Below are 55829 nucleotides of genomic sequence, written 5' to 3'. Positions count from 1 at the left end.
TCGTCCTCGGAAATCGCGCCGACGCACGGCGCCGTGCAGCGGCCGATCTGATGCAGCAGGCACGGCCGCGTGCGGTTGTTGAAAACCGAGTCCTCGCAGGTGCGCAACTGGAACACGCGCTGCAGGATCTGAATGCTTTCGCGCACGGCCCACGCGCTCGGGAACGGCCCGAAATACTGGTTCTGCTTGTCGACCGAGCCGCGGTAGTACGCCATGCGCGGAAAGCGGTGCGCGGTGAGTTTCAGGTACGGATACGACTTGTCGTCGCGAAACAGGATGTTATAGCGCGGCGCGAGTGCCTTGATCAGGTTGTTCTCGAGCAGCAGCGCCTCGGCCTCCGAGCGCGTGACGGTCGTCTCGATGCGTGCGATGCGCGTGACCATCATCGCGATGCGCGGCGACAGCTGCGTTTTCGTGAAATAACTCGACACGCGCTTTTTCAGGTCGCGGGCCTTGCCGACGTAAAGCACGGCGCCCGCCGCATCGTAGTAGCGGTAGACGCCCGGCATGTGCGGCAACTGCGCGAGGATCTTCTTCGGTTCGAACGGGAGGTCGGCGGCTTCTGGGGATGTCATGCGTGATCCGGGCGCCTTGTGGCGCGGAACGGGTCCATTAGAATCGCCAGTTTAGAGCATTCACCGGCCCGCTTCGATGCCCAGCACCACCCCTGCCTCCGTCGCCTCCCCCGCCCGGCTCGCGCCCGGCGAACCGATCGCGTGCGATCTCTTCTGCACCGTAATCGACAACTTCGGCGACATCGGCGTGTGCTGGCGCCTCGCGCGGCAGCTCGCGCGCGAGCACGGCTGGCAGGTGCGCCTCTTCATCGACGATTTGCGCACGTTCGCGCGGCTGCAACCGGCGCTCGATCCCGATGCGGCGCGGCAGACGGTCGACGGGCTCGTGATCGAGCACTGGCATGCGGAAGTGGGCGACGCGCTCGAGATCGCCGACGTCGTGATCGAAGCGTTCGCGTGCGAGCTGCCCGGCGCGTATCTGGCGGCGATGGCCCGCCGCGCACGCCGCCCCGTGTGGATCAACCTCGAATACCTGAGCGCGGAGGACTGGGTCGCCGATTTCCATCTGCGCCCGTCGCCGCATCCGCGCTATCCGCTGCTGAAGACGTTCTTCTTCCCCGGCCTGTCGGCCGGCACCGGCGGCGTGCTGAAGGAGCACGACCTCGACGCGCGCCGCACCGCGTTCGAAGCCGACGCGGCGGCACGCGCAGCATGGTGGCAGCGGGCAACGGGCGGCGCGCCGCCCGCGCCCGGCACGACGATCGTCAGCCTGTTCGCGTACGAGAATCCAGCCGTCGGCGCGCTGCTCGCGCAGTGGCGCGACAGCCCGTCCCCCGTGGTCGCGCTCGTGCCGGCCGGACGCGTGTCGCCGGCGATCGCGCGCTTTTTCGGGGTCGAGTCGTTCGGCGCCGGCGCCCATGCGACGGCCGGCAACCTGACCGCACACGGCCTCGCGTTCGTCCCGCAGGCCGACTACGATGCGCTGCTGTGGGTCGCGGACGTCAATTTCGTGCGCGGCGAAGATTCGTTCGTCCGCGCGCAGTGGGCGCGCAAGCCGTTCGTATGGCACATCTACCCGCAAGCCGACGATGCGCACCTGCCGAAGCTCGACGCCGCGCTCGCGCATCTGACGGCCGGGCTCGACGCCGCCCCGCGCGCGGCGCTCGAGCGCTTCTGGCACGCATGGAACGGTGCCGGCACGCCGGACTGGGCGGATTTGCTGCAGCACCGCGCCGCGCTCGACGCCAACGCGGCGCGCTGGGCGGATGCGCTCGCGCGCGTGGGCGATCTCGCCGGAAAGCTGGCGGAATACGCAAAAACTCAGTTAAAATAAGCGGTTATCCGACGGCTGACCACGCAAGCGCTCGCGTTTGAGCTTGGGGCGCCCACCGGAACGCACCCCCGCTTGCGCCGTCAGCCGTTGCGCCCCGCTCAGGCACCTTATTTATTTGATTGGATCAGGACAGTTTTTTATGAAGACCGCACAGGAACTCCGCGTAGGCAACGTCGTGCAGATCGGCAGCGACGCATGGGTCATCGCGAAGACGGAATACAACAAGTCGGGCCGTAACGCCGCCGTCGTGAAGATGAAGATGAAGAACCTGCTGACGAACGCAGGCCAGGAATCGGTCTACAAGGCCGACGACAAGTTCGACGTCGTCGTGCTCGACCGCAAGGAAGTGACGTACTCGTACTTCGCCGACCCGATGTACGTGTTCATGGACGCCGACTACAACCAGTACGAAGTCGAAGCGGAAATGATGGGCGAAGCGCTGAACTACCTCGAAGACGGCATGGCGTGCGAAGTCGTGTTCTACAACGAGAAGGCGATCTCGGTCGAACTGCCGACGATCCTCGTTCGCGAGATCACCTACACGGAACCGGCCGTCAAGGGCGACACGTCGTCGGGCAAGGTGCTGAAGAGCGCGAAGCTCGCAACGGGCTTCGAACTGCAAGTGCCGCTGTTCTGCAATACCGGCGACAAGATCGAAATCGATACGCGTACCAACGAATACCGCAGCCGCGCGTAACCGCCAGCTGTTTCCGTATCGAACAAAGCGCCCTTCGGGGCGCTTTTTGTTTGTCCGGCGCCAACAGCAGCACGCTTCGGTGTCATGCCGAACACAAAATCCAGCACTAAAGGTATTCAATTTGTATCATCGGTAACTGTTTTATAGCGACAGAGAAATAATGCGCGTCAGGCGTTCAGCGGGGCATAAAATCGGTTTTTAATCTGACATGCGGCTGCGGCCGGCCTCCGTGGCCGACAGCTCGCCTCTTTTGACTCGACTCGCGTCCACCATGCCACACGCCCTGATTGTCGAAGACGATCCCAATAGTCTGTCCGGCCTGACCGCGCTGCTCGCCGCAGACGGCTTCTCCGTCGACACGGCCACGTCGCTCGCCGAGGCGCGCACGGCGCTCGGCCGCTCGATTCCCGACGTCGTCCTCGTCGATCTGAACCTGCCGGACGGCAGCGGGTTCGATCTGCTCCAGCATCTGCCGCAGCAGCAGCCGAACGGCTCGCTGCCGGTGATCGTGCTGACGGGCAACGCGACCGTCGAAAGCGCGATCGAAGGCCTGCGTCACGGCATCTGGGACTACCTGTTGAAGCCGATCAACATTCCGCGCCTGCGCAGCCTGCTGGCCCGGATTCCGCGTCCCTACGAACTGATCGACGAAGTGCAGACGCTGCGCGCGTCGCTGCGCCATCTCGGCCGCTTCGGCGCGCTGGTCGGCCGCAGCGAGGCGATGCAGCACGTGTACGACATGATCGAACACAACGCACGCACCGAAACGGCCGTGCTGTTCTCGGGCGAAGCCGGCACCGGCAAGAAGCTGGCCGCGCGCACGCTGCACGACCTGAGCCGGCGCCGCAAGGGGCCGTTCGTGTCGTTCGACTGCCGGACGATCGCGCAAGCCGGCCGTCACGGCGCGTCGCTCGACAGCGTGCTGTTCGGCCATGAGCGCGGTGCGTTCGAAGGCGCGGAGCGGCGCGAATCGGGCCTGTTCGAACAGGCCGGCGGCGGCACGCTGTTCCTCGACGAAATCACCGCGCTGCCGCTCGTGCTGCAGGAAGCGCTGCTGCATGCGCTCGACTCGCAGAACTTCATGCGGATCGGCGGCACCAGTTCGATCGCGAGCGATTTCCGGCTGATCGCGGCCACGCGCCGGCCGGCCCGCGAAGCGGTCGCGAACGGCACGCTGCGCGAGGATTTGTGGCTGCGCCTCGATGCGGCGTCGATTACGATGCCGCCGCTGCGCGAACGCGACGGCGATGCGCTCGCCATCGCGGACGCGCTGATCGACGAACTGAACCGCGAAGCGCGTGCGACCGGCCGCAGCACGACCGACAAGCGCGCGGCACCCGGCTTCGTGCGCGAATGTTTGTCGTACGAATGGCCCGGCAACGTGCGCGAACTTCAGGAGCGCGTGCGCTTCGCGTACGACGCATCCGGCGATTTCATCGAGACGCTGCGCGCCGGCGAAGCGAGCTTCGCAGCCGGTGCCGCGCTGAACGGCAGCAGCGTGCAGATCAAGGTCGGCACGCCGTTGTCCGACGTCGAGGATCTGCTGATCCGCGCGACGCTCGACGCGGTCGGCGGCACGCGCCATCGCGCGGCGACGCTGCTCGGCATCAGCCCGAAGACGCTGTACAACAAGCTGCAGCGGATGAAGGTCAACTGAACGGCCGGTGCTCGTTCGGGCGCTGCCGGGATTTGACGGTCAGCTGCATGACCGCACGTCGCGACCCGCATCCGCCGCCAATGAAAAAGCCGCGCACCAGCGCGGCTTTTCGTTTTAGGCAGACGGAACGGCGCGGCTTCGCGCCGCCCTGCCTTTGTCACGCGAGTGCGCTCTTCAACAGCGCCTGCGCGCGCGCATATTCGGGCTGCGCGATCAGCTTGTCCCACTTGAGCGCCTTGCCGCGCGCGCGCATCCGTTTGATGCGCCGCACCGACTCGGCCGACGCCCGCGCGTTCAGTTCGTTGAGCACGACCTCGGCCGCGTCCGGCTGGTTGCACACGAGCACCATGTCGCAACCGGCGGCGAGCGCCGCGTCGGCCGCCTGCGTGAGCGTGCCGCCTTCGCGTGCCGCTTCCATCGACAGGTCGTCGCTGAAGATCGCGCCGGTGAAGCCCAATCGCCCGCGCAGGATGTCCTGCAGCCACACGCGCGAGAAACCGGCCGGCCGCTTGTCGACCTGCGTATAGATCACGTGCGCGGGAATAACCGCCGACAGCGACAGGCCGAGCCAGTCGTACGGCGCGACGTCCTGCTCGAGGATCGCGTCGAGCGGCCGGTCGTCGGTCGGCAGCGCGACGTGCGAATCGGCTTCCGCGAAGCCGTGCCCCGGAAAATGCTTGCCGCAGTTTGCCATGCCCGCAAGCGACAGCCCATGGTTCAGGCTCTTCGCGAGCAGCGTGACGACGCGCGGATCGCGATGGAACGCACGATCGCCGATCACCTTCGAATGCCCGTAGTCGAGATCGAGCACCGGCGTGAAGCTCATGTCGAACCCGCACGCACGCAGCTCGGCAGCCAGGATGTAGCCGACCGCGGTCGCGACCTTGGTCGCGAGCAGCACGTCGCGATCCCACAGCTCACCGAGGCGGCGCATCGCCGGCAGCACGGTGAAACCGTCGGTGCGGAACCGCTGCACGCGGCCGCCTTCGTGATCGACGGCGATCAGGATGTCGTCGCGCACCGCGCGGATCGAATCGGTCAGCGCGGTCAGTTGCGCGCGGTCCTGGAAATGCCGCGCGAACAGGATCACGCCGCCGGTGTTCGGATGCGCAAGGCGCCGCGCATCGTCGCGCGACAGGGTCGTGCCGACGACGTCGAGCATGACCGGGCCGGGAGTCGTTTTCATCGAATCGGGAAGTCCGTCAGGAAAGGGTTCGGGGAACGAGTGCGGGCACGGGCGGCGGCGCGGCATCGGTCTCGGCGACCACGAACGACACCGCGTAGTCGCGTTCGTCGCTGACCGTCACGCGTGCGGTGATGCCGCGCGCGGCGAGCCAGTCGGCCAGCTCGCCCGACGCGACGACGTACGGTTCGCCGCTGCGCTGGTTGAGGGTCTGCAGCGCGCGCCACGTCATCGGCCAGTGCATGCCGAGCCCGATCGCCTTCGAGAACGCCTCCTTTGCGGAGAAGCGCGTCGCGAGAAACGCGATGCCGCGCGCCTCGGAGCGCGCGCGGCGCGCATGGAACACGCGCAGCTCGTCGGGGCCGAGCACTTTCTCGGCGAACCGGCCGCCCGTGCGCTCGAGCACGGCCGCGATGCGGCTCACCTGGACGACGTCCGTGCCGATACCGTAGATCGCCATGTCAGCACCTGCCGCGATCGACGGACGATGCCGGATCGCGATCGAACTGCGTGCGCCCGCGCTGCATCGTCAACGTGCCCCGCCATGCAACGCGGCCACGCGTGCGGCCACCATGATCGCCTTCATCTCGCGCACCGCGTTGTCCCAGCCCGCGAAGATCGCGTGCGCGACGATCGCGTGGCCGATGTTCAGCTCGACGATGCCGTCGATCGCGGCAATCTGCTGCACGTTCGTGTAATGCAGCCCGTGACCTGCGTTGACCTTCAGGCCGAGTTGCGCGCCCGCCTGCACGCCCGCGACGATGCGTTCGTATTCGCGCTGCTGCTCGGCCTCGTCGTGCGCATCGGCGTAGCGGCCGGTATGCAGTTCGATCACCGGCGCACCCGCTTCGTGCGCGGCGCGGATCTGCGTTTCGTCCGGATCGATGAACAGCGACACGCGCACGCCGGCGTCGGCGAGCTGCTTGCATGCCGCGCGCACGGCCTCGAAGCGGCCGGCGACGTCGAGGCCGCCTTCGGTCGTCAGTTCCTCGCGCTTCTCGGGCACGAGGCACGCGTCGTGCGGACGCACGTCGCACGCGATGTCGAGCATCTCGGCCGTCACCGCGCATTCGAGGTTCATCCGCGTCTTCAACAGCGGACGCAGCTGGCGCACGTCGCCGTCGACGATGTGGCGACGGTCCTCGCGCAGGTGCAGCGTGATCACGTCGGCGCCGGCCTCTTCGGCGGCGAGCGCCGCGCGGATCGGATCGGGATAGGCCGTGCCGCGCGCGTTGCGCAGCGTCGCGACGTGGTCGATGTTCACGCCGAGGTCGATGGCGGTGGGCGTTGTCAGGAAGAAGCTCATAGGTTTTGCAGGTCGATCAGGATCTGACGCGTGGCAAGCGGCGTACCGCCGAGATAGGTGTTCAGCAGGAAGCGCATCAGCGTCTTGCTTTGCGCGACCGTCTGGGCTCGATGGTAATCGTCCTGCTCCATGTCGAGCAACGTCTGACCGGTGATCACCGGCCAGTGCGACGGCACGTCGTCGTCGGCATTGCGCACGCCGCGCTCGGGATCGAACACGTAGCTGCGATCGGGTTCGACCGCGCGGCGCGCGACCGTGCGGGTCAGCGCCATCGCATAGCCGGTCTCGCGCAGCAGCACGCGCTCGAACGAGCGCAGCACCTGCACGGCCGGTTCGCCGTGCGCGAGGCGCGTGAGCGTCAGCACGTAATGGTTGAAGAGCGGCGGCTGCGGATCCTCGCGCGCGCAGAATTTCACCAGCAGCTCGTTCGCGTAGAAGCCGCACAGCAAGCCATCGCCGCCGAGCGGCAGCATCCCGCCGACCCACTCGGCACCCGTCAGCGTGCGCACTTCGGATTTGCCCGACCACGACAGCAGCAACGGCTGGAACGTCTGCAGCACGCCCCGCAGCGCGGAGTGCGGGCGCTTCGCGCCCTTCGCAACGAGCGCGAGGCGGCCGTGATCGCGCGTGAGCACGTCGATGATCAGGCTCGTCTCACGGTACGGATAGCTGTGCAGCACGAACGCCGGCTGCTCGGTCACGCGGAAATCGGACGTGCGAGACGTCGCGCGCCGCGCATTGCGACGCGGCGGTTCGGGCGGTGCAGGCAACGGCGCGTCGTTCGCGCCGGCCGTCACCGCGTCTTCGGTCGACGTCAGCGCGTCATTCGTACCCATAGGCGCGCAGCCCCGCCTCGTTGTCGGCCCAGCCGCTCTTCACCTTCACGAAGGTTTCGAGATACACGGGGCCGTCGAACAGCTTTTCCATGTCCATTCGCGCTTCGGTACTGATCTGCTTGAGCTTCTCGCCCTTCTTGCCGATCACCATCGCCTTGTGCGAATCGCGCTCGACGAGAATCGTCGCGAAGATGCGCTTCAGGCGGCCTTCCTCTTCGAACTTGTCGATCAGGACCGTGCTCGTGTACGGCAGTTCGTCGCCGGTCCAGCGGAACACCTTCTCGCGCAGGATTTCGGCCGCGAGGAAACGCGAGCTGCGATCGGTCAGCTCGTCCTCGCCGTAGATCGGCTCGCCTTCCGGCAGGTATGGCTTGATCGTATCGAGCAGACGCTTGATGTCTTCCGGACGCTGCGCCGACAGCGGCACGAGCTCGGTGAACTCGCGCAGCCCGCTCATCTGCTGCATGAACGGGAACAGCGATGCCTTGTCGGCCACGCGGTCGATCTTGTTCGCGATCAGCAGCGTCGGCATGCCGGGCGGGATCAGGTCGAGCACCTTCTGGTCGTCGGGCCCGAAGCGGCCGGCCTCGATCACGAACAGGATCACGTCGACCGACGTGAGCGTCGACGTGACCGCGCGGTTCAGCGAGCGGTTCAGCGCGGTGCTGTGACGCGTCTGGAAGCCGGGTGTGTCGACGAACACGAATTGCGCGTCGTCGAACGTGTTGATGCCGGTGATGCGATGGCGGGTCGTCTGCGCCTTGCGCGACGTGATGCTGATCTTCTGGCCGACGAGTGCGTTCATCAACGTCGACTTGCCGACGTTCGGACGGCCCACGATCGCGATCATGCCGCAGCGGAAACCGGTAGGAGCGGGAGTGTTCATATCGTTTGGGAGACAGGTTCGGAAACGGCCGCGCGGCGCGCGGCACGATCGATGGGCAATTCAGTGGCCGGCATCGGCCGCGCGCGCGTGGGCGGCGGCGAGGCTTGCACCGCCGGCCGGCGTCTCGGTGTCGGGCGCCGCGGCGTCGCGGGCACGCTGTGCCGCACGCGACGCGGCCTCGGGGCCGGGAGCCGGCTTGTCGGCAGGCTGCGCGGCCGGATCGGTCGGCTGGGCCGCCGGCTTGTCGGCGGCACGCGGCGCGCCTTCCGCGGGCTTGTCGGCACGCTCGGCCGGCTTGTCGGCCGCGCGAGAGCCCGTTTCGTTACGATCGGACAGCTTTTCCAGCGGCTTTTCGGACGGCTTGTCGACAGGTTTGTCGGCCCCTGGCTTCGCGGGCCGCTCGACCTTGTCCGCGCCCGTTTCCACGTGCGCCGCGCGAATCGCGGCCATCGGCGCCTGGGCCGGCCGCTCGGCCGGCTCCGCGCCGGACGCCGCCTTCGCGTCGCGCGCCGCTGCCCGCTCCTTCCGTTCCGGAGAGCGCAGGTCGAGCGCTTCCTGCACGCCCTTCACGCCCGGCACGATTTCGGGCTCCGCATGCTTCGACCCGCGAGCGCTCTTCGAACGCTTCGGCTTCGCGGCCAGCATTGGCGCGGCCGCCAGCACCTCGTCGAGTGCCTTCTTCGCGGCGGCCTGCTCGGCCGCGCGGCGGCTCGCGCCGGAACCCGCCACCTTCACGTCGAGCTTCGGCACCGTGCATTCGACTTCGAACTGCTGATTGTGCGCCGCACCATGTGTCGCGACGACCGTATACGTCGGCAGCGCGATCTTGTGCCCCTGCAGGTATTCCTGCAGCAGCGTTTTCGCGTCCTTGCCGAGCGTGCGCGGATCGATGTGGTCGAGAATCGGGATATAGAGCCGCTTGATGACCCCTTGGGCGGCTTCGAAGCCGCCATCGAGGAACACGGCCCCGATGATGGCTTCGAATGCGTCCGCGAGGATCGACGGGCGGCGGAAGCCGCCGCTGCGCAACTCGCCTTCGCCCAGCCGCAACCCTTCGGAAATATTCAGGGCCTGAGCGATTTCATACAGCGACTGCTGCTTGACGAGGTTGGCGCGCACGCGCGACAGGTCGCCTTCGTCCAGCTTGCCGAAGCGCTGAAACAAAAGGGCTGCCACCGCGCAATTCAGAACGGAGTCGCCGAGAAACTCGAGTCGTTCGTTGTGCGTGGCGCTGTGACTGCGATGGGTCAAAGCCTGGCGCAACAATTCCGCATTGCGAAATTCGTAGCGCAGCCGGCTTTCCAACTGGGATAGGGGCATGTGCAGGAGTATAACGCGGGCGCCGGTCGGGCCGAAACGGCACAGCCGGACGCGAAAAGGCGTGACGAGACGGTGTTACCGCCGGTTCTTAAAGTAGTTCGGCAATACGCGACGCGGCCCGTGCGTCGCGTATTGCATGCGGTCGAAGGCGATCAGTTGAAGGAACCGATGCGCTTCAGGTCGCCGAAGTTCATCCAGATGAAGAACGCGCGGCCGACGATGTTCTTGTCCGGCACGAAACCCCAGTAGCGGCTGTCCGCGCTGTTGTCGCGGTTGTCGCCCATCATGAAGTAGTGACCGGGCGGCACCTTGCAGATCACGCCGCGGCTGTTGTACGTGCAATTGTCGCGATACGGGTAGTCGTACGCGCCCATCACGAACGGCGGCACGGCCGGATTGTTCAGGATCGCGTTCTTCTTCGTGCCGATCGTTTCCTCGAACTGCTTCGCGTAATTCTGGCGCTCGTCGTCGAAGTAATCGGGCAGCGGCGTTTCGGGCACCGGCTGGCCGTTGATCGTCAGTTGCTTGTCCTGGTAAGCAACCGTATCGCCCGGCAGGCCGATCACGCGCTTGATGTAGTCGACCGACTCGTCCTTCGGGTAGCGGAACACGACGACGTCGCCGCGCGACAGCGGGCTGCCCTGCGTGATCTTCGTGTTCGTGACCGGCAGGCGCAGGCCGTATTCGAACTTGTTGACGAGGATGAAATCGCCGACGAGCAGCGTCGGCACCATCGAGCCCGACGGAATCTTGAACGGCTCGACGATGAACGAACGCACGACGAACACCGCGAGGATCACCGGGAAGAAGCTTGCCGTGTACTCGAGCCACCACGGCTGGCGCAGTTTTTCGTCGCGCAGCTTCGAACGCGTCTGCACCGCGTTTTCGTCCGCGAAACGCTTGTCGATGCGCGACTGCTGGCGATCGAACTCCTCGATCGCCGCATCGGCCGCGTAGCGTCGCCGCGGCAGGAACACCAGTTTGTCCAACACCCACGCTACGCCCGTCACGACGACGAGCACAAAAAGAATCAGCGCAAAATTCATAAAAGGATCAGTCCTGTTATTTGTCTTCGACGCGCAAGATCGCGAGGAACGCCTCCTGCGGGATCTCGACCGAACCCACCTGCTTCATGCGTTTCTTACCTTCTTTCTGCTTTTCGAGCAGCTTCTTCTTTCGCGTGATGTCGCCGCCGTAGCACTTCGCGAGCACGTTCTTGCGCAGTGCCTTGATGTTCTCGCGCGCGACGATGTGCGCGCCGATCGCGGCCTGGATCGCCACGTCGTACATCTGGCGCGGGATGATTTCGCGCATCTTCGCAGCCACTTCACGGCCGCGATACTGCGACTGCGACCGGTGCACGATGATCGACAGCGCGTCGACCTTGTCGCCGTTGATCAGCATGTCGACCTTCACGACGTCCGACGTGCGGTACTCCTTGAACTCGTAGTCCATCGACGCGTAGCCGCGCGACACCGACTTCAGGCGATCGAAGAAGTCGAGCACGATTTCGGCCATCGGGATTTCGTACGTGAGCTGCACCTGACGGCCGTGATACTGCATGTTGATCTGCGAGCCGCGCTTCTGCTCGCACAGCGTGATCACCGAGCCGACGTAATCCTGCGGCATGTACAGGTTCACGGTGACGATCGGTTCGCGGATCTCGGCGATGCGCGCCGGCTCCGGCATCTTCGCCGGGTTCTCGACCATGATCGTCGAGCCGTCGCTCTGCACCACCTCATAGACGACCGTCGGTGCGGTCGTGATGAGATCCATGTCGAACTCGCGCTCGAGCCGCTCCTGCACGATTTCCATGTGCAGCAACCCGAGGAAGCCGCAGCGGAAACCGAAGCCGAGCGCCTGCGACACCTCCGGCTCGTACTGCAGCGACGCGTCGTTCAGCTTCAGCTTCTCGAGCGATTCGCGCAGCGCGTCGTACTGGTTCGCCTCGACCGGATAGAGGCCGGCAAACACCTGCGGCTTCACTTCCTTGAAGCCCGGCAGCGGCTCGGTCGCGGCCTTCGTCGCGTGCGTGACGGTGTCGCCGACCTTCGCGGCCGTCAGTTCCTTGATGCCGGCGATGATGAAGCCCACCTGCCCGGCCGACAGCGATTCGAGATTGCGCGACTTCGGCGTGAACACGCCGATGTGCTCGACCGGATACTGCGCGCCGGTCGCCATCATCTTGATCTTGTCCTTCGGACGCAGCGTGCCGTTGACGATGCGCACGAGCATCACGACGCCGACGTAGTTGTCGAACCACGAGTCGATGATCAGCGCTTGCAGCGGCGCGGCCGGATCGCCCTTCGGCGGCGGCACCTTCGCGATCAGCGCCTCGAGCACGTCCTCGACGCCGAGCCCCGTCTTCGCGCTGCAGCGCGTCGCGTCGGTCGCGTCGATGCCGATCACGTCCTCGATTTCCTCGATCGCGTTGTCGGGGTTCGCGGCCGGCAGGTCGATCTTGTTCAGCACCGGCACGACCTCGACGCCGAGCTCGATCGCCGTGTAGCAGTTCGCGACCGTCTGCGCCTCGACGCCCTGGCTCGCGTCGACCACGAGCAGCGCACCTTCGCACGCGGACAGCGAACGGCTGACTTCGTACGAGAAGTCGACGTGCCCCGGCGTATCGATCAGGTTCAGGTTGTAGACCTTGCCGTCGCGGGCGCGATAGGACAGTGCGGCCGTCTGCGCCTTGATCGTGATGCCGCGCTCGCGTTCGATGTCCATCGAGTCGAGCACCTGCGCTTCCATTTCACGGTCGGCGAGCCCGCCGCATACCTGGATGATGCGATCCGCGAGCGTCGACTTGCCATGGTCGATGTGCGCGATGATCGAGAAATTGCGAATATGATCCATTCAGTGCCGATCAAGCGAAAAAGGCGCGCTCGACGACTGCGGAGCACGCCTTGTAAGTCGGTGAAAAAACGGCTTATTTTAGCCGAAAAGGCCTTTGCCGGGCGGTAATTTGGGAGACCGGCAAGGGACGCCCGGCAACGGGGCCCGGTCGCGGGCCCTGTAACGTAGGCCGTTCAGGGCGCCCCGCTACGGGCGCCGTGCAGAAACACGCCGTCCGGCGCAGCCAACCGCCGCACGCCGCCGACGGGGCACGATCGATCGGCGCGCCGGCGCCGTTCAGCGCCCGGCTGCAAGGGCGCCGCGCACCCTCGCGTCGTCGAAGCGGTGGCGGCACACTTCCGCGCCGTCCAGCAGCAGCACCGGCACGTCCTCGTCATAGCGGGCGACGAGCGCCGGATCGGTGTCGATGTCGACGTAGTCGACCGCGACGCCGAATTCGGCCGCCACCGGCGCCAGCGCAGCGCGCATGTCGTCGCACAGATGGCACCAGCCGCGGCCGTAGAGCGTAAACATCGGCATGTTACTTCTGCGTCGGCCGCGGACGCACCGGCACGAACTGCGTGTTGTCGCCGCGCCGCACGAGCACCGCGACGGCCTTCTGCGGATCGAGCTGCGACGTCACTTCGGCGAACTGCTTCGCGCTCGTGATGTCGGTGTCGCCGACGCGCAGCACGATGTCGCCGCGCTGCAGCCCCGCACGCGCGGCCGGACCGTCGACGCCGTCGATCTGCACGCCGTTCTTCAGCTTCAGCGACTTCATCTGCTCCGCCGAAATGTCGCTGACCGTCAGGCCGAGCGAATTGGCCTGGCGCGGCTTCTGCGGCGCGTTCTTGCGCTGCTCGGCCTTCGCGGTCGTCTCCGTCGGCGTCTCGGCGATCGTGATCGGCAGATCGCGCGCCTGACCCTTGCGCCACACGCTGACGGTCGCCTTCGTGCCCGGCTTCGTGTCGCCGACCATGCGCGGCAGATCCGACGCGGCATCGACCGGGCGGCCGTTGAACTTCAGGATGATGTCGCCCGGCTGGATGCCCGCCTTGTCGGCCGGGCCGCCCGGTTCGACGCTGCTGACGAGCGCGCCTTCCGCCTTCGGCAGCCCGATCGAGTCGGCGACGTCCTTCGTCACCTCGCCGATCGCGACCGCGATGCGGCCGCGCGTGACCTTGCCGGTCGCCTTCAGCTGGTCGGCCACGCGCATCGCCTCGTCGATCGGGATCGCGAACGAAATGCCCATGAAACCGCCAGTGCGGCTGTAGATCTGCGAGTTGATGCCGATGACTTCGCCCTGCATGTTGATCAGCGGGCCGCCCGAGTTGCCGGGGTTCACCGCGACGTCGGTCTGAATGAACGGCAGGTAGTCGCCCGTGTTGCGGCTCTTCGAGCTGACGATGCCGGCCGTCACGGTGTTGTCGAGGCCGAACGGCGAGCCGATCGCGACGACCCATTCGCCGACCCGCACCTTGTTCGAATCGCCGATCGCGACGACCGGCAGATTGGACGCCTGGATCTTCACGACGGCCACGTCCGTGCGGTCGTCGACGCCGATCAGCTTCGCCTTGAATTCGCGCTTGTCGGTCAGCGTCACGTAGATGGTGTCGGCATCGTCGACGACGTGCGCGTTCGTCATCACGTAACCGTCCGCCGACACGATGAAGCCCGAGCCGACGCCGCGGTTCTGCTCGGTGTCGGGCGGATTGTCGGGCGCCGGCGCGTTCTTCGGGCCGCCGTTGCCGGGCGCCTGCGGCAGCGGGATGCCGAAGAAGCGCCGGAAGAATTCCGACATGTCGCCGTTGTCGAAGCCCGGCGGAAGCGCGCCGCGCGGGCCGGGCACCGGCACGTTCGCGGTGGTCCGGATGTTCACGACCGCGGGCCCGACCTTTTCGACCAGGTCGGCGAAATCGGGAAGGCTGGCAGCGGGAGGCGTGACAGCGGCCGCGGTTTGCGGGACGAGCGGCAGGCAGGCACACAGCGCCGCCGCCGCGAGCACTTTGCGCAGCGTGAGTTTCGTCATGTCGGAAGCCGTAGCGTTACTTGGAAGCCTTGTATTCTATGGCAGACGCGAACTGCTGCAACGTGGCCGGCGGCACTTCGCCGAGCACGGTGATCCAGTAGTCGCCGCGACGCTTCACGAGAACGTGGGTCGCACCGGTGCTGCCCGCGCCTTCCTTGCGCGTATTCTTTTCGGCCGGCTCGATGAACACGGAGATCGTCGCGAGGCCATCCGTGAAGACGGCCTGATCGACCGGAATCGGCGGATCGCCGGCGTCGCGCGCGGCCATCGGCCGGCGCACTTCGCGAATCTTCCGGAAGCCGGCGATGGTCGGTGCGATCTGCCAACCCTGCGCCTCCATGTCGACCGTCGCGACCGGCGGGCGGACGACCGTCCAGCCGCTCAGGTTGCGGATCCCGGCCGCGATCGCGGACTTGTCGCCGGCGGCGCCGCCCGTCTGCAGTTGCGAGAACGCGACCTGCTCGAGCACGTGATCGTTCGCGTCGAGCGTTTGCGACCGCAGCAGCAGCCCGGTGCGGGCATCGGCCCACAGCTTGTACGTGAAGCGGTACGCATCCTTCGGCACGAGTTCGACGACCTGCGCGTCGACGCCCGCGACGCGATCCTTGCCCAGCAGCTTCGCGTCATAGACGGACATCACGTGGTCGCCGCCCGCGCCGAGCAGCGCGGGAAACGAGTCGCGCGTCTGGCGACGTTCGACGACGCACAGCTTGCGCTCCGGCACGAACGTGTACAGCTCGTCGTTGTGCCGCAGTACCTTGCGCGGCTTGCCGTCGAGCGATTCGATCCGCTCGAACTCGCCGTCGCGGGACACCACGTGCGCGATGCGCGACGACTGCACGTATCCGCCACGCTGGTAGACGAACGTGCCCTCGTAGCTCTGCTGCTGCGCTGCCTGCTGGATACGGTCTAGCCATTCCGCTGCGCCCTTGCGGGTCGCGACGGGATCGTCCGGTTGCTGGGCGCTGGCTGGGAGGGATTGAACGGACAACAGGGCGGCTGCGCAAAGCAGGAGGGCCGGCAGCCGCTTCCATCCGGAGATGGCGTGATTCAACTGCAAAGTCCGCATCGGGTTTATTGGCCTGGCGTGGTGGTCACGGCAGCGCGGATCAGCGGCATCGAGCCCGTGACGACGGGCTGCTGCGCGAATTGCTGGTGCGCTTCAAGGTATTGGTCGAGACTCGCGTCGCGGATGATGTTGACGTCCTGCAGGCCCGGCTGGGCCGATGCCTGCGCAACCGTCACGCGCTGCAGGTTGCCGTTCTGCGGCGCGCCTGCCGACGCGACCTGGACGGCGCCCGGCGCACCGGCCGTCTGCATCTGCGGGACGACGATCCACGTCAGCGTGGCGGCTGCGGCAGCGACTGCGAACGCGGGCACGACGCGGCGGCGCAGCGACAGCAGCTTGCGCGCGACCGGCGCGGCGGCTGGTGCAAGCAGGTGCGGCTCACTTTCGAGCGCGGCCGACAAACGTGCGGTGAACGCGGCGCTGGTTGCCGGCGACAGCGCGAGCTCGTCCGAGCGCAGCGCATCGCCGATCAGGTGGTAATGGGCCCACGCAGCGCGATCCGCGCGGTCGAGCTCAGCCAGAAACTGCCCGTGATCCGGGCCGTCGAACAGTTCACCGTCGACCAGAGCGGAAAGGCGCTCGCCGCGCGAGCACGCCTGCGACTGCGTATTGACCGACCCCATGATGCTCCCCATCTTGCACACACCCCGTCGTGATTTCACGACTCTATCCGTAACTAGACCCCGACCCGCGTCGTTGCACCCGTCGCGCTTACCAGCGCTTGCCTTCGGGCGTATCGAGCAGCGGACGCAATTTCGCAGCGATCGCCTCGCGCGCCCGGAAGATCCGCGACCGGACCGTCCCGATCGGACAATCCATCATTTCCGCGATCTCTTCGTAGCTCAGGCCCTCGATCTCGCGCAGCGTGATCGCCTGACGCAGCTCTTCGGGCAGGACGGCCATTGCAGCGTTGACCGTCTCGGCAATCTGCTTGCTCATCAACATCGACTCAGGCGTGTTGATATCCCTTAGTTGGTCTGCGTCGGAGAAAGTTTCCGCTTCCTCGGCATCGGCCTCGGTGGAGGTCGGCGCCCGGCGGCCTTGCGTCGCAAGGTAGTTCTTCGCCGTATTGACGGCAATCCGGTACAACCACGTGTAGAACGCCGACTCGCCGCGAAATTGCGGCAGCGCACGATACGCCTTGATGAACGCGTCCTGGGCCACATCCTCGACCTCGGCGGGATCCCGCACGAGGCGCGAGATCAGCCGGATGATCTTGCGGTGGTATTTGGAGACCAGGAGTTCGAACGCTGCCTTGTCGCCTTTCTGTACGCGCTCGACCAGAGCCTGATCGATTTCTTTTTCACTCACCTGACAAATCCGTTAACTAGGGATGCAACGCGGAGCGTTATTGTAGCGTTCCGGCGGCGGCCGCTGGTTACGGTGCGTAACCACGCCGCCATCACGCCCGCCCCGCTGCGCCGGCGGTACGCGCCAGCACCGACAGCGCGCTGAACGACGCGGCGTCGAGCGCATCGGCCGGAATCAGCAGCGGCCGGGCGCGCCGGGCGCCCTGCCCGACCGACAGCACGAGCAGCAGGCTGCTCCAGTGTGCATGGCCGGTCACGCGGCCCCGGGCCAGCAGGCGCCCGGTGCGGCCAAACGCCGCAATCTCCCCGAACGCATCGATCTGCAGTTCGGCCGGCAGGCGGCGGGCGCAGGCCCGCACGGCGCACACGGCCAGCAGCGCGGCCGTGACCGCGGACACGCACGCGCCGGCTGCCGCACCGGCTCGCGGCGCCCAGAACAGGTACGCGGATGCGGCGGCTGCCGCGACGAATGCGGCCAGCACGACATACGACACGGCCGAGGTCCGCAACGCAAAGCGCTGCGGACGCCCGGCCGGAGCATCGAATGGACTCGTCAAGCGATTTCTGCGTCAGACGCGCTTGAACACCAGCGTGCCGTTGGTACCGCCGAAGCCGAAGTTGTTCTTCACGGCTACGTCGATCTTCATGTCACGCGCGGTGTTCGCGCAGTAATCGAGATCGCACTCGGGGTCCTGGTTGAAGATGTTGATGGTCGGCGGCGACACGTTGTTGTGCAGCGCCAGCACCGTGAACACCGACTCGAGGCCGCCCGCGCCACCGAGCAGGTGACCCGTCATCGACTTCGTCGAGTTGACGACCATCTTGTACGCATGCTCGCCGAACGCCGCCTTCACCGCGTCCGACTCGTTCTTGTCGCCGAGCGGCGTCGACGTGCCGTGCGCGTTCAGGTACTGGACTTCATCCGGGTTCACGCCGGCGTCGCGCAGTGCCGCCACCATGCAGCGGCGCGGGCCATCCATGTTCGGCGCGGTCATGTGGTACGCATCGCCGGTCATGCCGAAGCCCGAGACTTCCGCATAGATCTTCGCACCGCGCGCCTTCGCCGATTCGTACTCCTCGAGCACCATCACGCCCGCACCCTCGCCCAGCACGAAACCGTCGCGGTCCTTGTCCCACGGACGGGACGCGGTGGCCGGATCGTCGTTGCGGGTCGACAGCGCACGCGCGGCCGCGAAGCCGCCGATACCGAGCGGCGACACCGTCGATTCGGCGCCGCCCGCGACCATCACGTCGGCGTCGCCGGCCTGGATCAGGCGCGCGGCGAGGCCGATGCTGTGCAGACCGGTCGTGCAGGCCGTGACCGCCGCGAGGTTCGGGCCCTTCAGGCCGAACATGATGCTCAGATGGCCCGAGATCATGTTGATGATCGAACCCGGCACGAAGAACGGCGAAATCCGGCGTGCGCCGCGATCGACGTAGGTCTGGTGCGTGTCTTCGATCATCGGCAGGCCGCCGATGCCGGAGCCGACCAGCACGCCGATGCGTTCCGCATTGGCTTCGTTCACTTCGAGGCCGCTGTCCCGCATGGCCTGGACGCCGGCTGCGATGCCGTAATGGATGAACGTATCCATGTTGCGGGCTTCCTTCGCCGGGATGTACTCCTCGGCGCTGAAACCCTTCACTTCGCCCGCGAAATGGCACGCGAGGTTCGACGCATCGAACTTCGTGACGGTGGCGATACCGGACTTGCCGGCGACGAGATTGGCCCAGCCGTCGGCAACATTATTGCCAACAGGCGAAATCAGCCCCAGGCCTGTAACGACAACACGACGGCGGCTCACGGTAACCTCTTTTCCATTGGATGACAAAAGCAAAAGCCACAGTGGCCACAGGAACCAGCCCTGCGAGCCCTGTGGCTGTTAGTCCGTCCGGCGCGGTTGCCGGCAGGATGGCGCGTCAAACGCGAAGATCGCGGCGACGTGGCAGACAAGCGCGAATGCGCTTACGCCTTGACGTTCGCGCGAGCGTAGTCGATCGCTTGCTGAACCGTCGTGATCTTCTCTGCTTCTTCGTCCGGGATTTCCATGCCGAACTCGTCTTCCAGAGCCATCACCAGTTCGACGGTGTCGAGCGAGTCGGCGCCCAGGTCGTTCACGAACGAAGCTTCGTTCTTGATCTCGGCTTCGGCGACGCCCAGTTGTTCAGCGACGATCTTCTTGACACGTTGTTCGATGTTGTCCATTACCCCTCCGAGGGAAAGTTCAGATTTACAAGTGCGCGCATTTTATCAGGTTTGCTGACGGCAAAACGCGCGTTGGCTTGATGGTCGATCAAGCACCGATCCGCCTGAAAAACGGGATACGGCGCGGATGGTAAACGAAAATCGTTACGACATGTACATGCCGCCGTTCACGTGCAGCGTCGTGCCGGTGATGTAACCGGCCTGCGGCGATGCGAGGAACGCGACGGCATGGGCGATGTCTTCCGGGCTGCCGAGGCGGCCGAGCGGAATCTGGGTCTTGAGCGCGGCCTGCTGTTCTTCCGGCAGCGTCTTCGTCATGTCGGTGTCGATGAAGCCCGGCGCGACGCAGTTCACCGTGATGCCGCGGCTGCCGATCTCGCGCGCGAGCGCACGCGTCATGCCCGCCACGCCTGCCTTCGCGGCCGCGTAGTTGGCCTGACCCGGATTACCGGCCGAGCCGACCACCGACGTGATGTTGATGATGCGGCCGCCGCGGGCCTTCATCATCGGGCGCAGCACCGCGCGCGACAGACGGAACACCGACTTCAGGTTGGTGTCGATCACCGCGTCCCAGTCCTCGTCCTTCATCCGCATCGCGAGCTGGTCCTGCGTGATGCCCGCGTTGTTGACGAGCACGTTGAGCGCGCCGAATTCCTTTACGGTCGCGTCGATCAGCGCCTCGGCAGCCGCCGCGTCGTTGACGTTCAACACCGCGCCGCGGCCGGTCACGCCCGCTTCCGCGAACCCGGCGGTAATCGCCGCAGCGCCCGATTCGCTCGTCGCCGTGCCGATCACCATCGCGCCGAGGCGCGCCAGTTCGAGCGCGATCGCCCGGCCGATGCCGCGCGACGCGCCGGTCACGATCGCAACCTGTTTATCGAGAGTCTTGTCCATGAATCGAATATCCGTCTCTTGAGGAAAGGCGCCGCGTCAGGCGGTCACGAGCTTCAGTGCTTCGTCGAGCGAAGCCGGATCGAACACCGACGCGCCGACCAGGTTGCCGTCGATGCGTTTCGTCAGGCCTGCCAGCACCTTGCCCGGCCCGCATTCGATCACGTGCGTGACGCCCGTGCCCGCGATGTGCTGCACGCATTCGACCCAGCGCACCGGGCCCGCGGCCTGGCGCACCAGCGCGTCCTTGATCGCGGCCGGATCGCTGACCACCGCGACGTCGATGTTGTTGACGACCGGAATCTGCGGCGCCTTCACGTCGACGTTCGCGAGATAGTCGCGCAGCTGGTCCGACGCCGGCTTGAGCAGCGACGAGTGGAACGGCGCCGACACCGGCAGCGGCAGCGCGCGCTTCGCGCCTTTCGCCTTCGCGATCTCGCACGCCTTCTCGACTGCCGCCTTCGCGCCCGCGATCACCACCTGCGCCGGCGCGTTGAAGTTCACGGCTTCGACGACACCCGCTTCCGCAGCCTCGGCGCACACCGCGCGCACCGTGTCGTCATCGAGCCCGAGGATCGCGGCCATGCCGCCCTGACCGACCGGCACGGCCGTCTGCATCGCCTGCGCGCGGAAGCGCACGAGCGGCACCGCGTCCTTGAACGCGATCGCGCCCGCGGCGACGAGCGCCGCGTACTCGCCGAGGCTGTGGCCCGCGACGATAGACGGCGCCGGGCCGCCGGCCTGCTGCCATGCGCGATAGCACGCGTAGGCGGCGGTCAGCATCACGGGCTGCGTGTTGGTGGTCAGATTCAGCTCGTCGGCCGGACCTTCGGCGATCAGCTTGCCGAGATCCTGATTGAGTGCATCGGATGCTTCCTGGAGCGTCTCGCGCACGACGGCCAGATCGGCGAACGCGTTGAGCATGCCGACCGACTGCGAGCCCTGCCCCGGAAATACGAATGCAAATTTCATATCGTCCCCAATTGAATCGATTCGGACGGCGCGCGCGAACGGCGCGCCGGTTCGGGATCCGCGCGCAGCAACTGCGCGCCGCGGATCAGAAGCGGAAGACCGACGCGCCCCAGGTGAAGCCGCCGCCGACGCCTTCGATCAACACGTGCTGGCCGCGCTGGATGCGACCGTCGCGCACCGCGGCGTCGAGCGCCAGCGGGATCGACGCCGCCGACGTGTTGCCGTGCTGATCGACCGTCACGACCATGCGCTCCTGCGGCAACCCGAGCTTGCGGCAAGTGCTGGTCATGATGCGGATGTTGGCCTGGTGCGGAATCAGCCAATCGACTTGCTCCGGTGCGAGATTCGCCTTCGCGAGCGCCTCGATCGCGACCTTTTCGAGCACGTTCACCGCGAGCTTGAACACGGCCTGCCCGTCCATGTGCAGGAACGCGCTGCCGTCGATCACGCCGCGATTGACGTTGCCCGGCGTGCAGAGAATGTTCGAGTAGCTGCCGTCCGCATGCAGCGCGCTGCCGAGCACGCCCGGCTCTTCCGACGCGGACAGGATCACCGCGCCCGCGCCGTCGCCGAACAGCACGCAGGTCGTGCGGTCCTTGAAATCGAGAATGCGCGAGAACGTCTCCGCGCCGACGACCAGCGCCGTGCGGTGCTGGCCGCTGCGGATGAAGCTGTCGGCCGTCGCCATCGCATACGCGAAGCCCGAGCACACGGCCTGCACGTCGAACGCGGCGCCGCCGTTCTTGATGCCGAGCTTGTTCTGCAGCAGGCAGGCCGTGCTGGGGAACACGAAATCGGGGGTCGAAGTCGCGACGATGATCAGGTCGATCGACTGCGGATCGATGTCGGCCGCCTCGATCGCCCGGCGCGACGCTTCGAGCGCGAGATCGCTGGTCGTGACGTCGGGCGCGGCGAAATGGCGCGCGTGGATGCCCGTGCGCGCCACGATCCATTCATCGCTCGTCTCGATGCCTTCCTTCGCGAGACGATCGGCAAGCTGCTGGTTCGTGACGCGGTCGGGCGGCAGATAGCTGCCCGTGCCGAGCACGCGGGAATAGAGAGTCGATTGGGCCATTTATGCTTTAGAGGATTGCGCAGCGGAAGGTTCGGCGTGATGGCCTGCGGCCGGGCTCGTCTGGCCCGCGCCGCCTGCGTCGTGTTCGCCGTCGCCGAGCGACACCGAATTGTCCGCCATCGCGCGCGCGAGGCGCTCCAGCACGCCGTTTTTGACGGCATCATACCCGCGTTTGATCGCCCACTCAAACGCGTAGGCGTCGGCCGAACCGTGGCTCTTGATCACGAGGCTTTTGAGCCCGAGCAGCGCCGCGCCGTTGTACTGGCGGTGGTCGACGCGCTTCTTGAAACGCATCAGCACCGGCAGCGCGAGCAGCGCCATCAGCTTCGACATCAGCGAACGGCCGAACTCCTCGCGGATGATGTCGGACAGCATCTGCGCGAGCCCTTCGGACGTCTTCAGCGCGACGTTGCCGACGAAGCCGTCGCAGACGATCACGTCGACCGTGCCCTTGTAGATGTCGTTGCCTTCGACGTTGCCGCGGAAATTCAGCGTGCTGGCGCGCAGCAGTTCGCCTGCGCGCTTGATCGTCTCGTTGCCCTTGATGACTTCTTCGCCGATGTTCAGGAGACCGATCGTCGGACGCTCCTTGCCTTCGAGCGCGGCGACGAGCGCGTGCCCCATCTCCGCGAACTGCAGCAGGTGCTGCGGCTCGCAGTCGACGTTCGCGCCCAGGTCCAGCATCATCGTGTAGCCGGTGGGGTTCGGCAGCGCGAACGCGATCGCGGGCCGCTCGATGCCGGGCAGCGTCTTGAGCACGTAACGGGAGACGGCCATCAGCGCGCCGGTGTTGCCGGCGGAGATGCAGGCCTGCGCCGCGCCTTCCTTCACGTGGTTGAGCGCGACACGCATCGAAGAATCCTTCTTCTTGCGCAGCGCGACTTCGACAGGGTCGTCCATCGCCACGACTTCGGTGGCGGGCACGATGGTCAGCGCGGGATCGTCGAGGGCTTTCAGCTTCTTCAGCTGCGCGCGGATCGCGCTTTCGATGCCGACGAGCATCAGGTGCGCATCGGGATGCGCGCGGACGAACTTGACTGCCGCGGGAACGGTCACGGACGGGCCGTGGTCGCCTCCCATGCAATCGATTGTGAGCTTTACGGTCATGGAATGCGACGAATTTCAGGCACAAAAAAGCGGCAGTTGAATGCCGCCTTTTTGTTGAGCCAGGAAAGTGTCAAGCGAACCAGTTGTCACGCGAACGGCGATCGTAGCGCGCAACGCGTGACTTGACGCTTAGTCGTTCTTCGTCTTGACGACTTTCTTGCCGCGATAGTAGCCGTTCGGGCTGACGTGGTGACGCAGGTGCACTTCACCCGTGCTCGGCTCGACTGCCAGCGGCGCTGCCGTCAGGAAATCGTGCGAACGATGCATGCCGCGCTTCGACGGCGACTTCTTGTTTTGCTGGACTGCCATGACTAACTCCTAAATAATTTTCCGGATTCTAACACAGCCCGATCCGGCGCTTAACTACCCTGGCCCAAAGCCCTTACGCCTTCCCGCGCCACAACTGCTTAGTGTTTCTTGCTGCCGTCTCCGTCCTTCTTCAACGCTTCCAGCGCTGCGAACGGATTCGGCCGTTTGCCTTCGTCCTCGTCTTCGGCGGACTCGTCGTCCGCGTCTTCCGAAGGACCGCTCGCACCCGACACGAGGCTTTCGTGAACTGCCGGGCAAACCTCGTGCTTGGGCACGAGCGGCAACGAAAGCAGCAACTCCTCTTCGATCAAGTCGACGAGATCGAACTGGCGCGAGCCCACGATCACATCGGCTTCATCGTCGTCGAGCGGAAATTCTTCAGCTTCTTCTTCGGTCGCGACGATCCGGTACGTCATGTCGACGTCGAACGTCTGGTCGTACGGCGTCATGCAGCGCTGGCACGTGAGCCACGCATAACCGTGCACCGCGAGGCGCAGATACGGCTGCTGCCCATCGGCGCCGTCGTCCTGCAGCTCCTTCTGGGTGAACCCTTCGGCCTGCCACGTGAAGACCGTGTCGCGATCGGGCGCGTCCGCCGGCACTTCGTTCAGCATGCGCGGCATTTGCGACAGGCGCACCGCACCGGCCGCCTGCCGCCCGCTGCGGGCGAATTCGAAGAGGTCGACTGCATGCGGATCAAGCGCTGCCGCAGGCTTGCCAGAAGAAGTGTTCATGTTGCGCTCCTGCCACGGGCTGACTTGCGGGATCCGGCTTGGCTGACGTCGCCCATTCGGCGCCGCCGTCGTCCGTGATCTGGGCCACGCACGATTGACGTACTGTACTTCCGAAGACCCGGCAGGCGCCACCGCAATGAAAGCCTGCCGACGAAAAGCGGGAAAGCATACCCGTTTTACCTTTTACGGTCAATCACTTATGCTTGCGTCCGCGCAACGCCGCATCACACCTGACGATTCACCAGCCCAACCGACCATGCCGGATACCGTTTGCCGCCCGCCGCGGCTGATTCTCGCCTCCAGTTCCCGCTACCGCCGCGCGCTCCTCGAGCGCCTCGGCGTGCCGTTCGACGTCGTGTCGCCCGACGTCGACGAAACGCCGCTCGCCGGCGAAACGCCCGCCGCGACCGCGCTGCGCCTCGCAGGCGCGAAGGCCCGGGCCGTCGCCGCGACCATCGACGCGCCGGACGGCGTGCTCGTGATCGGGTCGGACCAGGTCGCGACGTTCGACGGGCTGCAGATCGGCAAGCCGGGCACGCACGAGCGCGCGCTCGCGCAGCTCGTATCGATGCAGGGCCGCGACGTCGAATTCCATAGCGCGCTCTGCCTGTACGACAGCCGCACCGGCGAAACGCAGAGCGAGGACGTCGTCACGCACGTACGCTTCCGCACGCTGCCCGAAACCGAACTCGATGCATACCTGCGCGCGGAAACACCGTACGACGTCGCCGGCAGCGCGAAGTCGGAAGGGCTCGGGATCGCGCTGCTCGACGCGATCGACTCCAACGACCCGACGGCGCTCGTCGGCCTGCCGCTGATCGCGCTCACGCGGATGCTGCGCGCCGCCGGCTATCCGCTGTTCGCGAACCACGGAGACCGCGCATGACGGCCGGCACGCTCTATCTCGTCCCGAACACCCTCGGCGAAGGGGACGCATCGATGCTCGCCGCCGTGCTGCCCGCGGCCGTGCAGGCGCGCGCCGGCACGCTTGGCTATTACATCGGCGAAAACGCGAAAACGACGCGGGCGTTCCTGAAGAAGATCGGCACGACGCGACCGATCCAGGAAATCGAGATCCGCGAGCTGAACGTCAACACGCCGGCCGGCGAGATCGACCGTCTGCTCGCGCCGGTGCTGGCGGGCGCGGATGCCGGGCTCGTGTCGGAGGCCGGCTGCCCCGCCGTTGCCGATCCCGGCGCGCTGCTCGTGCGCCGTGCGCACGAGCGCGGCGTGAAGGTCGTGCCGCTCGTCGGACCGAGCTCGATCCTGCTCGCGCTGATGGCGTCTGGCCTGAACGGCCAGAGTTTCGCGTTCAACGGCTATCTGCCGGTCGATGCGGCCGCGCGCGCGAAGCGCCTGCGAGAACTCGAACAACTGTCGCGCAAGGCGCGCCAGACGCAGATCTTCATCGAGACGCCATACCGGAATCACGCGATGCTGGACACGCTGGTCGCGACCTGCGCGCCGTCGACGCAGATCTGCGTCGCGGCCGATCTGACCCTCGAGACGGAGACGATCGCCAGCCGTTCGGTGGCCGACTGGAAAAAGGCGCCCGCGCCGAATCTGCACAAGCGCCCCGCGATCTTCCTGCTGCTCGCGAACTGACCCTCGCGCCCGCTGCGGCCACGGCCCCGCTGCCATGGCCCATGCGCCGCCGCGCGGGCCGGCCGCCGCTCAGCGCAGGCTGAACGACGCGCCGCCCGCGGCGAGCGCCTTCATCGCCGCACCGCCGACCGCCGCGCCGAACTTGCGCGCGACGCGGTTCGTCAGGCTTTCCTTCACCGTGTAGTCGACGAGATCCGGCGCCTTCAGCACGTCGCGCGCGACCGTATCGGTCGTGCCGTAGCCGTCGGCGAGCCCGAGCTCGACGCTCTTCTCGCCCGTCCAGAACAGGCCCGAGAACATGTCCGGCGTCGCGTGCAGCCGCTTGCCGCGGCCATCCTTCACGGCCTTGATGAACTGCGCGTGCACCTGGTCGAGGAGTTCCTGCGCATGGGCGTCCATCTTCGGCGTCTCGGGCGAGAACGGATCGTAGAAGCCCTTGTTTTCGCCCGACGTGTGCAGGCGGCGCTCGACGCCGAGCTTGCCCATCAGCCCCGTGAAGCCGAAGCCGTCCATCAGCACGCCGATCGACCCGACGATGCTCGCCTTGTCGACGAAGATCTTGTCGGCGGCCGACGCGATGTAATACCCGCCCGATGCGCACATGTCGGTCACGACCACGTACAGCGGCTTGTCCGGATACTTCTTGCGCAGCCGGCGGATCTCGTCGTAGACCATCCCGGCCTGCACCGGGCTGCCGCCCGGGCTGTTGATCCGCAGCACGACACCGGCCGTGCCGTCGTCGTCGAACGCGGCATCGAGCGCCGTGTTGATGTCGTCCGCGTTCGCGTTGGTGCCGGCCGCGATCTCGCCGTCGATCGTGACGAGGGCCGTATGGCGTCCGCTCGTCGAGAACTTCGAGTCGCTCGAGAAATCGATCAGCGCGAACGCGAACAGCACGAACACGGCGAGGAACGCGAAGCGGAAGAAGATCTTCCAGCGCCGCGCGGCGCGCTGCTCCTTGACGGCCGCGAGCGCGATCCGTTCGAGCGCCGCACGCTCCCAGGTCGGTTCACGGCCGTCGGAGCGGGACGAGGAATCAGGGGTATTCGGTTGGTCGGCCATGCAGTGGTGTCGTCAGTCGATCGTGGCGGGAGGGGGCGGAGTCGGAGCCGCGGGACGCAGGTCGGCATCGGGCAGCCAGAATACCGCACGCCCGTCGGGCGTGTCGCGCTCGTCCACCTCGACGGGCCGCAGGCGGCCGCCGCGGCATGGGCCGCCCACGCACTTGCCGGTATCCGGCGCGTAGATGGCGCCGTGCGTCGCGCACATCAGGTAGAGGCCCGACGATTCGAAAAATTGCCCTTCGGCCCAGTCGAGCTCCATCGGCACGTGCGCGCAGCGATTCAGATAACCGTATGCACGACCGTCGTAGCGCACGAAGAACACGACCGCCTGTTCGCCGCGCAGCGTTGCGTCGACGCGCACGCCGGCGCCGCCGTCGGTCAGCGCGTCCGCTGCGCACACGCGCACGGCTTCCGGCGCCGCGCTCATGCGTGCTCCCGCAGCCATGCCGCGAGTGCGACGACGTCCGGCGCGACGAAGCGCGGCGTCAGCGCCGCCAGCGCATCGGCCGTGTGCGCGCCATACGAGACGCCGATGCCGGCCGCGCCCGCGCTCGCGGCCATTTGAAGATCGTGCGTGGTGTCGCCGATCATCACGGTGCGCGCCAGATCCTGCCCCAGTTCGCGGGTCAGCTCGTGCAGCATGGCCGGATGCGGCTTCGAGAACGTCTCGTCCGCGCAGCGCGTCGCATCGAACACGCTCGTCAGCTTCGATTGGTCGAGCACGCGGTTCAGGCCGACGCGACCCTTGCCGGTCGCGACGGCGAGCAGGTAGCCCAGGTCGCGCAGTTCCGCGAGCAATTCGCGCACGCCGGCGAACAGCTCGATGCGCTGGTCGTCCAGCAGATAGTGATAGCGGTAGCGCTCGGCCAACCGAGGATACTCGGACGGATCGAGGGTCGGCGCGGCAATCCGCAGCGCATCGCGCAGGCCGAGGCCGATCACGTAGCGCGACGCCTCGTCGGACGGCGTGGGCAAGCCGAGATCGCGGCACGCGGCCTGGATGCTGTGCGCGATGTGCGCAGTCGAATCCATCAGCGTGCCGTCCCAGTCGAAGACGATCAGATCAAATTGCTGTCGGGCCATGCGAGTCAGGCGGTATCGCGCAGAGCGCTGAGTTGATCGAGGAAGCGCCGGCATTCGTCCGGCAGCGGCGCGTCGAACTGCAGCGCGTCGCCGGTCAGCGGGTGCGCGAGCGTGAGGCGGTGCGCATGCAGGAACATCCGTTTCAGCGACGGCTGCGCGTTCGCGCGCGCCAGCGCCTTGTTCAGTGCGAAATCGCCATACTTGGCGTCGCCGGCGATCGGCAGGCCGAGATGCGCGAGATGCACGCGAATCTGATGGGTCCGGCCCGTTTTGAGTTCCGCTTCGACGAGTGCATAGCCGGGCCAGGTGTCGAGCAGGTTGAAAATCGTATGCGACGGCAACCCGTCGTCCTGCACGCGCACGCGGCGCTCCCCTTCCGGGGTCGAATACTTGAACAACGGCGCCTTCACCGCGCGGCGCCGGCCCCAGTCGGGTTGCCATTCGCCGTGTCCGCACGCGAAGTAGCGCTTGTCCATCCGGTTTTCGCGGATCTGCTCGTGCAGGCCGACGAGCGCCGAGCGCTTCTTCGCGAGCATCAGGATTCCGGACGTCTCGCGGTCGAGCCGGTGCACGAGTTCGAGAAACTTCGCGCGCGGGCGCGCCTGCCGCATCTGCTCGATCACGCCGAACGCGACGCCGCTGCCGCCGTGCACCGCGACGCCGGCCGGCTTGTTGATGACGAGCATCGCGTCGTCTTCGTACAGCACGTCGAACTGCGCGGGCGGCACGATCGGCGTGTCGGCGCGCGCGAGGTCCGCGGCCGCGACGCGCACGGGCGGCACGCGCACGAGGTCGCCGAATGCGAGGCGGTACTGTGCGTCGACCCGGCCCTTGTTTACACGCACTTCGCCGCTGCGCAGGATCCGGTAAATATGGCTCTTGGGTACGCCTTTACAGACGCGCAACAGGAAGTTGTCGATCCGCTGACCGGCCGAGTTTTCGTCGATCTGGATCATCGATACCTGGCCGCTTGCGACCGAATTCTGGGATATTTTGCCTAACTCATTCATACTGAATATAATTTTGCCCAGCCTGACGTTGAGGGTGGCCTGACAGGCCGGCCCCGGCTGATTCGGGCAAGGCGCAAGCGCAAACCGCTATTTTACTTGCGCCGGGGGTCCGCTGCTCGCCCCTAATCAAAGAGATGCAGCAAGTTGCACGCACGGCGCCGCCCGTCGGCAAGGATCGCGCCCACAGGCGGATTCGGTCGGCAAGGCGCCGCGGTAACGGAAAGTTGGTTGAAAAGAATTTGATCGGCAGCCCGACGGCGCGAAGTGCGTCCGCAGGCTGCAGGTTGCGAAAATTACGGCGTTGCGCCCGATTTGGCCCCGCGAAGCGTGCGGGGCTTGGCGACGTCAAACCAGGGAAGTACACCCCAGGCGGGAAAGTCGGGCTGGATTCGATACTCCCCGCTGCGGCCCAAGCCGCAGCATCTGCCGCCCGTCGGCGCGCGCGACGCATTGCGCGCGCCCCGTGGCAGTGCCCCGGTCTCAGGCTTAGCGCGCTTTTGCAGCGTGCGGTGTGTGGACGCCGTGCTTTGAAGCCGTGTTCGCAGGTGCCCTATGGCCGCCGGCCCCGTCTTTCGGGCCCAAGCGCCTCTTCAGGCAATTCTCCCCGCCATCCTTCCCGCTCCAGCGTGCTTGTGACAACACAACAAGGCGCGGCCTGCCGTCGTTCCCGCCCTCGCGACTGACAACCGTGAGGCGCCGGCAGCAGAGCCGCCTGGAGTCGTTCATGAAACGCATGCTGTTCAATGCGACGCAGCAGGAGGAGCTGCGCGTCGCCATCGTCGATGGGCAAAAGCTCATCGACATCGACATCGAGACAGCCGGGCGCGAACAGCGCAAGGGCAATATCTACAAAGGTGTCGTGACCCGCATCGAGCCGTCGCTCGAAGCCTGCTTCGTCAACTACGGCGAAGACCGCCACGGCTTCCTGCCGTTCAAGGAAGTCGCCCGCCAGTACTTCAAGGAAGGCATCGACATGCGCTCCGCGCGCATCCAGGATGCGCTGCGCGAAGGCCAGGAGCTGATCGTCCAGGTCGAGAAGGAAGAGCGCGGCAACAAAGGCGCCGCCCTCACCACCTTCATCTCGCTCGCCGGCCGCTACCTCGTGCTGATGCCGAACAACCCGCGCGGCGGCGGCGTGTCGCGCCGGATCGAAGGCGACGAGCGCCAGGAACTGCGCGAAACCATGGCGCAGCTGCAGATTCCGGACGGGATGAGCATGATCGCCCGCACCGCGGGCATCGGCCGCAGCGCCGAGGAACTGCAGTGGGACCTGAACTACCTGCTGCAGCTCTGGCGCGCGATCGAAGCCGCATCGCAAAGCGGCAACCCCGGCCAGCCGATGCTGATCTATCTGGAATCGAGCCTCGTGATCCGCGCGATCCGCGACTACTTCCAGCCGGACATCGGCGAAATCCTGATCGACACGACCGAGATCCATGATCAGGCCCGCGCGTTCATGGACATCGTGATGCCGGACAACGTGTCGAAGGTGAAGCGCTACCACGACGACGTGCCGCTGTTCTCGCGCTTCCAGATCGAGCACCAGATCGAGACCGCGTACTCGCGCACGGTGCCGCTGCCGTCGGGCGGCGCGATCGTGATCGACCACACCGAAGCGCTCGTCGCGATCGACGTGAACTCGGCGCGCGCGACCAAGGGCGCGGACATCGAGGAAACGGCGACCCGCACGAACCTCGAAGCGGCCGACGAAGTGGCCCGCCAGCTGCGCCTGCGCGACCTCGGCGGCCTGATCGTGATCGACTTCATCGACATGGAGTCGGCCAAGAGCCAGCGCGAAGTCGAGCAGCGCCTGAAGGACGCGCTCAAGCACGACCGTGCGCGGGTGCAGATGGGCAAGATCTCCCGCTTCGGGCTGATGGAACTGTCGCGCCAGCGGCTGCGCCCCGCCCTGTCGGAAGGCAGCCACGTCACGTGCCCGCGCTGTAACGGCACGGGCCACATCCGCGACACCGAATCGTCCGCGCTGCAGGTCCTGCGGATCATTCAGGAAGAAGCGATGAAGGAAAACACCGCGGCGATCCACTGCCAGGTGCCGGTCGAGGTGACCGCCTTCCTGCTCAACGAAAAGCGTCAGGAAATCAACAAGATCGAGTCGCGCTTCAAGGTCGGCATCGTGCTGATCCCGAACAAGCACCTCGATACGCCGCACTACAAGCTCGAGCGCCTGCGCCACGACGACGCGCGCCTCGACGATCCGCGCGCGTCCTGGAAAATGGCCGAGGAGGCCGCCCGCGAACTGGAGTCGGAAACCGGCTACAGCAAGCGCGCGGCAGACGTGAAGCCGAAGCAGGAAGCGGCGGTCAAGGGCATCACGCCCGAGAGCCCGGCGCCGCAGCGGCCGGTCGAGGCGGCGCCCGCACCGACTCCGGCTCCCGCGCCGGTCGCCGCGGCAAGCGGCGGCTTCATCGGCTGGCTGAAGGGCCTGTTCGGGATGTCGCCGGCTCCGGCGCCCGCGCCGGTCGTACAGGCACCGGCGAAGCAACAGGCTGCCCGTCCGGCCCGCGAACGGACCGAGAAGACCGAGCAGCGCGGCGGCGATCGCAACCGCAACCGTCGCGGCGGCGCCCAGCAGGCCCAGGGCGGGCGCGACCAGGCAGCGGCAGGCCGCGGCCAGTCGCAGCGCCAGGAACGCGAAGGCAAGGAAGCACGCGAGCCGCGTGAACCGCGCGAGGGCCGTGAGCCGCGTGAAGCCCGCGAGCCGCGCGAAAGCCGTGAAGGTCGCGAGGGCCGTGGTCCGCGTGAAGGCCGCGAACCGCGTGAACCGCGTGAAAGCCGTGAGCCGCGCGAACCGCGCGAGAACCGCGAACCCCGCGAGCGCGCCGAACAGCCGGAAACCGTCGACGCAGCCGGCCGAGGCGAGCGCCAGGAACGCGGCGAACGTCGCGAGCGCGGCGAGCGCCGCAAACCGACGCAACATGCGGCTACGCTCGAGACCGTGACCCGTGGCGAGAACCATCCGGAAGCGGAGGCAGAACAGGCCCTCGCGACCGCCGTGCCGGGCGCCGAAGTGGCTGCCGACGCGGAAGCCGGCGCACGCGACGGCGAGGAACGCCGCCGCCGCCGCCGCGGTCGCCGCGGTGGCCGTCGCGAGCGCGAGGAAGAAGGCGCGGCCGTCGAGCACGGCGCGGACGGTGAAGCCGCCGCGCAGCCCGTGACGGCGGAAGCCCCGAGCGCGATCGAGCCGGCTCATACGGCCGCACCGGCCGCGGTGGCAGCGGTTGCCGCAGCAGGCGCCGCCATTGCGGAAGCCGCGGTCGAGCAGCGCACCGAAGCGGCCGCACCGGCCGTGGTTGAGCCGCGACCGGCACCGGTTCGCGTCGAAGCGACGCCGGTCGCACCGCTTGTGCCGGTCGAGCAGCCGGCTCCGGCCGCCCCTGCCGCCGAACCGGCACCGGTCGCACCGGTCGCCGTGGCGGAAGCCGGCCCGGCTCCGGTCGAGGTGTCGCCGACCGACGCGTTCGAAGTGCCAGCCGCGGAAGCACCGGCCGCGCCGGCCGCGCCGGTTGCCGTCGCAACGCGGCAACCCGCGCCCGCCGAGCAAGCCGCACCGGCACAGGTCGCCGCAGCGGAAGCGGCTCCGGCAGTCGTCGAACCGGCTCACGTCGAAGCCGCACCGGTGGCCGCCGTCGCCGCACCGGCGCCCGCGCAACCGGCCGCCGCCGCTGCGCCGTCGAACCTCGACGCCGTGCTGCAACAAGCCGGGCTCGTGTGGGTGAATACGGACGCCGACAAGCTCCGCGCTGCGCAGGAAGCCGCGTCGCGCCTGCCGCGTCCGGTTCGCGTGCCGCGCGAACGCAAGGCGCTGCCGCCGGTAGACCCGACCCCGATGCAGCAGGTCGAAACGTCGCAGCGTTAAGCGGCGCGTCCCCGACCACGAAAAGCCCGCCGTCCGGCGGGCTTTTTGTTTTTCCCGCTGCGGGTTTCCGCCCACCGGCCCGGCCAGCCGCTTACGGCTAGAATAGAGATCTGGCTCGCACTTCCTCCAACATGTCCCGACGCATCATTCCTCTCACCGACGTCAGCGGGATGCCGGATGTCTCCGGCGTCGCGCACGCACCCGACGGCGCCCTGGCCGACACGCTCGCCCGGCCGCTGCGCGACCTGCGCATCTCGGTGACGGACCGCTGCAACTTCCGCTGCGTGTACTGCATGCCGCGCGACGTGTTCGACAAGAACTACCCGTTCCTCCCGCACAGCGCACTGCTCACGCACGAAGAGATCGAGCGCGTCGCGCGGCTGTTCGTCGCACACGGCGTCGAAAAGATCCGGATCACGGGCGGCGAACCGCTGCTGCGCAAGAACCTCGAATTCCTGATCGAGCGCCTCGCGCGCCTGACGACGCACGACGGCCGTCCGCTCGATCTGACGCTGACCACCAACGGCTCGCTGCTCGCGCGCAAGGCGCGCGCGTTGAAGGACGCCGGCCTCACGCGCGTGACGGTCAGCCTCGACGCGCTCGACGACGCGCTGTTCAAGCGCATGAACGACGCCGACTTCGCGAGCGCCGACGTGCTCGACGGCATCTTCGCCGCGCAGGCCGCCGGCCTCGCGCCGATCAAGGTCAACATGGTCGTGAAGCGCGGCACCAACGACGGCGAGATCCTGCCGATGGCCGAACGCTTCCGCGGCACCGGCGTGATCCTGCGCTTCATCGAATACATGGACGTCGGCACGTCGAACGGCTGGAACATGGCCGAAGTACTGCCGTCGGCGGACGTCATCGCACGGATCGCCGAACACTTCCCGCTCGTGCCGCTCGAGCCGCACACGGCGGCCGAAACCGCGCAGCGCTGGGGCTATGCGGACGGCAGCGGCGAGATCGGCGTAATCTCGAGCGTCACGCAGGCCTTCTGCGGCGACTGCACGCGCGCGCGGCTGTCGACCGAGGGGAAGCTGTACCTGTGCCTGTTCGCGTCGACGGGCCATGACTTGCGCGCGCTGGTTCGTGGCGGCGCGAGCGACGCCGAAATCGCGACCGCGATCGCCCGAATCTGGCAGGCGCGCACCGACCGCTATTCGCAGCTGCGCGGCAGCGCGGCCGGCGATGCCGCAGCCGAGCGCGCCGCCAAACGCGTCGAAATGTCGTACATCGGCGGCTGACGCGCGCCCGCCGTCCCGAATTCCCGCAATGTCCGCTTCCACCTCGCCTTCCGTCGCCGGCCTGCTGCTCGCGGGCGGTCGCGCGACGCGCATGGACGGCGCCGACAAGGGCCTGCAGTCGCTCGACGGCACACCGCTCGCACTGCACGTGCTTCGGCGGCTCGCGCCGCAGGTCGACGAAACGCTGATCAGCGCGAATCGCAACGCCGATCGGTACGCCGAACTCGGCGCGCCGTTCGCCGCGCGCATCGTCGCGGATGACACCCCCGATTTCCCCGGCCCGCTCGCGGGCCTGCTCGCCGGCATGCGCGCGGCACGCGCGCCGCTCGTCGCGTGCTCGCCATGCGACACGCCGTATTTGCCGGCCGATCTCGTCGCGCGGCTGCGCACGGCGCTCGACGCGCAGCACGCCGACATCGCGATGGCGGTGACCGTCGACGTGCAGCACGCGCGCTCGCCGCAGCCGACCTTCGCGCTCGTGCGCACGTCGCTCGCCGACGACCTCGCGGGTAGGCTCGCGGCCGGCGAACGCAAGGTGCGTGCGTGGTACGCACGCCACAAGACGGTCGAAGTCGAGTTTCGCGACGAGCGTGCGTTTTACAATGCCAACTCTTGGCAGGAACTCGCCGCGCTTGCCCGCCGTTGACGGCATGCAGCGCCGTTCCCGCCCGCCGCATGCGCCTGCGCGCTCGGGCGCCCTCGCCGCGCCACCGGCCACGAACCCGATACGCCTTGCGGCGCAGTCCGACTGATGATCACGCACTCCTCGCCCGCCTCCCGAACCGCACCCGATTCCGCGGCCCCGCTGTCGCTTGCCGACGCGCAGGCGCTCGCGTGCCGATTCGCGGTGCCGGTCGACGCGTGCGACACGGTGTCGCTGCATGATGCGCTGGACCGCGTGCTCGCGGCCGACGTGAATGCGCCGTTCGACATTCCTGCGTACGACAACTCGGCAATGGACGGCTATGCGTTCGACGCCGGCGCAGCGGCGCTCGCGTCCGCAGCCGACATCGCGCTGACGATTGCCGGCAGCGCGTACGCCGGCCATCCGTTCGACACCGCGGTCGCGCCCGGCGCATGCATCCGCATCATGACCGGCGCTCCGATGCCGGCCGGTTGCGACACCGTCATTCCGCAGGAACGCGTGCAGGTAGACGGCGACGTCGTGCGCTTCTCGGCACACGATGTCGCACGCGGCGCGAACTGCCGCCGGGCCGGCGAGGATCTCGCGCGCGGCGCGTGCGCACTTGCTGCCGGCCGCATCCTGCGCCCGTCCGATCTCGGCCTGCTCGCGTCGTTCGGCCTGCGCGAAGTGACGGTGCGCCGTCGCATCCGCGTCGCCGTGTTCTCGACCGGCGACGAGCTGCGCGAGCCCGGCGAGCCGCTCGACCGCGGCACGCTGTACGACAGCAATCGCGGAATGCTGATCGCGATGCTCGAGCGGCTGCACATCGACGCAGTCGATTTCGGGATCGTCCGCGACGATCCGGCCGCGCTCGAACGCGCATTGCGCGACGCCGTCGCGGCCGGCGCCGACGCTGTGATCACGTCGGGCGGCGTGTCGGTCGGCGAAGCCGACTTCACGCGCGACGTGATGGCGCGACTCGGCGACGTGACCTTCGCGAGCCTCGCGCTGCGGCCCGGCCGGCCGCTCGCATGCGGCACGCTCGCGCGCGCCGGCGAAGCCGGCGGCCACGTACTGTTCTTCGGGCTGCCCGGCAATCCGGTCGCGTCCGCCGTCACGTTCTACGCGATCGTGCGCCCCGCGCTGCTGACGCTGGCCGGCGCGCACGCGGCGCCGCCGGCGACGTACACGGCCCGCTGCACGTGCGCGCTGAAGAAGCGCGCGGGCCGCACCGAATACCTGCGCGCGATCGCGACGCGCGCCGCCGACGGCGAGTGGCACGTCGCACCGGCCGGCTCGCAGAGCTCCGCATCGCTGAGCGGGCTCGCGGCCGCGAACTGCTTCATCGTCCTGGGCCACGATACCGCGGCAGTCGACGCGGGCGCCCCGGTCGACATCCTGCCGCTCGACGGCCTGATCTGAAATCCAATCGGTATATCTCTACGGGGCAATCCGCACATGAAGAAGCAAATCTCGTCGATCGCCGCGGGGCAGACCGCGAAGGCACTGATCCTCGTCTACCTGACGTTCAGCGTGCCGATCGTGCTGCTCGGCATCCTGGTCGCGTACATCCGCTACGGGATGGTCGAGCTCAGCACGATCCTGAGCGCGCTGCTGCTGAACGCGATCCTCGGTTTCGTGTTGCTGTGGATCGCCTGCCACGCATACAACTGGGTTGCGTCGCGCTTCGGCGGCATCGAGATCGTGCTGTCCGATCCGCCGGAGGAAGCGTGAGCCGCGCGCCGCTGATCCGCGCGGCCGAAGCGCGCGACGTCGGCGCGATCCTCGCGCTGATGCGCGAGCTGGCCGAGTTCGAGAAGCTCACGCATCTGTTCGTCGCAACCGAAGCCGATCTCGCCGATGCGCTGTTCGGCGCACATCCGGCGGCCGAAGCGCTGGTGGCCGAGCGCGACGGCGCGATCGTCGCGTATGCGCTGTTCTTCCACAACTATTCGACGTTCCTCGGCCGTCGCGGCCTGTATCTGGAGGATCTGTACGTGCAGCCGTCGCAGCGCAGCTCGGGCCTCGGCACCGCGATGCTGCAGCATCTCGCGGCGCTCGCGATCGAGCGCCGCTGCGGCCGCTTCGAATGGTCCGTGCTCGACTGGAACCAGCCTGCGATCGACTTCTACGAGAAGATGGGCGCGACCGTGCTGCCGGAGTGGCGCATCGTGCGCGTCACTGGCGACGCGTTGAACGCGCTCGCCGCACGCTGACCGCACGCTGACCACGGGCCGGCCGCGACGCCGGGCACCGCGGCAAAACAAAAACGGTCGCCCGTTTTTCGTTCCCGCCGATTTCGGCCGCCGCCCACGCGATGCGTCATGCATCGTCGGCATCGGCGCCGTCCGCGGCGTCGGCGCCGAGCAGCCCGGCCGCCGTCTCACCGGGCAACGCCTCGACCTGCTTCAGCTTGCGGTTCATCACGCGCGTGCGCTGCTCGGCCGCCTCGATCGAGCGCGTAACCGTTTCGAGCTGCGCCTTCGTGCGCGCGAGCACGTCGCCGAACTTGCCGAACTCGGTCTTCACCGCGCCGAGCACCTGCCACACTTCGCTCGAGCGCTGCTCGATCGCGAGCGTACGGAAACCCATCTGCAAGCTGTTCAAGAGCGCGGTCAGCGTGGTCGGCCCGGCCACCGTCACGCGATAGTCGCGCTGCAGCAGGTCGGTCAGCCCCGGACGGCGCAGGATCTCCGCATAGAGCCCCTCGGTCGGCAGGAACAGCAGCGCGAAATCGGTCGTGTGCGGCGGCGCGACGTACTTCTCGGCGATCGTGCGCGCCTCCATCCGCACGCGCGCTTCGAGCGCCCGTGCCGCCTCCTCGACCGCGACCGAATCCGCGCGCTCCTGCGCATCGATCAGCCGCTCGTAGTCTTCGCGCGGGAATTTCGCGTCGATCGGCAGCCATACCGGCGGCGCGTCGTGCGTGCCCGCGTCGCGCCCCGGCAGCCGGATCGCGAACTCGACGCGTTCGGTGCTCTTCGGCACCGTCGCGACGTTCTTCGCATACTGGTCGGGCGTCAGCATCTGTTCGAGCAGCGCCTCGAGCTGCACCTCGCCCCACGTGCCGCGCGTCTTCACGTTCGTCAGCACTTTCTTCAGGTCGCCGACGCCGGCCGCGAGCGTCTGCATCTCGCCAAGCCCGCGGTGCACCTGCTCGAGCCGGTCCGACACGAGCTTGAACGATTCGCCGAGCCGCTGTTCGAGCGTCGCATGCAGCTTCTCGTCGACGGTGCGGCGCATCTCCTCGAGCTTCGCCGCGTTGTTCGTCTCGATTTCCTTCAGCCGTTGCTCGAGCGTCGCGCGCACTTCGCCGATCCGCCGATCGTTCGCTTCGGTCAGTTGCGTGAGCTGCCGATTCAGCGTGTCGCCGAACAGCCGCAGTGCGACAGTCTGCTCGTCGCGCGCCTGCTGCGCCTGACGCTGCACGCTTTCGCGCATCGCGTCGAACTGCTGCGCGTTGCCGGCGACGAGCTTGCCGAGCTGCTGCGCGAAACCGTCGATCTGGTTGTTCTGCACGGTCGCGATGCTCGTCAGCTGCGTTGCGAGCGTCTGCTGAAGCTGCGAGAAATTGCCGGCCAGCTCGGTACGCGAGCCGCGCGCGTTCTCGACGATCTCGCCGCGCAACTCCCGTTCGAGCCGCTCGAGCGCGAGCGCCTGCGCATGTGCGGCGTCCTCGATCTGGTCGCCGAGCATCGCCGCATCGTCGTGACGGCTGCCGCGCATGATCGCGACGATCGCCACCGCGAGGGCGACGGCCAGCACGACGATCGCGGCAAGCAACAGCGTCGTCGTCATGCGCGCGGCTTCCCTATGACCTCAGGGTTGATCGGATTCGGCGGCTGCCCCGCACGCGGCCCTTCGCCGAGCGCGGCGATCAGATTGTCGGCCGCGAGGTTCGCCATCGCGCGGCGCGTCTTCTCGGTCGCGCTCGCGATGTGCGGCGTCAGCACGACATTCGGCACCTCGAGCAGCGCCGGATGGACGTTCGGCTCGCCTTCATACACGTCGAGACCGGCCGCGGCGATCGTCCCGTCGCGCAGTGCGGCGGCCAGCGCCGCGTCGTCGACGATGCCGCCGCGCGCGATGTTGGTCAGCGTCGCGGTCGGCTTCATCTTCGCGAGCTCGGCCGCGCCGATCGTGTGATGGTTCTCCTTCGTATACGGCAGCACCAGCACGACGTGATCGGCGCGCGCGAGCAGCGCATCCTTCGACACGTATTCGGCATTCAGCTCGGCCTCGATCTCGGGCGCGACGCGCGAGCGGTTGTGATAGATCACCTGCATCCCGAAACCGCGTGCGCGGCGCGCGAGCGCCTGGCCGATGCGGCCCATTCCGATCACGCCGAGCGTCGAGCCGTAAATGTCGGTGCCGAGGAAGCCGTCGTACGCCCACTTCCGCCAATGGCCGGCACGCAGCCAGTGCTCGGATTCGGCGATCCGCCGCGCGGCGGCCATCATCAGCGCCCAGCCGAAATCGGCGGTCGACTCGTTCAGCACGTCGGGCGTGTTGGTGCCGAGCACGTTCGCCGCGTTGAACGCGGCCATGTCGAAATTGTTGTAGCCGACCGCCATGTTCGCCACGACGCGCAGGCGCGGCGCCGCCGCGAGCTCCGCCGCGCCGACCGGGTCGCCGGCCGTCAGCGCACCGTCCTTGTCGGCGAGACGCGCGGCGAGCGCGTCGGGGGCAAGCGCGTCGCCGTTGTTCCAGTCGACTTCGAAATACTGCTCGAGCCGTTCGATCACGTCCGGAAAAATCGGACGTGCGACCAGGATCTTCTGCATCGCCATCTCCGCATGCCGCGGCCGGAACGCGGCGCGCCGTGCGCCGCCGGATCCATCCGCGCTTGGTTGAAAATCGTCAGCCTACGCCGGGAAGAAGATCCACGACGTCAGCAGGAATACCGGCACCAGTATCACGAGCGCCCAGCCGAGATACGCGAAGAAGCTCGGCATCCTCACGCCGCGCGACTCCGCGATTGCCTTCACCATGAAGTTTGGCGCATTGCCGATGTAGCTGTTCGCGCCCATGAACACCGCCCCCGCGGAAATCGCGGCGAGCGTCGTCGCGCCGGTGGTCATCAGCGCCTGTGCATCGCCGCCCGCGAGGTTGAAGAACACGAGATAGGTCGGCGCGTTGTCGAGGAACGACGACAACAGGCCGGTCGCCCAAAAGTACATCGCGTCGATCGGCTTGCCGTCGGGGCCCGTGACGAGATGGACGATCTGCGCGAACGCGCCGTCGGCGCCCGCGCGCAGGATCACGATCACCGGCGCGATCGTCACGAAGATGCCCGCGAACAGTTTCGCGACTTCCTCGATCGGCGCCCAGTTGAACGCATTGCCGTCGCGTGCCGAACGCGGCGTCAGCGCGAGCGACGCGAGCGCCACGACGGCGAGCGCGACGTCGCGCACGAGGTTCTGCAGCGCGACGTGCGTGCCCCACACGTCGAACGCGATGCCCGGTTTCCAGATGCCGCTCATCAGCACGAGGCCGATCACGGCCGCGAGCAGCACGAAATTGATCTTGCCGTCGATCGACAGCGCGGTGTCGTCGGGCGTCGGGTCGAGCGCGGCCGGCCGCTCGTCGCCGCCCTTCCGGTAGAAATACGTATCGAGCACGAAGAACAGCGTCAGCAGCACCGCACAGATGAACAGCATCGGCAGCGCGAGGTGCGTGGTCGTCCAGAAGAAGCTCACGCCGTTCAGGAAGCCGAGGAACAGCGGCGGATCGCCGAGCGGCGACAGCGAGCCGCCCGCATTCGCGACGAGGAAGATGAAAAAGATCACGACATGCACGACGTGCTTGCGGTTGTCGTTCGCGCGCAGCAGCGGGCGGATCAGCAGCATCGCGGCGCCGGTCGTGCCCATCACGCTCGCGAGCAGCGTGCCGAGCGCGAGGATCGCGGTGTTCAGCTTCGGCGTGCCGTGCAGATTGCCGTTCACGCAGATGCCGCCCGCGACCGTGTACAGCGCGGTCAACAGCACGATGAACGGGATGTACTCCTCGAGCAGCGCGTGCACGAGCGTGCCGAACGCGGTGCCCGTACCGAACGCGGCGGCGAACGGCACGAGGAACGCAATCGCCCACGCCGCGGCGATCTTGCCGAAGTGGTGATGCCAGAACACAGGGGCGACGAGCGGGAACACGGCGATCGACAGCAGGATCCCGGCGAACGGGATGCCCCAGAGCGCGGACAGCGCGGCACCGTCGAGCGTAGCGGCCGATGCGAGCGACGGAACGGCGCCAAGCGCGGCTCCCGACGCCATGCCCGCCCAGGCGGCATGTCGTTTCATGCAGGACTTCCTTGTTCGAATGAAATGAAATTCAGCGGGCGCGTCATGCGCCGCGCACGATGATCGCGTGAACGCGGTACGGGCCGTGGGCGCCGAGCACGATGGTCTGTTCGATGTCGCCCGTGCGCGACGGGCCCGATACGAAGTTGACCGCGCGCGGCAATTCGCCGCGTTCCGCGCGAATCAGCGCGAATGCATCTTCATGGCCGGCGACGATCCGCGACGCCGGCACGATCGCGATGTGCGTCTCCGGCAGCAGGCCGGCCGATGCATACGTGTCGGGGCCGGACAGCAGCACCAGTGAACCGGTTTCGGCAGTCGCGCAGAAGCAGCCGGTCAGGCCGACGAGATCGCCGTCGCGCGGCTTGCGGCATTCGACCGACAGGCCTGCGCCGGCCCAGTCGAGCTCGGCCAGCGTACGCCACGCGACGGCCTGCGCGGGCAGGCCATGAGCAGCAAGATAGCGGGCGGCGGCGGCAGGCGCGTCGGCCAGTGTCGCGACTTCGTCGACGGTCGTCGACAGGCGCGCCGCTTCGTCGACGAACGCGGCGACGAGATCGGCCGGCACCGGCGGGCGCGGCCCTTCGGGATGACGAGCGAGATAGTCGGCGACGCCGTCGCGCTCCGCTGCATCAGGCTCGGGCGCGCGTCCTTGCGCCGCGCGAATGCGTGCGAGGATCTGGCGACGGGCAGCGGAAGTGTCCATGAACGGTCCTCGTGACGTTGGCGTGCGATTCCGTCCGATTATACCGGCGGCCCCCGCCGCGACGCACCTGGCCGGACGGCCGGCGCCTACTTCGACGCGTCTTCGTCGACCGGCTGCGCGATGCCGAACACCTGGCGCAGGTACGCGAGATACGCCTTGTCGTCGCACATGCTCTTGCCCGGCGAATCCGACAGCTTCGCGACCGGTTGCCCGTTGCAGCGGACCATCTTGATCACGATCTGCAGCGGCACGTAGCCGAGGTCGTTCGTCAGGTTCGTGCCGACGCCGAACGCGAGCTTGCAGCGGTTGCGGAACCGTTCGTACAGCTGCATGACCTTCGGGATGTCGAGCGCGTCGGAGAACACGAGCACCTTGGTGCGCGGGTCGCAGCGGTTCGCCTCGTAGTGGCGCAGCATGCGCTCGCCCCACTCGAACGGATCGCCCGAATCGTGGCGCGCGCCGTCGAACAGCTTGCAGAAGTACATGTCGAAGTCGTTCAGGAACGCGTCCATTCCGTACACGTCCGACAGCGCGATCCCGAGGTCGCCGCGATACTCCTTCGCCCACATCTCGAAACCGTAGGTCTGCGAATCGCGCAGCCGCGGGCCGAGCGCCTGGCAGGCCTGCAGGTATTCGTGCGCCATCGTGCCGAGCGGCGTCAGGCCGTGCTTCATCGCATAGAACACGTTGCTCGTGCCCGCGAACTGCGCGCCGAGCCCGTCGCGCAGCGTCAGCGCGACTTCCTCGTGCCACACCTTCGAGAAGCGCCGGCGCGTGCCGTAGTCGGCGATCTTGCAGTCGGCGAACTCGGGCTTCGCGCCGAGCAGCTTGATCTTCTCGCGCAGCCGTTCGCGGCCTTCGCGATAGTCGGGCTCGCGCTGCGTGTTGCGGAAATAGACTTCGTTGACGATCGCGAGCACCGGGATCTCGAACAGGATCGTGTGCAGCCACGGCCCCTCGATCACGATGTCGATCTCGCCGTTGCCCTTCGGCGAAGGCGTGATCGAGATGTACTTCTCGTTCAGATGGAACAGCGCGAGGAATTCGACGAAATCGCTCTTGATGAAGCGCATGCGCCGCAGGTAGTCGAGTTCGACGTCGGTGAAGCGCAGCGAGCACAGGCCGCGCACCTCGTCGCGGATCTCGTCGATGTACGGCACGAGATCGACGCCGGGCGTGCGGCACCGGAAGCGATACTCGACGTTTGCAGCAGGAAAGTGATGCAGGACGACCTGCATCATCGTGAACTTGTAGAGATCCGTGTCGAGCAGCGAAGTGATGATCATGATTGCGGCACCGCCAATATCGTGACACGGCCCGGCGCACCGCGCGCCGCCCGGTCTGTCGGCCATGTTACCCGAATGCGTGCCCGACCATCGTGAAACCGCGTGCGCTGCCCGCCGCGTCACGCAGGCCGCCGCACGCGCCGCGCCGGCGATCGGCCCCATAAACTAATCACGAAACGATATAAGCCGGAAAGCCGACCGCGCGATGCGGGTTTTGCGCTTCAGTTACAATGCCGCTTTTGGCGCAAACGCCACCCCATATATACCGCCAAGCAGGAGCGTTTTAATGACTCACGTTGTGACCGAAGGCTGCATCAAGTGCAAATACACGGATTGCGTGGATGTGTGCCCGGTGGATTGCTTCCGTGAAGGTCCCAACTTTCTCGCCATCGATCCGGACGAGTGCATCGACTGCGCCGTGTGCGTCGCCGAGTGCCCGACCAATGCGATCTATGCCGAAGAAGACGTTCCGGGCGACCAGCAGCAGTTCACCGCATTGAACGCGGAGCTGGCGAAGAACTGGCCGTCGATCACGAAGACCAAGCCGGCGCCGGCCGACGCGGACGAGTGGAAGGACGTGCAGGACAAGCTGCACCTGCTCGAGCGCTGATCGCGCAGCGGCGACGCAAAAATTTTTGTACGTCTCCGCTCAAAGGTGTTGACAGGTTAGCCAACGCTCCATACAATCTCGTTTCTCTGCTGTTGTTGTTTGTTCCCCGATAGCTCAGTCGGTAGAGCGCCGGACTGTTAATCCGTAGGTCCCTGGTTCGAGCCCAGGTCGGGGAGCCAAAACACAAAGGTCCGTTGAAAGTAAGCGGGTTTTTTGTTGGCCGCCAAACACACGCAGATGTACCGATTTATTCCCCGATAGCTCAGTCGGTAGAGCGCCGGACTGTTAATCCGTAGGTCCCTGGTTCGAGCCCAGGTCGGGGAGCCAGACAGCAAAAGGCCCGTCATTCGACGGGCCTTTTGTTTTTCCGGCACCCGTCGATCATCGCTGCGCATGCTAGAGTTTCCGTCCCGCATCCGCATCCGGTTCCGTCGATGAAGCACCGCCTCCTTTCCGCCGCACCGTTCGCCGTCCTCCTGTCCGCCTTCGCCGCTGCGCCGTTCGCGCACGGGGAGGAAGTCGGCAGCGTCAATACCCATTTCCGCGTGACGGGCTCCGACCGCGTCGTCGTCGAAGCGTACGACGATCCGCTCGTGGCCGGCGTCACCTGCTACGTGTCGCGTGCGCGCACCGGCGGGATCAAGGGCACGCTCGGCGTCGCCGAGGATCCGAGCGAAGCGTCGATCGCGTGCCGGCAGGTCGGCCCGCTCAGCTTCAAGGAACCGCTCAAGCAGCAGACCGACGTATTCAGCGAGCGCATGTCGTTCATCTTCAAGACGCTGCACGTCGTGCGCGTGGTCGACAAGAAACGCAACACGCTCGTCTACCTCACCTACAGCGACCGCATCGTCAGCGGCAGCCCGAAAAACGCCGTGACAGCCGTGCCGATGCCGGCTGGCACGACGATTCCGGTCAGGTAAGCGCGCGATCCGCGGCACGCACGAACGATACACTGTCGACTCGACCGCCCCGCGCCCGACCATGCCCGCCGCCCCGCTCCCCGACTCCGCACGCTACTGGCGCACGCCGCTGCTGCCGGATGCGGATCTGCTCACGGCCACCTATCGCAACCACACGTTCGCGCCGCACTGGCACGACGCGTACACGATCCCCGTGATCCTCGACGGTGCGGAGCGCTACACCTATCGCGGCACCGGCCATGTCGCCGAAACGGGCACCGTGCCCGTGATCAATCCCGGTGAAGTCCACACCGGCTCGCGCGCGACCGACGAAGGCTGGTGCTATCGCGTCAGCTACGTGCCGGTCGGCTTCATCCGCGCGCTTGCGAGCGCGATCGCAGGGCGGCCGCAGGATGCGCCATGGTTCCCGTCCGACGTGATCCGCGACGCCGACCTCGCGGCACGACTCGCGCTTGCGCACCGGATGATGGAAGCCGGCAGCGAACGTACGCGGCCCGGCCACGCGCGCGCGCAGCCGGCCGACGACACGCCGGCAGCCGCCGCGCGTCGCGCGTACGATCCGCTCGCCGCCGAAACCGCGATGCTCGATGCGCTGTCGACGCTGATCACACGCCATGCCGACGCGCGGCTGCGGCCGGCCCACCTGGCGGCCGACGAACCGCGCGTCGACGCGATGCGCGAGCGGCTCGCCGCCGATCTCACGGGCACGGTCACGCTCGACGACGTCGCGCAGGCCGCCGGCCTGTCGCCGTTTCATGCGGCGCGGCTCTTCACTCGCACGACCGGCATGCCGCCGCATGCGTGGCGTAACCAGCTGCGGCTGCAGCGCGCGCTGGCGCCGCTGCGCGCCGGCGCACCGATCGCCGATGTCGCGGCGGCCAGCGGCTTCGTCGACCAGAGCCACTTCACGCGGCATTTCAAACGAATGTTCGGCGTGCCGCCCGGCCGCTGGCAGGCGCGCTGACGCCGCGCCGTCGCCGCATTCGCGCACGCACCGCCGCGGCACGCGGCTTGCGCCGCCGAGCACCGCGGGCGCAAGAACGTACAAGCCGCCACGGCGGCGGCCCGCTATCCTCCGTGACATGGAGAAGCGTCCCTTGAACCCTGCACCCACACCCTCTTCGCACGCGCCGCGCCGGCCGCTCAACGAATGGCTCGACGGCGCGCGCGACACGATCCCGATGATGATCGGCGCCGCGCCGTTCGGCGTGATCTTCGGCACGCTGGTCGGCGGCGGCCCGCTCGCCGCGTGGCACGGCGCGCTGATGTCGCTCGCGGTATTCGCGGGCTCCGCGCAGTTCATCGCGGTCGGCCTGATCGCCGGCAGCGCGAGCTTCGTCGTCGTGCTCGCGACGACGCTGATCGTGAACCTGCGCCACCTGCTGTACAGCGCGACGCTCGCGCCGTACGTCGCGCACTTGCCGCTGCGCTGGCGCGCGACGCTCGGCGCGCTGTTGACCGACGAGGTGTTCGCGGTCGCGTACGCGCACTACCGGCATTCCCCGCCCGGTGCGATCGGCCCCCACTACTTCTTCGGGTCGGGCCTCGCGATGTACCTGAACTGGCAAGTCTGGACGCTCGCGGGTCTCGGTTTCGGCGCGGCCTTCCCCGGCCTGCAGTCGCTGGGCCTCGATTTCGCGATGGCCGCCACGTTCATCGCGATCGTCGTCCCGCAACTCCGCACGCTGCGCTATCTGGCGGCAGCCGCGACGGCCGGCACGCTCGCGTATTGGTGGCAGGGCTGGCCGTACAAGCTCGGGCTGCTCGGCGCGGTCGCGGCCGGCGTGCTGGTCGGCGTCACGCTCACGCTGCTGCACGGGCGTTCGCGCACCGGTTCCCGCACGGAGACCGCATCGTGAGCTATGCGCTGCTGATCCTCGGAATGGCCGTGATCACGTATGCGATCCGGACGACGCTGTTCCTGTTTGGCGAGCGGCTGACGTTCCCGCCGCTCGTGCGCACTGCGCTCGGCTTCGTGCCGGTCACCGTGCTGACCGCGATCATCGTGCCGATGACCATCTCGCCGCACGGCGGCACGGCCGAGCTGTCGTTGCGCAACCCGCAGCTCGTCGGCGCGCTCGCCGCGGTGCTCGTGTCCGCCGCGACGCGCCGGCCGCTCGTGACGATCGCGGCCGGGCTCGCGGTGTTCTTCTTCTGGCAAGGGATCGTGATCCCGCACTGGCTGCCGGCCTGAACGCGCGCTGCGCCGATCTGCGCTCAAGTTTTCGTGCGGGGGGCCGATATCACGGATGAAGACCCGCCATCGGCCTCGGCGCGAACCGGTTAGTCGACGCTGCGCCCGCACCGGTGCGCGGCTCGGCGGCCGGCCCGCGCGGGCCGCCATCGAGACGACTCATGGGCCAGATCACCCTTTCCCTGAAGGACGACACGCTTGCATCCCTGCGCAAGGACTACGACGCATTCGTGCGCGTATCGCTGAAACTCGACCCGCAGTTCGCGACGCCGTCGTTCGAGGACTTCCTGCGCGCCAAGCTGCTCGACAACATGGTGCCGCTGACCGAGCATGCCGTGCAGCGGATGCTCGAGGGCGGCCAGTATGCGTGGGCGAAGCGTACGCTCGACAAGGAGTTTCCGGACGTCGTCGCGATCCTGATGCGGCAGGCCGGCGAATTCGGCTTCGGCTTCGCGTCGCGTTCCGAATGGACGCCGGACGAGCTCGCGAAGGCGTGCCGCGACTGGGCCAAGGCGATCGTCGCCGAAGCGCAGGGCGACGCAGCGCTCGTCGATCCGCTCGCCGCGCAAATCAAGAGCGCGGTGCAGGACATCCAGGCGCTCGAGGAAATGATGCAGACGCCCGCGTGGCGGCTCGCGGAATCGCTGCGCCAGCGCATCTACGAGGCGAAGCTCGCGTGCGAGATGAGCGTCGGCAGCGCCGCGCGCGACAAGCTCGGCGAACTGCGCGGGCTGCTGCGGCTCGGGCTCGCGCACGGTTCGTTCCAGAAACAGGAAGCACAGCAGATCATGGAATATCTGCGGCTGCTGAAACCCGAAATCTTCGTCGACGAACCGTACGACGTGTTTGCGCGGCTCGCGGCATGGCTGCGCAGCGTGTTCGCGCCGGTCACGCGGCCCGCGCCGGCGCCGGGGACGGAACAGCGGCGGCCTTGACGGCCCGCCGCCGCACATGAAGAACGGCCCGGTTCGCGCAATGCGAACCGGGCCGCCGGTCGATCGCCGTCACGACGCGCCGCCAGGCACGGCCGTCGCGCGGCGATCGCGCACCGCTTACTGCGTGGCGCCCGACGCGGACGCACCGCCCTGCACGCCGGTCGACGCGCTGCCTTCGACCGCTTCGTCGCCGACCTTCGACTTCGTCGAGCCGGCACGGTGCTTGGCGGACTTCGCCGCATGCTTGGTGTGCTTCTTCGCCGAGTGGACGGACGACGCGGCCGTATCCTTCGCGCCATCCGCCGCCGTGCCGACCGCATCGGTCGCGCCGCCGACCGCATTGCCCGACGCATTCGCGCCGGCACCGCCCTGCACGCCCGCGCCTGCGCCGGCCGCCGGCGTCTGCGTCTGCACGCCGGCACCCGCGGTGCCCTGCGTCGCGGCGCCGGTCTGCGCAAACGCGGCCGAGGTGGCGAACGCCGTCAGAGCGGCACCGATCAGCATCGTACGAATCTTGGACATGACAATCCTCCTCAAGAAGTTGTGGGCGCGGAGCGCATCGATGCGGTCCGTCGCGTCCCCCGCCGCAACACGCAGCAGGTACGTCGAAAGACCCGCGGCCCGCACGGTGGGTTCTCGAATCTCTCAGACTGTTACCCACCGTTTCATTTGCTGACGACTCGCTCACAGTCCTTTACAACCGCGGCGCGAGCCTGGCCGCGCGCCGCGCTCGCGTGCCGGCCGGCGGTGCCGTATGATGCGGGGCGATTCCTCCCGCGCGTCGCGCGCCTCCCTCGTCATGCCCAATCTGGATTTCACGCTGACCGGCGAATACGTCGAGCTGCACAACCTTCTGAAGATCACCGGCCTCGCGGACAGCGGCGGCACCGCGAAGCTGCTCGTCGCGTCCGGCGCGGTGAAAGTCGACGGCGTGGTCGAGCTGCGCAAGACATGCAAGATCCGCGCGGGACAGGTCGTGCTGTTCGGCGATACGCGGATCGCAGTGCACGACCGCGCGTAGCGTTCCCCTGACCGCGACATGGCCATCGGCGCGCGCGTTCGACACCGTTCGAATAAAGCCGTAAGCTAGCCGTCTCTCAAAATAAATACAGACAGCGCGGGCCCGCACCCGCGCGAGCGCCCACTCCATGTCGCATTCCGGTCTTACGCGGACGGCCGCCGCGCCGCCGTCGCTGTCCACTCATGCCGCCGATACCGCGCGCCTCGCCGCACCGCTCGCGATCGCACAGCTCTCGCAGATGGCGATGAGCGTCACCGACACCGTGCTGCTCGGCTCGCTCGGCCCCGATTCGCTCGCGGCCGGCGGCCTCGGCGCGAACTTCTTCTTCGTCATCGTGACGGTGCTGCAAGGCGTGCTGTCGTCGGTGAGCGTCAGCGTCGCGCATGCACGCGGCGCGCAGGCGGAACATCGCGTACCGCACATCTACTGGACCGGCTTCGTGCTGTCCGTGCTGCTCGCGATTCCGGCGGTCGTCGCGCTGTCGCTGTCCGAGCCGATCCTGCTGATGTTCCACGAGCCGCCCGTGCTCGCGCATCACGTCGGGGAGTACACCGGGATCCTGCGCTTCGCGGCGCTCGGCAGCCTGATCGGCGTCGGGCTGATGCGCGCGTTCCTGCCCGCGATCGGCGCCGCGCGGCGGCTGCTGTGGGTGTCGATCGGCGGCGTCGGCATCAACGCGGTGCTGAACTACGGGCTGATCCACGGCGCATTCGGCTTGCCGCGGCTCGGCTTCCTCGGCTCGGCGGTCGCGACGACCATCACGATCTGGCTCACCGCGCTCGCGCTGATCTGGCTGCTGCACGGCCGCCAGCGGTTCCGCCATTTCGTGATCGCCGCACGGCCGAAGCTGCCGATGATGGGCGAGCTGATCGGCATCGGCTGGCCGGTCGCGATCACGTACGGGGTCGAATCGACGCTGTTTCTCGCGACGGGCCTGACCGTCGGCGTGCTCGGCGCGACGTCGCTCGCCGCGCACCAGATCGCGCTGAACGTCGCGTCGGTCGCGTTCATGGTGCCGCTCGCGATCGGCCAGGCCGCGAACGTGCGGGTCGGCTACTGGGTCGGCGCCGGCCAGCCGGTCGCCGCGCGCCACGCGGGCTTCGTCGCGCTCGGTCTCGGCATCGCGTTCATGTCGTTGTCGGGGCTCGTGCTGATCGTCGCGCCGCATGCGATCGTGGGCCTGTACCTGCAACTCGATGACCCGGCCAACGCGGCGACCGTGTCGCTCGCCGCATCGCTGCTCGGCATCGCCGCGGTGTTCCAGATCGTCGACGGGATGCAGACGGTCGGATCGGGCGCGCTGCGCGGGCTGCGCGACACGCGCATCCCGATGCTCGCGGCGACCTTCGGCTATTGGGGCATCGGCTTTCCGACCGGTTACTGGCTCGCGTTCCATGCCGGGCTCGGCGCGCGCGGCCTGTGGTGGGGGCTCGCGGCCGGCCTTGCGAGCGTCGCCGTGCTGATGGCCTGCCGCTTCCACATGAAAACCGCATCGCTCATCGCGTCCGCGCGATGAGCGCGACACGACGCGAAATCGCGGCCGGCGCTATGCTTGTCGATTGAAGTCCCAAGACGCCGCGCGAGCGGCGCGACTGCCTCACGATACGCCAGACGCCGCGCACCGCGCGGCCTTTCCCCTTCCCAAGAGGAGTGCATCATGAACGAAGCAGTTCGGATGGAACGCGACACGTTCGGCGAGATCGCCGTGCCGGCCGACCGGCTCTGGGGCGCGCAGACCGAGCGCTCGCTGCAGAATTTCCGGATCTCGACCGAAAAGCAGTCGCCCGAGCTGATCCACGCGCTCGCGATCGTGAAGCGCGCCGCGGCCGCCGTGAACCAGTCGCTCGGCGTGCTCGCCGACGACAAGGCGCGCGCGATCATCGAAGCGGCCGACGAGATCATCGCCGGCAAGCATCCGAGGGAATTCCCGCTCGCCGTGTGGCAGACGGGCTCCGGCACGCAGACCAACATGAACCTCAACGAGGTGATCGCGAACCGCGCGAGCGAGCTGCTCGGCGGCGAGCGCGGCGAGGCGCGCAAGGTTCATCCGAACGACGACGTGAACCGCGGCCAGTCGTCGAACGACGTGTTCCCGACCGCGATGCACGTCGCGGCCGCGTACGCGATCGTCAACCACCTGCTGCCTGCGCTGCGCACGCTGCGCGCGACGCTCGACGCGAAATCGAAGGCCTTCGCCGACATCGTGAAGATCGGCCGCACGCACCTGCAGGACGCGACGCCGCTCACGCTCGGGCAGGAATTTTCCGGCTATGTCGCGCAGCTCGACCAGGGCGTGCGGCACGTCGAATCGGCGCTGCCGCACCTGTACGAGCTCGCGCTCGGCGGCACCGCGGTCGGCACCGGGCTGAACGCGCATCCGGAATTCGCGGTGCGCGTGGCGGACGAGATCGGCCGGCTGACGAAGCTGCCGTTCGTGACCGCGCCGAGCAAGTTCGAGGTGATGGCGGCCGCCGACGCGCTGGTGTTCGCGCACGGCGCGCTGAAGACGGTCGCGGCCGGCCTGATGAAAATCGCGAACGATGTGCGCTGGCTCGCGAGCGGGCCGCGCTGCGGGCTCGGCGAACTGTCGATTCCGGAGAACGAGCCCGGCAGCTCGATCATGCCGGGCAAGGTGAACCCGACGCAGTCGGAGGCCGTGACGATGCTGTGCTGCCAGGTGTTCGGCAACGACGTCGCGGTAAACGTCGGCGGCGCAAGCGGCAACTTCGAGCTGAACGTGTTCCGGCCGATGATCGCGCACAACGTGCTGCAGTCGGTGCGCCTGCTCGCCGACGGCGCGCAGAGCTTCAACGATCACTGCGCAGTGGGCATCGAGCCGAATCGCGCGCGCATCGACCTGCTGCTGAACGAATCGCTGATGCTCGTGACGGCGCTCAATCCGCACATCGGCTACGACAAGGCCGCGCAGATCGCGAAGAAGGCGCACAAGGAAGGCACGACGCTGAAGGCCGCCGCGCTCGCGCTCGGCTATCTGACCGAGGCGGAATTCGATGCGTGGGTGCGACCGGAGGAGATGATCGGCTCGCGGTAAGCGGGTTCGATGCGATGACGGAGCGGGCGCGCGCAGCAGGCGTGGCGCCCGTTGCCGTCAGACCGTGCCTTTCGCGACTTCCTCGGGCTTCATCTCGACGATCTTGTCGAGCGCGGCGCGCACGTCGGCCGCATACTTCGCGAGCACCTTCTGCTCGTCGGTCTCGGGCACGAACGGCGGCACCGGCACCGGATTGCCGTTCTCGTCGACTGCGACGAACACGACGAGGCAGTCGGTGGTCTGGCGCAGCACGCCGCCCTTCGGGTCGCCGGCGTGCACCGACACGTGGATGTGCATGCTGGTGCGGCCCGTCGCGACGACGCGCGCCTTCAGCTCGACCAGATTGCCGACGAGGATCGGCCGCTGGAAGCGGATGTTGCCGACGCTGACCGTCACGCAATAGCGGCTCGACCAGACGGCCGCGCACGCATACGCGACCTCGTCGATCCACTTCATCAGCGCGCCGCCATGCACCTTCCCGCCGAAGTTTACGGACGACGGCTCGGCAAGGAAGCGGAATACGGTTTCGGTGCGGTCGAGGGCGGCCGGCACGGGGGACGGTTGGGGCATCTTGTTGGCTCCGGGCAGCGTGGGTACTGCGATCGGCGCATTATACGTTGCACTGCGGCAACACGTCGCTGCCCCGCCGCGCCATGCGACGCCGCGCGCGGCGCCCGCATGCCGGCCCGATGGGCCGGCATCCGCTCCGGCACCCGGCGCGCCGTCAGCGGCGCACCGTGATGCCCTGGTCGATGGTGCCGTACATCTCGAGGCTGCCGCCCCGCTCGCCGGCGGCGCCCGCGCCGCCTTGCGCACAGGCCGCGCAGACGAGCGCAGCCGCCAACAGGCAGAAAATTGTTTTCATCATCGCATCGTGTCGTATCCGGCGGCCCGCTGCCGCCGCGTCCGGCCATTCTACGCATGCGCGGACCGCGGCCACGCCCGCACGCCACCGCGCTGCATCCGACATTTCAGCCGAACCCGAAACGTCGAGCGGGAAGCGCGCCTACACTGGCAGTCATTGCCCGCCACGAGACATGAGACACGACGATGACCGATCAAGACGACCACCATTTTCCGGGCCTGAGCCGCATCGGCGCGCTGATTGCCGATCCGGGGCGCGCGGCGATGCTCTGGGTGCTGATGGACGGCAGCGCGCGGCCGGCCGGCGAACTGACGATGATCGCGGGGCTGTCGCCGTCCGCCGCGAGCGCGCATCTCGCGCGCCTGACAGAAGGCGGGCTGCTCGCGCTCGAGATCCGCGGCCGGCACCGCTACTACCGGCTCGCGTCGGCGGACATCGCGGCGTCGCTCGAAGCGCTCGCGAACGTGGCGCGCGCGGCCGCGCCGAACCGTCCGGTGCCGCCGCCGTCGCGCACGGTGCCGGCCGAGCTGCGCTATGCGCGCACCTGCTACGACCACATGGCCGGCGAGCTCGCGGTGCGCATCTTCGACGGACTCACCGCGCGCGGCTGGTTGCAGGCGCACGACGGCGACGCGATCGACACCACCGAGCTCGGCACGCAGGCGCTCGCCCGATGGGGTATCGACGTCGCGCAGCAACGCGCGCGCCGGCGCCGCTTCGCATGCGGCTGCCTCGACTGGAGCGAGCGCCGCGCGCATCTCGGCGGCGCGCTCGGCGCGGCGCTGCTCGACAGCTTCTGCGCGCACGGCTGGATCGAGCGCACGGCCCGGCCGCGCGTGCTGCGCGTCACCGTGCCCGGACAGCAGGTTTTCGACGACTGGCTTACGTCTGCTTGACGCGCACATTGCGCGTACACGACAGCGGCGAAAGATGGACAGGTTTTGTTACACCGCGTGCTGGTCGATTTACAAAACACCGAGCACTGAAACAGGCCGAGCGGATATCGTGAACTGGACGGCACGAATCAACGCGCCGCAATAACGGCAATAACGACGAAGACGCTCATCATGGCTCCCCTGTTCTCCCTCCCGCGAACCGCGCGGTGCACGCTGTTCGCGTTCGCCGCGCTGGCCGTCCTGCCCGCCGCATTCGCGCAATCGACGCAGGCGCCGCCGTATGCGGCGGCGGCCCGGCAGCCGGGCGGCGACCCGCCGGGCCGCGTCGCGCGGCTGAACTACATGTCGGGCGCCGTGACGACGGAGCCGGCCGGCACCGATACCTGGTCGTACGCGGCCGTGAACCGGCCGCTGACCACGGGCGACCAGCTGTGGAACGATGCCGGCGCGCGCTCGGAGCTGCACATCGGCTCGACCGCGGTGCGGCTCGGCGAATCGACGAGCCTGTCGGTGCTGAACCTCGACGACACGACGACGCAGTTGAAGGTCGGCCTCGGCACCGTATCGACGCACGTGCGCGCGCTGCCGCCCGGCGGATCGTACGAAATCGACACGCCGAATCTCGCGCTCGGCATCACCGGCCCAGGCGACTATCGCGTCGACGTCGCGCCGGACGGCACGAGCACGACCGTCACCGTGCGCAGCGGCAGCGCGACCGTCTACGGCAGCAACGGGCAGTATCCGCTGTCGACGGGGCAGCAGATCGTCTTCACCGGCACCGACCTGCAGGTCGCGCAGCAATCGGCCGCGCCCGCCCCCGATGCGCTCGACCAGTGGGCTGCAAGCCGCGATGCAGCCGAGCAGCGCTCGGTGTCGGCCCGCTACGTGTCGCGCGACATCCCCGGCTACCAGGATCTCGACGCGAACGGCACGTGGCGCGAAACGCCGAATTACGGCGCGGTGTGGGTTCCGAACGACACGCCGGCCGACTGGGCGCCGTATCACGACGGCCACTGGATCTGGCAGGCGCCGTGGGGCTGGACCTGGGTCGACGACGCGCCATGGGGCTTCGCGCCGTACCACTACGGCCGCTGGGCGTATGTCGACGACAGCTGGGCGTGGGTGCCCGGCCCGATGGTCGTCAGCCAGCCGCCCGTCTACGCGCCGGCGCTCGTCGCGTTCGTGGGCGGCGGCGGCGGTCCCGACTGGAGCGTCGCGCTGACGGTGGGCGGCGTCGCCGCGGCCGGTTGCGCATGGTTCGCACTCGGCCCGGGCGAAGCGTGGCATCCCGGCTGGGGCGGCTGGAGTCCGCATTACTACGACCGCGTGAACCGGAACATCGTGGTCAACAACGTCACGGTGAACAAGACCGTGAACGTGACGAACATCACCAACATCACGAACATCAACAAGACGTACGTGAACTTCCGCGCGCCGCACGCGATCACGGCCGTGCCGGCGTCCGCGTTCGTGCACGGCCAGCCGGTCGCGCGCTTCGCGCAGCACGTCGATCCCCGGCAATGGCGCAACGCGCACGTGATGCCGGGCACGCCCGGCATTGCGCCGGTGCGCCAGAGCTTTACCGGCGCGCTGCGCACGGCCAGCTATCGTCCGCCGGCGGCGATCGGCCAGCACCCGTTCGTCGCGACGCGCAATCCGGCCGTGCCGGCCGCGTATCGCGACCAGGCGGCCGCGCATCTCGCACGACAGGGCGAGCACGTGCCTGGCGCAGGCTCGCCGGTCGTCAGGACCAACGTGCCGGCCGACTACCGGCCTCACCCGGTCCGCGTGCCGGGCAGCCCGAACGCCGGGGCGTGGGCGATGCGCAACGTGCAGCTCGTGAATCCGCACGGGCCCGTCGTGCAGCCGGCGCACGCGCCGCGCGAGGGCCAGCCCGTTGCTGCGCAGGCCCAGGCCGCAAGGCCGGGGGCGCCGATGGCGGCCATTGCGAACGGCGCACGGCCGGATGCGCCGATGCCGGCCGCACCGAACGGCGCGCGGCCGATGAACGGCGAAGCCTTCAATGCGCCTTCGCCGCATGTTCGCGACGGCGCCGCGTCGCGCGCGCCCGGCAATGCGACGCCGCATCCGGCATTCGACGGCGCCAATGGCGTTCCGCATCCGCCGGCGGCCGCCAACGCATCGAACGGTCACGATGCCGCGCACGCAGCCGCGGCGCCCGCGCCCGTCTGGATGCAGCCGCACACGCCGATGGAACGTCAGCGCCCGACGCCGCCGTCCGCGCTCCACGCAGCCGCGCAGAACTCGCTGCC

The 55829-nt window shown here is 67.7% G+C and carries 57 protein-coding genes and 2 tRNA genes (1 of these 59 running past the window's edge); 24 read left to right on the top strand and 35 right to left on the bottom strand.

Annotated elements, in window-relative coordinates; genetic code table 11:
• A protein-coding gene (gene uvrC / locus BSE24067_RS26525; RefSeq protein ID WP_151066470.1) for an excinuclease ABC subunit UvrC crosses the window boundary here: on the bottom strand, positions 1-575 show its start. Its footprint begins 1492 nt before the window's first position; 575 of the gene's 2067 nt are visible here — the first part of the coding sequence; the start codon lies at positions 573-575; its stop codon lies off the left edge, out of view.
• A gap of 76 nt (positions 576-651) precedes the next feature.
• Here uvrC and earP point away from each other — a divergent pair, with 76 nt between their 5' ends.
• From earP to BSE24067_RS26510, 3 genes are all read left to right on the top strand, one after another.
• A complete protein-coding gene (earP, locus tag BSE24067_RS26520; protein WP_151066469.1) occupies positions 652-1848 on the top strand; it encodes an elongation factor P maturation arginine rhamnosyltransferase EarP in 1197 nt (398 codons plus the stop codon).
• 139 nt (positions 1849-1987) lie between these two features.
• Positions 1988-2545, top strand: a complete 558-nt coding sequence (gene efp / locus BSE24067_RS26515) for an elongation factor P (protein WP_151066468.1) — start codon at positions 1988-1990, stop codon at positions 2543-2545.
• Between the two features lie 271 nt (positions 2546-2816).
• Positions 2817-4202, top strand: a complete 1386-nt coding sequence (locus BSE24067_RS26510) for a sigma-54-dependent transcriptional regulator (protein WP_151066467.1) — start codon at positions 2817-2819, stop codon at positions 4200-4202.
• 157 nt (positions 4203-4359) lie between these two features.
• On the opposite strand, the gene nagZ is transcribed toward BSE24067_RS26510, so the two are convergent.
• The 22 genes from nagZ to BSE24067_RS26400 form a co-directional block, all read right to left on the bottom strand.
• A complete protein-coding gene (gene nagZ / locus BSE24067_RS26505; RefSeq protein ID WP_151066466.1) occupies positions 4360-5388 on the bottom strand; it encodes a beta-N-acetylhexosaminidase in 1029 nt (342 codons plus the stop codon).
• Positions 5389-5404: 16 nt separating this feature from the next.
• Entirely contained in the window at positions 5405-5845 is a 441-nt protein-coding gene (gene acpS, locus BSE24067_RS26500; RefSeq protein ID WP_151066465.1) for a holo-ACP synthase, read from the bottom strand.
• A 69-nt stretch (positions 5846-5914) separates the two neighbouring features.
• On the bottom strand, positions 5915-6691 hold the full coding sequence (gene pdxJ, locus BSE24067_RS26495; protein WP_151066464.1) for a pyridoxine 5'-phosphate synthase: 777 nt from the start codon (positions 6689-6691) through the stop codon (positions 5915-5917).
• Complete coding sequence (recO, locus tag BSE24067_RS26490) at positions 6688-7527, bottom strand: DNA repair protein RecO (protein WP_151066463.1); 840 nt, start codon at positions 7525-7527, stop codon at positions 6688-6690. Before recO ends, pdxJ begins: the two co-directional genes overlap by 4 nt.
• Positions 7514-8413 carry a GTPase Era gene (gene era, locus BSE24067_RS26485; RefSeq protein WP_040143767.1) on the bottom strand — a complete coding sequence of 300 codons (900 nt, stop codon included), beginning with the start codon at positions 8411-8413 and terminating at the stop codon, positions 7514-7516. The genes recO and era overlap by 14 nt, the downstream gene beginning before the upstream one ends.
• 60 nt (positions 8414-8473) lie before the next feature.
• Positions 8474-9733 (bottom strand): ribonuclease III, encoded by a 1260-nt coding sequence (gene rnc, locus BSE24067_RS26480; protein ID WP_174904906.1) that lies wholly within the window; start codon positions 9731-9733, stop codon positions 8474-8476.
• A gap of 152 nt (positions 9734-9885) precedes the next feature.
• Positions 9886-10779, bottom strand: coding sequence for a signal peptidase I (gene lepB, locus BSE24067_RS26475; protein WP_151065604.1), 894 nt, complete (start codon positions 10777-10779; stop codon positions 9886-9888).
• Positions 10780-10795: 16 nt separating this feature from the next.
• On the bottom strand, positions 10796-12589 hold the full coding sequence (gene lepA / locus BSE24067_RS26470) for a translation elongation factor 4 (protein WP_151065603.1): 1794 nt from the start codon (positions 12587-12589) through the stop codon (positions 10796-10798).
• A 276-nt stretch (positions 12590-12865) separates the two neighbouring features.
• Positions 12866-13102, bottom strand: a complete 237-nt coding sequence (locus tag BSE24067_RS26465) for a glutaredoxin family protein (protein ID WP_151065607.1) — start codon at positions 13100-13102, stop codon at positions 12866-12868.
• A 7-nt stretch (positions 13103-13109) separates the two neighbouring features.
• Entirely contained in the window at positions 13110-14597 is a 1488-nt protein-coding gene (locus BSE24067_RS26460; protein WP_151065602.1) for a DegQ family serine endoprotease, read from the bottom strand.
• Between the two features lie 16 nt (positions 14598-14613).
• Entirely contained in the window at positions 14614-15666 is a 1053-nt protein-coding gene (locus BSE24067_RS26455) for a MucB/RseB C-terminal domain-containing protein (protein WP_151065601.1), read from the bottom strand.
• A gap of 5 nt (positions 15667-15671) precedes the next feature.
• Positions 15672-16289, bottom strand: a complete 618-nt coding sequence (locus tag BSE24067_RS26450; RefSeq protein ID WP_151065606.1) for a sigma-E factor negative regulatory protein — start codon at positions 16287-16289, stop codon at positions 15672-15674.
• Positions 16290-16377: 88 nt separating this feature from the next.
• Positions 16378-16977 (bottom strand): RNA polymerase sigma factor RpoE, encoded by a 600-nt coding sequence (gene rpoE / locus BSE24067_RS26445; protein ID WP_006752490.1) that lies wholly within the window; start codon positions 16975-16977, stop codon positions 16378-16380.
• A gap of 91 nt (positions 16978-17068) precedes the next feature.
• On the bottom strand, positions 17069-17533 hold the full coding sequence (locus BSE24067_RS26440) for a hypothetical protein (protein ID WP_151065600.1): 465 nt from the start codon (positions 17531-17533) through the stop codon (positions 17069-17071).
• Between the two features lie 12 nt (positions 17534-17545).
• Positions 17546-18778: a beta-ketoacyl-ACP synthase II gene (fabF, locus tag BSE24067_RS26435; protein ID WP_151065599.1), complete on the bottom strand. Its 1233-nt coding sequence runs from the start codon at positions 18776-18778 to the stop codon at positions 17546-17548.
• Between the two features lie 161 nt (positions 18779-18939).
• The gene (gene acpP / locus BSE24067_RS26430) at positions 18940-19179 is read right to left on the bottom strand and encodes an acyl carrier protein (protein WP_004197638.1); all 240 of its coding nucleotides are present in this window, start codon (positions 19177-19179) and stop codon (positions 18940-18942) included.
• Between the two features lie 144 nt (positions 19180-19323).
• Complete coding sequence (gene fabG / locus BSE24067_RS26425) at positions 19324-20073, bottom strand: 3-oxoacyl-ACP reductase FabG (RefSeq protein ID WP_151065598.1); 750 nt, start codon at positions 20071-20073, stop codon at positions 19324-19326.
• Positions 20074-20109: 36 nt separating this feature from the next.
• Positions 20110-21042: an ACP S-malonyltransferase gene (gene fabD, locus BSE24067_RS26420; protein ID WP_151065597.1), complete on the bottom strand. Its 933-nt coding sequence runs from the start codon at positions 21040-21042 to the stop codon at positions 20110-20112.
• Between the two features lie 85 nt (positions 21043-21127).
• On the bottom strand, positions 21128-22117 hold the full coding sequence (locus BSE24067_RS26415) for a beta-ketoacyl-ACP synthase III (protein ID WP_151065596.1): 990 nt from the start codon (positions 22115-22117) through the stop codon (positions 21128-21130).
• Positions 22118-23224, bottom strand: coding sequence for a phosphate acyltransferase PlsX (gene plsX, locus BSE24067_RS26410; protein ID WP_057928056.1), 1107 nt, complete (start codon positions 23222-23224; stop codon positions 22118-22120).
• Positions 23225-23353: 129 nt separating this feature from the next.
• Complete coding sequence (gene rpmF / locus BSE24067_RS26405) at positions 23354-23533, bottom strand: 50S ribosomal protein L32 (RefSeq protein WP_006051932.1); 180 nt, start codon at positions 23531-23533, stop codon at positions 23354-23356.
• A gap of 98 nt (positions 23534-23631) precedes the next feature.
• On the bottom strand, positions 23632-24267 hold the full coding sequence (locus BSE24067_RS26400; RefSeq protein ID WP_151065595.1) for a DUF177 domain-containing protein: 636 nt from the start codon (positions 24265-24267) through the stop codon (positions 23632-23634).
• Positions 24268-24523: 256 nt separating this feature from the next.
• Here BSE24067_RS26400 and BSE24067_RS26395 point away from each other — a divergent pair, with 256 nt between their 5' ends.
• Positions 24524-25153: a Maf-like protein gene (locus BSE24067_RS26395; protein ID WP_151065594.1), complete on the top strand. Its 630-nt coding sequence runs from the start codon at positions 24524-24526 to the stop codon at positions 25151-25153.
• Positions 25150-25872 (top strand): SAM-dependent methyltransferase, encoded by a 723-nt coding sequence (locus BSE24067_RS26390; RefSeq protein WP_059447957.1) that lies wholly within the window; start codon positions 25150-25152, stop codon positions 25870-25872. Before BSE24067_RS26395 ends, BSE24067_RS26390 begins: the two co-directional genes overlap by 4 nt.
• A 69-nt stretch (positions 25873-25941) precedes the next feature.
• On the opposite strand, the gene BSE24067_RS26385 is transcribed toward BSE24067_RS26390, so the two are convergent.
• From BSE24067_RS26385 to BSE24067_RS26370, 4 genes are read right to left on the bottom strand one after another with little or no spacing between them, the layout of a single operon-like run.
• Complete coding sequence (locus BSE24067_RS26385; protein ID WP_151065593.1) at positions 25942-26934, bottom strand: S49 family peptidase; 993 nt, start codon at positions 26932-26934, stop codon at positions 25942-25944.
• Between the two features lie 12 nt (positions 26935-26946).
• On the bottom strand, positions 26947-27363 hold the full coding sequence (locus BSE24067_RS26380; RefSeq protein ID WP_151065592.1) for a Rieske (2Fe-2S) protein: 417 nt from the start codon (positions 27361-27363) through the stop codon (positions 26947-26949).
• On the bottom strand, positions 27360-28019 hold the full coding sequence (locus BSE24067_RS26375; RefSeq protein ID WP_151065591.1) for an HAD-IA family hydrolase: 660 nt from the start codon (positions 28017-28019) through the stop codon (positions 27360-27362). Before BSE24067_RS26375 ends, BSE24067_RS26380 begins: the two co-directional genes overlap by 4 nt.
• 5 nt (positions 28020-28024) lie before the next feature.
• The gene (locus BSE24067_RS26370) at positions 28025-29029 is read right to left on the bottom strand and encodes an RluA family pseudouridine synthase (protein ID WP_151065590.1); all 1005 of its coding nucleotides are present in this window, start codon (positions 29027-29029) and stop codon (positions 28025-28027) included.
• A 724-nt stretch (positions 29030-29753) separates the two neighbouring features.
• Between BSE24067_RS26370 and BSE24067_RS26365 the strand changes: the two genes are divergently transcribed.
• The 6 genes from BSE24067_RS26365 to BSE24067_RS26340 all read left to right on the top strand — a co-directional run bounded on the left by BSE24067_RS26365 (position 29754) and on the right by BSE24067_RS26340 (position 36991).
• Positions 29754-32906 carry an Rne/Rng family ribonuclease gene (locus BSE24067_RS26365; RefSeq protein ID WP_151065589.1) on the top strand — a complete coding sequence of 1051 codons (3153 nt, stop codon included), beginning with the start codon at positions 29754-29756 and terminating at the stop codon, positions 32904-32906.
• Between the two features lie 131 nt (positions 32907-33037).
• The gene (gene moaA, locus BSE24067_RS26360) at positions 33038-34150 is read left to right on the top strand and encodes a GTP 3',8-cyclase MoaA (RefSeq protein ID WP_151065588.1); all 1113 of its coding nucleotides are present in this window, start codon (positions 33038-33040) and stop codon (positions 34148-34150) included.
• Positions 34151-34178: 28 nt separating this feature from the next.
• The gene (mobA, locus tag BSE24067_RS26355; RefSeq protein ID WP_151065587.1) at positions 34179-34796 is read left to right on the top strand and encodes a molybdenum cofactor guanylyltransferase MobA; all 618 of its coding nucleotides are present in this window, start codon (positions 34179-34181) and stop codon (positions 34794-34796) included.
• Between the two features lie 105 nt (positions 34797-34901).
• A complete protein-coding gene (moeA, locus tag BSE24067_RS26350) occupies positions 34902-36197 on the top strand; it encodes a molybdopterin molybdotransferase MoeA (protein ID WP_151065586.1) in 1296 nt (431 codons plus the stop codon).
• A gap of 36 nt (positions 36198-36233) precedes the next feature.
• Positions 36234-36509, top strand: a complete 276-nt coding sequence (locus tag BSE24067_RS26345) for a hypothetical protein (protein WP_006476519.1) — start codon at positions 36234-36236, stop codon at positions 36507-36509.
• Complete coding sequence (locus BSE24067_RS26340) at positions 36506-36991, top strand: GNAT family N-acetyltransferase (RefSeq protein ID WP_151065585.1); 486 nt, start codon at positions 36506-36508, stop codon at positions 36989-36991. Before BSE24067_RS26345 ends, BSE24067_RS26340 begins: the two co-directional genes overlap by 4 nt.
• A 106-nt stretch (positions 36992-37097) precedes the next feature.
• On the opposite strand, the gene BSE24067_RS26335 is transcribed toward BSE24067_RS26340, so the two are convergent.
• From BSE24067_RS26335 to pncB, 5 genes are all read right to left on the bottom strand, one after another.
• Positions 37098-38573, bottom strand: a complete 1476-nt coding sequence (locus tag BSE24067_RS26335; protein WP_151065584.1) for a DNA recombination protein RmuC — start codon at positions 38571-38573, stop codon at positions 37098-37100.
• Entirely contained in the window at positions 38570-39559 is a 990-nt protein-coding gene (locus BSE24067_RS26330; protein WP_151065583.1) for a 2-hydroxyacid dehydrogenase, read from the bottom strand. Before BSE24067_RS26330 ends, BSE24067_RS26335 begins: the two co-directional genes overlap by 4 nt.
• 81 nt (positions 39560-39640) lie before the next feature.
• Positions 39641-41071: a sodium:proton antiporter gene (locus tag BSE24067_RS26325; RefSeq protein WP_151065582.1), complete on the bottom strand. Its 1431-nt coding sequence runs from the start codon at positions 41069-41071 to the stop codon at positions 39641-39643.
• Positions 41072-41114: 43 nt separating this feature from the next.
• Positions 41115-41777, bottom strand: a complete 663-nt coding sequence (locus BSE24067_RS26320; protein ID WP_151065581.1) for a LutC/YkgG family protein — start codon at positions 41775-41777, stop codon at positions 41115-41117.
• A gap of 86 nt (positions 41778-41863) precedes the next feature.
• Entirely contained in the window at positions 41864-43063 is a 1200-nt protein-coding gene (gene pncB, locus BSE24067_RS26315; protein ID WP_151065580.1) for a nicotinate phosphoribosyltransferase, read from the bottom strand.
• Between the two features lie 286 nt (positions 43064-43349).
• On the opposite strand from pncB, the gene fdxA reads away from it, so the two are divergent.
• The 8 genes from fdxA to BSE24067_RS26275 all read left to right on the top strand — a co-directional run bounded on the left by fdxA (position 43350) and on the right by BSE24067_RS26275 (position 47722).
• Positions 43350-43673 carry a ferredoxin FdxA gene (gene fdxA / locus BSE24067_RS26310; protein ID WP_009688972.1) on the top strand — a complete coding sequence of 108 codons (324 nt, stop codon included), beginning with the start codon at positions 43350-43352 and terminating at the stop codon, positions 43671-43673.
• A 103-nt stretch (positions 43674-43776) separates the two neighbouring features.
• Positions 43777-43852, top strand: a tRNA-Asn gene (locus BSE24067_RS26305).
• Positions 43853-43924: 72 nt separating this feature from the next.
• A tRNA-Asn gene (locus tag BSE24067_RS26300) sits at positions 43925-44000 on the top strand.
• A gap of 107 nt (positions 44001-44107) precedes the next feature.
• Positions 44108-44593, top strand: coding sequence for a CreA family protein (locus BSE24067_RS26295; RefSeq protein ID WP_151065578.1), 486 nt, complete (start codon positions 44108-44110; stop codon positions 44591-44593).
• Between the two features lie 61 nt (positions 44594-44654).
• Positions 44655-45557, top strand: a complete 903-nt coding sequence (locus BSE24067_RS26290) for a helix-turn-helix transcriptional regulator (RefSeq protein WP_151065577.1) — start codon at positions 44655-44657, stop codon at positions 45555-45557.
• A 118-nt stretch (positions 45558-45675) separates the two neighbouring features.
• Positions 45676-46452 carry an AzlC family ABC transporter permease gene (locus tag BSE24067_RS26285; RefSeq protein WP_151065576.1) on the top strand — a complete coding sequence of 259 codons (777 nt, stop codon included), beginning with the start codon at positions 45676-45678 and terminating at the stop codon, positions 46450-46452.
• On the top strand, positions 46449-46787 hold the full coding sequence (locus BSE24067_RS26280; protein WP_151065575.1) for an AzlD domain-containing protein: 339 nt from the start codon (positions 46449-46451) through the stop codon (positions 46785-46787). Before BSE24067_RS26285 ends, BSE24067_RS26280 begins: the two co-directional genes overlap by 4 nt.
• A gap of 161 nt (positions 46788-46948) precedes the next feature.
• Positions 46949-47722 carry a DUF4088 family protein gene (locus BSE24067_RS26275; RefSeq protein WP_151065574.1) on the top strand — a complete coding sequence of 258 codons (774 nt, stop codon included), beginning with the start codon at positions 46949-46951 and terminating at the stop codon, positions 47720-47722.
• Between the two features lie 117 nt (positions 47723-47839).
• On the opposite strand, the gene BSE24067_RS26270 is transcribed toward BSE24067_RS26275, so the two are convergent.
• Complete coding sequence (locus tag BSE24067_RS26270; protein WP_151065573.1) at positions 47840-48244, bottom strand: hypothetical protein; 405 nt, start codon at positions 48242-48244, stop codon at positions 47840-47842.
• Between the two features lie 277 nt (positions 48245-48521).
• Here BSE24067_RS26270 and BSE24067_RS26265 point away from each other — a divergent pair, with 277 nt between their 5' ends.
• The 3 genes from BSE24067_RS26265 (at position 48522) to fumC (ending at position 51795) form a co-directional block, all read left to right on the top strand.
• Entirely contained in the window at positions 48522-48743 is a 222-nt protein-coding gene (locus BSE24067_RS26265; protein ID WP_151065572.1) for an RNA-binding S4 domain-containing protein, read from the top strand.
• Between the two features lie 127 nt (positions 48744-48870).
• Positions 48871-50259 (top strand): multidrug efflux MATE transporter NorM, encoded by a 1389-nt coding sequence (gene norM, locus BSE24067_RS26260; protein ID WP_151065571.1) that lies wholly within the window; start codon positions 48871-48873, stop codon positions 50257-50259.
• 141 nt (positions 50260-50400) lie between these two features.
• Positions 50401-51795: a class II fumarate hydratase gene (gene fumC, locus BSE24067_RS26255; protein ID WP_151065570.1), complete on the top strand. Its 1395-nt coding sequence runs from the start codon at positions 50401-50403 to the stop codon at positions 51793-51795.
• 57 nt (positions 51796-51852) lie between these two features.
• Here fumC and BSE24067_RS26250 read toward each other — a convergent pair whose 3' ends face one another.
• A complete protein-coding gene (locus tag BSE24067_RS26250) occupies positions 51853-52365 on the bottom strand; it encodes an acyl-CoA thioesterase (protein ID WP_027811985.1) in 513 nt (170 codons plus the stop codon).
• Positions 52366-52519: 154 nt separating this feature from the next.
• Positions 52520-52663, bottom strand: coding sequence for a hypothetical protein (locus tag BSE24067_RS26245; RefSeq protein WP_162826210.1), 144 nt, complete (start codon positions 52661-52663; stop codon positions 52520-52522).
• A 182-nt stretch (positions 52664-52845) separates the two neighbouring features.
• Here BSE24067_RS26245 and BSE24067_RS26240 point away from each other — a divergent pair, with 182 nt between their 5' ends.
• Both BSE24067_RS26240 and BSE24067_RS26235 read left to right on the top strand, forming a co-directional pair.
• Entirely contained in the window at positions 52846-53556 is a 711-nt protein-coding gene (locus BSE24067_RS26240; RefSeq protein ID WP_151065569.1) for an ArsR/SmtB family transcription factor, read from the top strand.
• 171 nt (positions 53557-53727) lie between these two features.
• Positions 53728-55829: DUF6600 domain-containing protein (locus BSE24067_RS26235; protein WP_174904905.1), on the top strand; the 2102-nt coding region annotated here is incomplete at its 3' end.

Origin of the sequence: Burkholderia latens (assembly GCF_902499045.1) — a bacterium.
Taxonomy (GTDB): domain Bacteria; phylum Pseudomonadota; class Gammaproteobacteria; order Burkholderiales; family Burkholderiaceae; genus Burkholderia; species Burkholderia latens.
This window is presented reverse-complemented; position numbering and strand designations above follow the sequence as displayed.

What these genes read in the sequence shown, in the direction of transcription:
- earP (WP_151066469.1), top strand. Translation starts at nt 652, where the DNA reads ATGCCCAGCACCACCCCTGCCTCCGTCGCCTCCCCCGCCCGGCTCGCG.
- efp (WP_151066468.1), top strand. Translation starts at nt 1,988, where the DNA reads ATGAAGACCGCACAGGAACTCCGCGTAGGCAACGTCGTGCAGATCGGC.
- BSE24067_RS26510 (WP_151066467.1), top strand. Translation starts at nt 2,817, where the DNA reads ATGCCACACGCCCTGATTGTCGAAGACGATCCCAATAGTCTGTCCGGC.
- nagZ (WP_151066466.1), bottom strand. Translation starts at nt 5,388, where the DNA reads ATGAAAACGACTCCCGGCCCGGTCATGCTCGACGTCGTCGGCACGACC.
- acpS (WP_151066465.1), bottom strand. Translation starts at nt 5,845, where the DNA reads ATGGCGATCTACGGTATCGGCACGGACGTCGTCCAGGTGAGCCGCATC.
- pdxJ (WP_151066464.1), bottom strand. Translation starts at nt 6,691, where the DNA reads ATGAGCTTCTTCCTGACAACGCCCACCGCCATCGACCTCGGCGTGAAC.
- recO (WP_151066463.1), bottom strand. Translation starts at nt 7,527, where the DNA reads ATGGGTACGAATGACGCGCTGACGTCGACCGAAGACGCGGTGACGGCC.
- era (WP_040143767.1), bottom strand. Translation starts at nt 8,413, where the DNA reads ATGAACACTCCCGCTCCTACCGGTTTCCGCTGCGGCATGATCGCGATC.
- rnc (WP_174904906.1), bottom strand. Translation starts at nt 9,733, where the DNA reads ATGCCCCTATCCCAGTTGGAAAGCCGGCTGCGCTACGAATTTCGCAAT.
- lepB (WP_151065604.1), bottom strand. Translation starts at nt 10,779, where the DNA reads ATGAATTTTGCGCTGATTCTTTTTGTGCTCGTCGTCGTGACGGGCGTA.
- lepA (WP_151065603.1), bottom strand. Translation starts at nt 12,589, where the DNA reads ATGGATCATATTCGCAATTTCTCGATCATCGCGCACATCGACCATGGC.
- BSE24067_RS26465 (WP_151065607.1), bottom strand. Translation starts at nt 13,102, where the DNA reads ATGTTTACGCTCTACGGCCGCGGCTGGTGCCATCTGTGCGACGACATG.
- BSE24067_RS26460 (WP_151065602.1), bottom strand. Translation starts at nt 14,597, where the DNA reads ATGACGAAACTCACGCTGCGCAAAGTGCTCGCGGCGGCGGCGCTGTGT.
- BSE24067_RS26455 (WP_151065601.1), bottom strand. Translation starts at nt 15,666, where the DNA reads ATGCGGACTTTGCAGTTGAATCACGCCATCTCCGGATGGAAGCGGCTG.
- BSE24067_RS26450 (WP_151065606.1), bottom strand. Translation starts at nt 16,289, where the DNA reads ATGGGGTCGGTCAATACGCAGTCGCAGGCGTGCTCGCGCGGCGAGCGC.
- acpP (WP_004197638.1), bottom strand. Translation starts at nt 19,179, where the DNA reads ATGGACAACATCGAACAACGTGTCAAGAAGATCGTCGCTGAACAACTG.
- fabG (WP_151065598.1), bottom strand. Translation starts at nt 20,073, where the DNA reads ATGGACAAGACTCTCGATAAACAGGTTGCGATCGTGACCGGCGCGTCG.
- fabD (WP_151065597.1), bottom strand. Translation starts at nt 21,042, where the DNA reads ATGAAATTTGCATTCGTATTTCCGGGGCAGGGCTCGCAGTCGGTCGGC.
- BSE24067_RS26415 (WP_151065596.1), bottom strand. Translation starts at nt 22,117, where the DNA reads ATGGCCCAATCGACTCTCTATTCCCGCGTGCTCGGCACGGGCAGCTAT.
- plsX (WP_057928056.1), bottom strand. Translation starts at nt 23,224, where the DNA reads ATGACCGTAAAGCTCACAATCGATTGCATGGGAGGCGACCACGGCCCG.
- rpmF (WP_006051932.1), bottom strand. Translation starts at nt 23,533, where the DNA reads ATGGCAGTCCAGCAAAACAAGAAGTCGCCGTCGAAGCGCGGCATGCAT.
- BSE24067_RS26400 (WP_151065595.1), bottom strand. Translation starts at nt 24,267, where the DNA reads ATGAACACTTCTTCTGGCAAGCCTGCGGCAGCGCTTGATCCGCATGCA.
- BSE24067_RS26395 (WP_151065594.1), top strand. Translation starts at nt 24,524, where the DNA reads ATGCCGGATACCGTTTGCCGCCCGCCGCGGCTGATTCTCGCCTCCAGT.
- BSE24067_RS26390 (WP_059447957.1), top strand. Translation starts at nt 25,150, where the DNA reads ATGACGGCCGGCACGCTCTATCTCGTCCCGAACACCCTCGGCGAAGGG.
- BSE24067_RS26385 (WP_151065593.1), bottom strand. Translation starts at nt 26,934, where the DNA reads ATGGCCGACCAACCGAATACCCCTGATTCCTCGTCCCGCTCCGACGGC.
- BSE24067_RS26380 (WP_151065592.1), bottom strand. Translation starts at nt 27,363, where the DNA reads ATGAGCGCGGCGCCGGAAGCCGTGCGCGTGTGCGCAGCGGACGCGCTG.
- BSE24067_RS26375 (WP_151065591.1), bottom strand. Translation starts at nt 28,019, where the DNA reads ATGGCCCGACAGCAATTTGATCTGATCGTCTTCGACTGGGACGGCACG.
- BSE24067_RS26370 (WP_151065590.1), bottom strand. Translation starts at nt 29,029, where the DNA reads ATGAATGAGTTAGGCAAAATATCCCAGAATTCGGTCGCAAGCGGCCAG.
- BSE24067_RS26365 (WP_151065589.1), top strand. Translation starts at nt 29,754, where the DNA reads ATGAAACGCATGCTGTTCAATGCGACGCAGCAGGAGGAGCTGCGCGTC.
- moaA (WP_151065588.1), top strand. Translation starts at nt 33,038, where the DNA reads ATGTCCCGACGCATCATTCCTCTCACCGACGTCAGCGGGATGCCGGAT.
- mobA (WP_151065587.1), top strand. Translation starts at nt 34,179, where the DNA reads ATGTCCGCTTCCACCTCGCCTTCCGTCGCCGGCCTGCTGCTCGCGGGC.
- moeA (WP_151065586.1), top strand. Translation starts at nt 34,902, where the DNA reads ATGATCACGCACTCCTCGCCCGCCTCCCGAACCGCACCCGATTCCGCG.
- BSE24067_RS26345 (WP_006476519.1), top strand. Translation starts at nt 36,234, where the DNA reads ATGAAGAAGCAAATCTCGTCGATCGCCGCGGGGCAGACCGCGAAGGCA.
- BSE24067_RS26335 (WP_151065584.1), bottom strand. Translation starts at nt 38,573, where the DNA reads ATGACGACGACGCTGTTGCTTGCCGCGATCGTCGTGCTGGCCGTCGCC.
- BSE24067_RS26330 (WP_151065583.1), bottom strand. Translation starts at nt 39,559, where the DNA reads ATGCAGAAGATCCTGGTCGCACGTCCGATTTTTCCGGACGTGATCGAA.
- BSE24067_RS26325 (WP_151065582.1), bottom strand. Translation starts at nt 41,071, where the DNA reads ATGAAACGACATGCCGCCTGGGCGGGCATGGCGTCGGGAGCCGCGCTT.
- BSE24067_RS26320 (WP_151065581.1), bottom strand. Translation starts at nt 41,777, where the DNA reads ATGGACACTTCCGCTGCCCGTCGCCAGATCCTCGCACGCATTCGCGCG.
- pncB (WP_151065580.1), bottom strand. Translation starts at nt 43,063, where the DNA reads ATGATCATCACTTCGCTGCTCGACACGGATCTCTACAAGTTCACGATG.
- fdxA (WP_009688972.1), top strand. Translation starts at nt 43,350, where the DNA reads ATGACTCACGTTGTGACCGAAGGCTGCATCAAGTGCAAATACACGGAT.
- BSE24067_RS26295 (WP_151065578.1), top strand. Translation starts at nt 44,108, where the DNA reads ATGAAGCACCGCCTCCTTTCCGCCGCACCGTTCGCCGTCCTCCTGTCC.
- BSE24067_RS26290 (WP_151065577.1), top strand. Translation starts at nt 44,655, where the DNA reads ATGCCCGCCGCCCCGCTCCCCGACTCCGCACGCTACTGGCGCACGCCG.
- BSE24067_RS26285 (WP_151065576.1), top strand. Translation starts at nt 45,676, where the DNA reads ATGGAGAAGCGTCCCTTGAACCCTGCACCCACACCCTCTTCGCACGCG.
- BSE24067_RS26275 (WP_151065574.1), top strand. Translation starts at nt 46,949, where the DNA reads ATGGGCCAGATCACCCTTTCCCTGAAGGACGACACGCTTGCATCCCTG.
- BSE24067_RS26270 (WP_151065573.1), bottom strand. Translation starts at nt 48,244, where the DNA reads ATGTCCAAGATTCGTACGATGCTGATCGGTGCCGCTCTGACGGCGTTC.
- BSE24067_RS26265 (WP_151065572.1), top strand. Translation starts at nt 48,522, where the DNA reads ATGCCCAATCTGGATTTCACGCTGACCGGCGAATACGTCGAGCTGCAC.
- norM (WP_151065571.1), top strand. Translation starts at nt 48,871, where the DNA reads ATGTCGCATTCCGGTCTTACGCGGACGGCCGCCGCGCCGCCGTCGCTG.
- fumC (WP_151065570.1), top strand. Translation starts at nt 50,401, where the DNA reads ATGAACGAAGCAGTTCGGATGGAACGCGACACGTTCGGCGAGATCGCC.
- BSE24067_RS26250 (WP_027811985.1), bottom strand. Translation starts at nt 52,365, where the DNA reads ATGCCCCAACCGTCCCCCGTGCCGGCCGCCCTCGACCGCACCGAAACC.
- BSE24067_RS26245 (WP_162826210.1), bottom strand. Translation starts at nt 52,663, where the DNA reads ATGATGAAAACAATTTTCTGCCTGTTGGCGGCTGCGCTCGTCTGCGCG.
- BSE24067_RS26240 (WP_151065569.1), top strand. Translation starts at nt 52,846, where the DNA reads ATGACCGATCAAGACGACCACCATTTTCCGGGCCTGAGCCGCATCGGC.